A 56460-nucleotide genomic window follows, 5' to 3' on the forward strand; every position below is an offset into this window, starting at 1 on the left:
TTCCGGGTAGAGACGGTGTTCCTCGCGCAGAACCCGCGCGGCGAGGGTTTCGGCTGTATCCCCTGCCAGGACCGGCACCCGTGCCTGACCCAGCAATGGCCCGTCATCCAGCACCGCCGTCACCTCATGCACTGTGCAGCCCGCCTCCTGATCGCCCGCATCAAGCGCGCGCTGATGGGTGTGCAGCCCGGGATATTTCGGCAGGAGGGATGGGTGGATGTTCAGCATCCGGCCCTGAAACCGCGCGACAAAGCCCGGCGTCAGCACGCGCATGAACCCGGCAAGGCAAAGGATATCCGGCTGTGCCGCCTCGATATGGGCGATCAGTTCGGCCTCGAAAGCCGCGCGGTCGCCCTTGAACGGGCGGTGATCGACGGCGGCCGTGGCAATGCCGGCCGCGCGCGCTTTTTCCAGCCCCGAGGCCGTGGGATCATTCGATGCCACCAGCACCGCGCGGGCCGGATGGTCGCCGGTCATCGACCTGACCAGCGCCACCATATTCGAGCCACCCCCCGAAATCAGGATGGCAACCCGTTTCACAGCAGGCGCCCTTTATAGATCACGCCTTCGCCCGAAGCATCCTGCGCCACGATCCGGCCCATCCGCACCGGCTCTTCGCCGGCAGCTTTCAGGCTGGCCTCGATTGCATCAGCCCGGCCGGCGTCAACCACCAGCATCATGCCGATGCCGCAATTGAAGGTTTTCAGCAGTTCCGGCTCCGACATGCCGGCAGTCTCGGCCAGCCAGCGGAAGACGGCCGGCAGATCCCAGGCGCCAAGGTCGATCTCGCAGGCGAGGCCGCCATTTTCGTCCGGGGCGGGCAGCACGCGCGGCGGATTCTCGGTGATGCCGCCGCCGGTGATATGCGCAAGCCCATGCACGCCGCCCAGTTTCGCCGCCGCCAGCGCCTGTTTGACGTAAAGCCGGGTCGGGGCGAGCAGCGCCTCGCCCAGCGTCGATTGCGCCCAGGGGCAGGGATCGGACCAGCCAAGGCCGGAAATCTCGACCACTTTGCGCACAAAGCTATAGCCGTTGGAATGGACGCCGCTCGACTTCAGCCCGATCAGGATATCGCCCTCGGCGACCCCGGCGGGCAGGTGGGTGCCCCGCTCCATCGCGCCAACCGCAAAACCTGCGAGGTCGAAATCGCCCTTGTGATACATGCCCGGCATCTCGGCGGTCTCGCCCCCGATCAGGGCGCAGCCGGAATCGGCGCAGCCCTTTGCGATGCCTTCGATGATCCGGGTCGCCTGATCGACATCAAGCTTGCCGGTGGCGAAATAGTCGAGGAAGAACAGAGGCTCCGCGCCCTGGCAGACGAGGTCATTGACGCACATCGCGACCAGATCGACGCCGATAGTATCGACATTGCCGGTATCGATCGCGATCCGGAGCTTGGTGCCAACCCCATCGGTTGCCGCCACCAGGATCGGATCCTTATAACCCGCATCCCTGAGGTCGAAAAGCGCGCCAAAGCCGCCAAGCCCCCCCATCACGCCCTTGCGCGACGTGGCCTTTGCGGCCGGTTTGATCCGGTCGACCAGCCGGTTTCCGGCGTCGATATCGACGCCCGCGCCCGCATAGGTCAGCCCTTGTTTCCCGGCATTCTCGCTCGTGGTCATTCGCCCGTCTCCCGGCCCGCTGGTCGCCCGTTCAATATCCGGCCCGCTTAGCCCAAAGCCTTGCAAAGCGCAACGCGCCCCGGCAGGCAAGACAAAGACAGCGGTTTCGAATCCTTGACCCCCGGCCATCATCTGCTTAGGCAGGTTGCACTTTCCGGGAGGCATATGGCACAGGGGGCACCCCCCGCGGCATACGCTCCTGCCGGGCCTGTAGCTCAATGGTCAGAGCAGGGCGCTCATAACGCCTTGGTTGGGGGTTCGAGTCCCTCCGGGCCTACCAATATACTGATTTCAGCCATATTTTGCTGAGAAATGTGTCCCGCAAGACCATACTGCGGGACACCTCACCACTCCAAGGCTGCCAAAACCTGCATGGCATCACCTGACATAGCGCGCCGCTGGGCGCCCTTCGTGTATACCTCAGAGGTCTTGGCCTGGCTGTGAGCCATGATTGCCATGATCTGGTGCTGGCTGCATCCGGCCTCGGCAAGCAACACGGCCACTGCCTTGCGAATCCCATGTGACGATTTGCCGACAATGCCCGCTGCCGCGCACCATTTCTGAACTCGGTTGCGCAGGCTTTCCGGGCTGGAAAACGGCTTCCCATGATCGGTCAGGAGATAGGTAGGCCCTACGACCTTTGCGGCGCGGGTAAGGGCCGGCCGGCAGAGAACCCGCCGACCGGCTTGTCGCTACAAGTCTATGCCCTCAGACAGCGTCAGCGAGTCATCCGAGTCGACGGCGAGATATCGGAAAGTGCTCTCCATCTTCGTGTGACCGAGCAGAAGCTGAATGGCCCGCAGGTTGCCGGTCTTCTTGTAGATCTGCGCAACCTTCGTCCGGCGCATCGAGTGATTCCCGTAAGCGTTCGGCTCGAGACCTATCGATGCAACCCAGTTACGCAAGATGCAGGCCTACTGCCGCGTCGACAGATTGAGCTACTCCCCGGAAATCGGACAGTGACGGAAGCTACGATCTGACGTTTGCTGGTCTCCACGGACGAGGAGATCAGGCATGCGAAAACGCAGGAACCATGACGCGGGCTTCAAGGCGCGCGTGGCACTTGAGGCCATCAAGGGCGAGCGCACTGTGTCGGAGTTGGCGGCCGAATACGGCGTGCATCCGACGATGATCCATCAATGGAAGAAATCGCTGCTCGACGGGGCTGCGGACATCTTCGAGCGCGGCGGCAAGAAGCCCGCGACGGAGGTGGATGAAGAGACGGTCCGGTCATTGCACGCCAAGATCGGGGAGCTGGCTGTCGCCAACGATTTTTTGTCACGAAAGCTCAAGCCGTGGAGCGGAAAGTGAGGCGTGGGATGATCGAACGGGACCACCCTGCACTGTCGATCGGGGCGCAGTGCCGCCTGCTGTCGATCTCGCGCTCGTCGTTCTGCCACGAGCCGGCTGGAGAGACTGATCAGAACCTCGGCCTGATGCAGCTGATCGACCGGCAGTTCATGGATACGCCCTTCTACGGCGTCCGGCAGATGACCTGGCATCTGCAAAACGAGGGGCACGGCGTGAACCAGAAGCGCATCCGGCGGCTGATGCGGCTCATGCGTTTGATGCCGATTTACCAGAAGCCCAACACCAGCAAGCCGAGAAAGGGCCACAAGACCTATCCCTACCTGCTGGGCGGGCTGCGGGTCGATCGCCCCGGTCAGGTCTGGTGCGCCGACATTACCTATCTCCCGATGCGGCGGGGGTTTCTGTATCTGGTCGCCATCATGGACTGGTTCACGCGCAAAGTTCTGGCCTGGCGCATATCGAACACCCTGGAAGCGGACTTCTGCGTCGAGGCGTTGAACGAGGCCATCCACCGGTTCGGCGCGCCCACAATCATGAACACTGACCAAGGCAGCCAGTTCACGTCCTTCGCTTGGACAGATCGGCTGAAACGCGTCGGAACCCGCATCTCGATGGACGGCAAGGGGCGGTGCATCGACAATGTCTTCATCGAGCGCCTGTGGCGGTCCCTGAAATACGAATGCGTCTATCTGCATGCCTGGGAGACCGGGTCTCAGGCAAAGGCCGCAATCGGATCCTGGGTCAGCTTCTATAACCATCGGCGGCCACACACTGCCCATGGCGGGTTGCCCCCCGCCGTGGTCTACTTCAACAGCATCGAAACCGACCGGCAGGCACAGGCAGTAGCTTAAACATCCTCGAAAACTGTCCAAGCATCGGGGAGTAGCTCAGACTGCCGGGTCATCGGACAGGCACTGTCGGCGCTGACGACGAGGGCTGTTGAAGCAGTTTGTTCTGTCACTGAAGCTGGCTGAAAGGCCCAGCTGATGCACTGACCGGCCTCAAGGGAGGCCAGAGGGGGCGGCAACCCGTCGCTTTGAGCCCATAGCCGCCGGTCAGCGACTTCCTCTATACTTCGAAAGTCCGTTCCCAAATTTCAGGTTTGCCCATGCGCATGTATCAGGTCGATGCCTTTACCGATCAGCTTTTCGCGGGTAATCCCGCCGCCGTTCTGGTGCTTGAAGACTGGCTTCCTGATCATCTGATGCTGGCCATCACGCAGGAGAACAATCTTGCCGAGACCGCCTTTGTCAAACCTCGTCAGGATGGCGCATGGGATCTGCGCTGGTTCGCCCCTGCACATGAGGTGGATTTCTGCGGCCATGCCACTTTGGCAACGGCGCATATCCTGTTCACGAAGCAGGGTGCCAGTTCCGAGCTTGTATTTCATACCCGTGTCGGCGAACTGAGGGTGTCGAAAGCGGCGCAGGGTTATCGCCTCGACATTCCCCGCCTGGACCCCGAAGCCATTGAGAGCCTCCCGCTTGAAATCGCCGAGATTTTTTCAGTTCCCCATGCTGGCATGTTCCGGAACTTCGAGAACATCTTCGTTGACCTTGGCAGTGCAGAAGCTGTCCGGAACTTCGTGCCCGATCTGAGCGCAATTTCCAGGCTCGGCTCTGTCGGATTGGTCGTCACAGGGGTAGATGCTGACGATGCTCCGCCAGATTTTGTCTCGCGTTATTTCGCACCCGGCGCGGGTATTCCCGAAGATCCGGTCACCGGGTCCATCCATGCAACACTTGTGCCCTATTGGGCTGCAAAACTGGGTCGGGACAGACTGATGGGTTTTCAGGCTTCGGCGCGTGGTGGCTGGCTGGACTGCGAGTTGACCGAGAAAAGGGTGCTTCTGTCAGGCAACGCCGTCACGTTCATGGAAGCTATCATTCTCATCCCTCAGGCGGTCTGATCCGAACGGCCGGTTCGTCCTGCATAGCGGCCACCGCTGGCCCGGTCCAGCGAGGCCGGGGGCAGGCAGGCCATCGGATCGACGCTTTGAGCCCATTGCGGACGCTTGGAGGTTGGTGGCATGATCTGCGCCGATGGAGGGTGCTGCCAATGATCGACCGCCCAGCACGAGATGCAGCGGCTCAGACCCTGCGAAGCTTCATAAGCGGGAAGATTACCAACGTCGCTTTCGAAGATTTGCAGCCACAAACAGATGATCCGGCAATTCACGCGATTTGGGATACCTGTTGGATTTTCTACGACGACTTCAAAACCCACCGCCTCGAGGGCAAAAACCGGTTAAACTTGGAACAGAGGAAGTCCTGTGTTCGATGGATTGTCTTTTTGCACAGCGACCTGGAATATAGCTGGCCACCGATCAGGCAACCAGGAAGTGATCCCAATCTTAGGGTAAGCAGGGGCCTCTGGCGTAGCGTCTTTTTCGGACCCTTCGACCTTTTACCAGAAGAAGTAAGCGAGTTCATGAGCGCGGGGTATTACGCTGTCTGGCCCTTCAATTCGGTGAAAGACTACAAGCAGGCAATTCGATCTCCGCGCATGCTGGCAGGGATACGCGCTCCATAGTGCGACCGTCTGCTTCGTCCCGCATAGCTGACACGCTACCCAACATGAACCGGGCTGACGCCGGGTGTTTAACCCTGGCTTTAAGAGGGCGTTCAACCCGTGCCGGGAAGGGCGCTCAGGCCCCGTTTTCAAAACTCGCCTGGTGCAAGTTCTGTTGTCAAACGGTGCAACTTTCGCTGTCACGCTACAATAGTGCAACAATGCCCAGGCCTGGTGAGGTCCTGGAAAGTGAGTTCGTTTGCTTATTTGCATTTTGCGAAAACTGTGAAGACAATAGTTTGCAAATTTTCGAAGTTTCGTTTTCTTTTCCTGTCGCGCAATATTATTGTCCTCTCGATTCCCGGGGAGGTGCGCCATGAAAGATATCCTGCAAGAGCTTGAAGACCGTCGCGCGGTGGCGCGGGCAGGGGGCGGGCAGCGGCGTATCGATGCGCAGCATGCCAAGGGGAAACTCACCGCGCGCGAGCGGATCGGGCTTTTGCTCGATGAGGGCTCGTTTGAGGAATTCGACATGTTCGTCGCCCATCGATGCACTGATTTCGGGATGGAGCAGGACCGGCCTCCGGGGGATGGGGTCGTCACCGGCTGGGGCACGATCAATGGCCGTATGGTCTATGTCTTCAGCCAGGATTTCACCGTGTTCGGCGGCTCGCTATCCGAGACCCATGCGCAGAAGATCTGCAAAATCATGGATATGGCGATCCAGAATGGGGCGCCGGTGATCGGGATCAACGATTCCGGCGGGGCGCGGATCCAGGAGGGCGTGGCCTCGCTTGCCGGCTATGCCGATGTGTTCCAGAGGAATGTTCTGGCCTCGGGCGTGGTGCCGCAGATCTCGCTCATCATGGGGCCCTGCGCAGGGGGCGCGGTCTATTCGCCGGCGATGACCGACTTCATCTTCATGGTGAAAGACAGCTCTTACATGTTCGTCACCGGCCCCGATGTGGTGAAAACGGTCACGAATGAGGTGGTGACGGCCGAGGAACTCGGTGGCGCCTCGACCCATACGAAGAAATCTTCGGTGGCGGATGGTGCGTTTGAAAACGATGTCGAGGCGTTGGCCGAGATCCGCCGGCTGTTTGACTTCCTGCCACTCAACAATCGCGAAAAAGCACCGGTGCGGCCGTTCTTTGACGAGCCGGGCCGGATCGAGCAGAGCCTTGACACGCTGATCCCTGACAATCCGAACCAGCCCTATGACATGAAAGAGCTGATCCATAAGATCGCCGATGAGGGTGATTTTTACGAGATCCAGAAGGATTACGCCGGCAATATCATCACCGGTTTCATCCGGATCGAGGGGCAGACGGTGGGCGTGGTCGCGAACCAGCCGATGGTGCTGGCGGGGTGCCTCGATATCGATTCCAGTCGCAAGGCGGCACGGTTCGTGCGCTTTTCCGATGCGTTCGAGATCCCGATCCTGACGCTGGTTGACGTGCCGGGCTTTCTGCCGGGCACAAGCCAGGAATATGGCGGCGTGATCAAGCATGGCGCGAAATTGCTGTTCGCTTACGGCGAGGCGACGGTGCCCAAGGTCACGGTTATCACCCGCAAGGCCTATGGCGGCGCCTATGACGTGATGTCCTCGAAACACCTGCGCGGCGATTTCAACTATGCCTGGCCCACCGCCGAGATCGCGGTGATGGGGGCGAAGGGCGCGGTCGAGATCCTGTACCGCTCGGAGCTGGGCGATAAGGACAGGATCGCCGAGCGCACGAAGGATTATGAGGACCGTTTCGCCAATCCTTTCGTCGCGGCCGAGAAGGGCTTTATCGATGAGGTGATCCAGCCCAGATCCACCCGGCGGCGTGTGGCGCGCGCTTTTGCGAGCCTTCGCAACAAGAAACTCTCGAACCCGTGGAAGAAGCACGACAATATTCCGCTCTGAAACCCCCATGAGGTGAGGTCGGGATATGTCTTCTCTGTTCAGCCGTCTTTTTATTGCCAGTTCTCTGGCGCTTTGCCTTGCGGCGGGGCGCTGCGACGATGGGGAGGCCGCCGCGACGGGCGAGGGGGTAATCGCGCTGCCTTCGGGCAAAGCCGCCGAATGGCTCGACGTGCAGAGCGATACAGCCGGAGTTGAGGGCGCGACCGCGCGCTTTCGTTTCATCGATAAGAGCCTGAAACCGGGCGAGGACCGCAGCGAAGATATGCAGAGCCTTTGTGACACATTCGCGCGTGAGCGGGTTGCGGCCATGGTGCCCGCGCCGCGCCAGATCGTGATCACTCTGGCCGATCGCCCGGTGCCTTTCGGCGCGACCGATCCCGAAGCCGTGCAGCTTTTCGAGGCATATCGCCTCGAAAACGCTGCCTGCATCTGGGAGATGTTCTGAAGATGGCACTACATCTGGTTGAAAACAGGGGTAAAACACCTCCTTCTGATGTAATGGAGTCACAGGGTGGCAACTTACTCACGCGCGCGTGTTTTTCGGCCCCGGATTCCGCTATCTTCACCTCAGGCCGACCCCAAGCGGCCTTTACCTCGCAAAGGGACAGGGCCGGCATAGTGCTGGCCTCAAGATCCCTGAATGAATGGAGCAGAAGATGTCGAGCACTATCCGTATTGTCGTTGCACTGGCTTTCGTGGGCACCATTGCTGCCTGCGCAAAGAAAGTTGAAGAAGAAGTGGTGTATATCGACCAGCCGGTTTCGGTCGAGCCGGTCTATACCGGTAAATACAAGTAAGACGACCGCTCAGCCCGGACGAAGATTCGGACGGGCTGAGCCGTTTCTGCGGCGCGTGGCACTGGCCGGCGCCGGCCGTTTTGGGCCTGTCTCAAAGCATGTCAGAGCTGTTGCCGCATTCGTTGCGCAGGCTTTTGCAAATTCTGTGAAATCTCCGATTCCCTTCTGCGAGCGCACACCATATGGTGCGGCACATCACCCTGATTCGCACTGGAGGTTGTCATGCGGACCACTGCTATCGTCGCCCTTATCGCTCTCTCGACCCTGGCCGCTTGCGCCAAGAAAACCGAGACCGTTGTTGTTGCTGAGCCCGTTTCGGTCGAGCCGACCTACACCGGCAAGTACAAGTGATTTCGCAGGGCGGTTGATCCCTGACGGATCGGCCGCCCGGCTTTCCTGCCTGACCGGATTTATTCCGGGTTTTCTGTCGAATGTTTCCGGCGCCGCTGGCGCCACGCCTGCCCAGCCTGCTAAAGCCGGTTCCGCAAAGAAAGGAACCGCGCCATGTTAAAGCACAGGGGCTTTCCGGGGCGTCTTACCGGAACCGATTTCCAATTCACCATCCGTCGTGCCAATCTCAAGGATGGGCCGGCAAAGATCATCCGCCGCGAGCGGTTCAGGGATCGCAAATTCGTCGACCGCAAGGCTGACGAGGCCTTTATGGCGGCACTCTGGGCCTGTTTCGGCGAAGAGGTTTTCGAGCGTGGCAATCTTGATGCCGGGCGTCTGTCCTGGCTGTTTGGCCGCGAGGTCGTGCCCGCAGAGGATCCCTTCAACCCGGCCAGCTATGAGGCCCTGCTGAAGATCGATGTCAAACGCGCCGAGGCGGCCTTTCCGGCTGTCTTTGCGCCGGATGCACCGGCTGTCAGCTTTGACGAGGATGACGGGGAGGATTGGGAATGATCCTCCTGCCGGCAGTCTTTTCGCGTCACATGACCCCGGCAGCCCCGGCCATAAACGCCGGCCTGGCGGGTTTCAGCCGCTTTGGCGGTCGCATTTACGTGAAAACTGCCGGCATATCTTTTGCAACGCAAAAGAATGCGCTAGAATCGGTCTCAACCATAACAAACCGAGGCAGTCTCTCATGCGTAAACTTGTCCTGCTCCTCCCGATTCTCGCCCTGCCGCTGGCTGGCTGCGTCAATAATGGCGGCGGCTATAACAACGGCTATGGCAGCTCTTCGCCGATGGACAGCGCCGCTGTGCGCACCGTTGGCGGCGCCGCAGCCGGCGCGCTGGTTGCAAGCGCAACCGGTGGTTCGAAAACCCAGGGCGCCCTCATCGGCGCCGTTGCCGGCGGCGGCTCCTGCATGGTGCCCGGCCTCAACAACTGTAACTGATCCGTCACCCGCAGCCGCGGGGTCTGATCTTATTTTCGACAATCTGAAACGGGGTCTTCCGGCAGCATATGCCGGAGGACCCTTTTGCATTTCGGCCCGTTTGGCCCGGGCCGGGACTGAGGGAGAGCCATGTTCAAGAAGATCCTGATCGCGAACCGGGGTGAGATCGCCTGCCGTGTCATCAAGACCGCACGGAAGATGGGCATTAAGACGGTCGCCGTCTATTCCGATGCCGACCGCAATGCGCTGCATGTGCAGATGGCGGATGAGGCCGTTCATATCGGCCCGGCTCCGGCGAACCAGTCCTATATCGTGATCGGGAAGATCCTTGACGCCATCCGCCAGACCGGCGCCGAGGCGGTGCATCCGGGCTATGGCTTCCTGTCTGAGCGGATGGATTTCGCCGCCGCCCTTGAGGAAATGGGCGTGGTGTTCATCGGGCCGCCCTCTCCGGCGATCGAGAAGATGGGCGATAAGATCACCTCAAAGAAACTGGCGCAGGAGGCCGGGGTCTCGACGGTGCCGGGCTATATGGGGCTGATTGCCGACGCGGAAGAGGCCGCGCGCATCTCGGACCAGATCGGCTATCCGGTGATGATCAAGGCCTCTGCGGGCGGTGGCGGCAAAGGGATGCGGATCGCCTGGACGGCCGATGAGGCGCGCGAAGGGTTCGAGTCGTCAAAGAACGAGGCGGCGAACAGCTTCGGCGATGACCGCATTTTCATTGAAAAATTCGTGACGCAGCCGCGCCATATCGAGATCCAGGTGCTGGCCGACAAACACGGCAATACCGTCTATCTGCATGAGCGCGAATGTTCGATCCAGCGCCGGAACCAGAAGGTCATTGAAGAGGCGCCGTCGCCCTTCCTTGACGAGGCGACCCGCAAGGCGATGGGCGAACAGGCCTGTGCGCTGGCGAAAGCGGTGGGTTACACCAGCGCGGGGACGGTGGAATTCATCGTCGACGGCGCGCGGAATTTCTACTTCCTCGAGATGAACACCCGGTTGCAGGTGGAACATCCCGTGACCGAACTGATCACAGGCATCGACCTTGTCGAGCAGATGATCCGTGTGGCAGCGGGCGAGAAGCTGCCCTTCGTGCAATCGGATCTGAAGATCAACGGCTGGGCGATGGAAAGCCGGCTTTACGCCGAAGACCCCTATCGCAACTTCCTGCCTTCGATCGGCCGCCTGACCCGTTACCGCCCGCCCGCTGAGGGGCAGACCGCGCGCGGTGGCATCGTGCGCAATGATACCGGCGTCTATGAGGGCGGCGAGATCTCGATGTATTACGACCCGATGATCGCGAAGCTCTGCACCTGGGCGCCGACCCGTGAGGCCGCGATTGGCGAGATGCGCCTGGCGCTGGACACATTCGAGGTCGAGGGGATCGGCCATAACCTGCCCTTCGTCGCGGCGGTGATGGATCACCCGAAATTCGTCGCAGGTGACATCACCACCGCCTTTATCGCCGAAGAGTATCCCGAGGGTTTCCAGGGCGCGACGCTGCCCGAGACGGAGCTGAAACGGATGGCGGCGGCGGCGGCAGCGATGAACCGCGTGGCCGAGATCCGGCGGACGAAGATTTCCGGCACGATGGACAATCACCAGCGCAGGGTGGGGGATGACTGGGTCGTGAGCCTTGGCGGCCATGATTTCGCGGTGACGATTGCGGCGGATCGCGAGGGCTCGACCGTGGGCTTTGCAGATGGCAGCAGCCTGCGCGTGAGTTCAGACTGGGTGCCGGGCCAGCCGCTGGCGCGGATCGCGGTCGATGGTTCGGATCTGGTGATGAAGGTCGACAAGATCCCGATGGGGTTCCGCCTGCGCAGCCGTGGCGCCGATCTGAAAACCCATGTCCGCAGCCCCCGCGCGGCAGAACTTGCCAGGCTGATGCCCGAGAAACTGCCGCCGGACACCTCGCGTTTCCTTCTGTGCCCGATGCCCGGGCTGGTGGTGAAGATCCAGGTCGAGGAAGGCCAGGAGATCCAGGAAGGCCAGGCGCTCGCCACAGTCGAGGCGATGAAGATGGAGAACATCCTGAAGGCCGAGAAGAAGGGCGTGGTGAAGCTGATCAAGGCCAAAGCCGGCGAAAGCCTCAGGGTGGATGATGTGATCATGGAGTTTGAATAGATCCATGGCGATCCCGGAATTTCAGACATTCATGCGACCGGTTCTCCAGGAGGTCGCCGATCGGGGACCTGTCCTGACACGCGACCTGACGGTGATCGTCGCAGACCGGCTTGGCCTCTCTGAGGATGAGCGCGCTGAGATGGTCTCGTCGGGCAATAAGACGCGGCTTTTTGACCGCGTTGCATGGGCCGCCACCTATCTTTGTCAGGCGGGGTTGCTGGAGCGCCCCCGCCGCGCGGTTCTGCAAATCACCGCTTCCGGTCGTGAGGCCTTGCAGTCGGGGCCGGACCGCATAACCCGGGCATGGCTGCAAGAGATTTCGCCACAGTTCCGGGTCTTTTCGCTGGGTGCCTCGGCCGATGAGGCCGACGCAGGTATCGTGGCGGGGGCGGCGGCAGGGGCATTGACGCCTGATGAGGCGATCCGGAATGCGCATCGTCAGCTGGATGAGGCCTTGGGTCAGGAGCTTGTGGAGCGGCTGGTCACCGCCAGCCCCGCATTCTTCGAACACACGATCCGGGAGCTGCTGGTGAAAATGGGCTATGGCGAGGGGCGTCATGCTGCCGATGTTCTTGGCGGTGCCGGGGATGACGGCGTTGATGGTGTCGTCAATCTCGATACGCTTGGCGTTGATCAGGTCTATTTTCAGGCCAAACGTTACCGCCAGGATATTGCCGTTGGCTCGGGGGCCCTGCGTGATTTCTTTGGAGCCCTCGCGCTGAAGGATGTGACCAAGGGCATCTTTGTTACCACAGCGCGTTTCTCCGACTCCGCACGTCTGACGGCCGAAAAGCTCAATAAACGTATCGTTCTGATTGACGGGGCAGAGCTCGCACGGCTTCTGATCAGGTTTTCGGTGGGATGCCGCATTCGGGAAACCTACAAGGTTTCCGAAATCGAAGAAGATTTCTTCGAATGAGCGGAATTTACCGCCCCGCCGGGTTCTTCTCCAGCGCCTCGGTGCGGGCGATGGGCATTTTGTCGATGGTGTTGATGATCTCGCGTGCCGCGCGGGGCGAAGGGCGGCGGACCGGCGAGCGCCAGTCCTTGTCCATCATCACCAGCGAAAACCCACGCGGGCGCAGTTTGCGGCGGATCTCGGACGGGGTTGCGGGGTCGGTATCGGTGATCAGCACCACATCCCGCGCCGTCAGCTGCGGGTAAAGGTCGGGCAGGATTTCCATCTGCCGGATGAAATTCGGGTCGTGCGGATTGTCGGCAAAGACGATCACAGGGCGCCGAACGAACAATTCGTCTGCTTCGGAAATCTCTGAGGCAGGCACCGGGCCGAACGGGGCGCCCAGATCGGGCATCTCTGCTGTCGGCTCTTCAGACGGGGCCTCCTGCGCCTGCAGGAGGGAGGGAACAAGGCCCGCAATTGCGGCCATGAGAACGAGGGAACGGCGGTCGAGCTTATGATCCATGCTCCGGATATAGAGTGGATCGGGCGAAACCCCAAGCGGCGAGATGCGCCTGATCGACAGATCGGGCCAGTCTGGCGAACGGAGTGACGAGAATGAGCGATCAGAACACCCCTGACCTGGCCTCCTGGGAGGCTCTGGCCTCGAAGGAGCTGAAGGGTAAACCTGCCTCCAGCCTGAACTGGCAGACGCTGGAGGGGATCGAGGTCAAGCCACTCTATACGGCGGCCGATCTGGAGGGGCTGCCGCAACTGGGCGAGCTTCCGGGTGTGGCGCCCTTCACCCGTGGTCCGCGCGCGACGATGTATGCGGGCAGGCCCTGGACGATCCGGCAATATGCGGGGTTTTCGACCGCCGAAGAGAGCAACGCCTTCTACCGCAAGAACCTTGCAGCGGGGCAGCAGGGCGTCTCGGTCGCTTTCGATCTGGCCACGCATCGGGGCTATGACAGCGACCACCCGCGCGTGGTGGGGGATGTGGGCAAGGCCGGTGTGGCAATCGATTCCGTCGAGGATATGAAGATCCTGTTCGACGGGATTCCCTTGGATAAAGTCTCGGTTTCCATGACGATGAATGGCGCGGTGATCCCGATCCTCGCCTCGTTCATCGTGGCGGGCGAAGAGCAGGGCCATTCGCGCAGCCTTCTTTCGGGCACCATTCAGAATGACATTCTGAAAGAGTTCATGGTCCGCAATACCTATATCTATCCGCCTGAACCAAGCATGCGGATCATCGCGGATATCATTGAATATACGTCGAAAGAGATGCCGAAATTCAATTCGATCTCGATCTCCGGCTATCACATGCAGGAGGCGGGGGCGAATCTCGTCCAGGAGCTGGCCTATACTCTGGCCGACGGGCGCGAATATGTCCGGGCCGCGCTGGCGGCCGGGATGAATGTCGATGATTTCGCCGGGCGGCTGTCGTTCTTTTTTGCCATCGGCATGAATTTCTTCATGGAAATTGCGAAACTCAGGGCGGCGCGGATGCTCTGGACCCGCATCATGCAGGAGTTTGAACCCAGGAAGCTGTCCTCGCTGATGCTGCGCACCCATTGCCAGACATCCGGCGTCAGCCTGCAAGAGGCCGATCCCTATAACAACGTGGTCCGCACCGCCTATGAGGCGATGTCGGCGGCGCTGGGGGGGACGCAAAGCCTTCATACCAATGCGCTCGACGAGGCGATTGCGCTGCCGACCGAATTCTCGGCCCGGATTGCAAGGAACACCCAGCTGATCTTGCAGGAAGAGACCGGCATCACCCATGTCGTCGATCCGCTGGCAGGGTCTTACTATGTCGAAAGCCTGACCGCGCAACTGGCAGAGGAGGCCTGGAAGCTGATTGAAGAGGTCGAGGCGATGGGGGGCATGACCAAGGCGGTTGCCTCGGGCATGCCGAAGCTGAGGATCGAGGAAACCGCGGCCCGGCGTCAGGCGATGATCGATCGTGGCGAAGAGGTCGTGGTCGGCGTCAACAAGTACCGCAAGGCGAAAGAAGACCCGATCGACATTCTCGAGATCGACAATATGAAAGTGCGCGATGCCCAGATCGCGCGGCTTGATCAGATCCGCGCGACCCGTGACCAGGTGGCCTGTGATGCGGCGCTCCTGGAACTGGGGCGACGCACTGTCGAGGGCGGCAATCTGCTGGAAGCCGCCGTTGAATGCGCGCGGATGCGGGCCTCCCTTGGGGAAATCAGCCTCGCGATGGAAGGTACATTCGGGCGTCACAGGGCGGAGGTGAAGACTTTGGCAGGGGTTTACGGAGCCGCCTATGAGGGCGATGCGGGATTCGAGGCGATCCAGAAAGACGTCGAGGCTTTCGCGGAAGAAGAGGGCCGCCGGCCCCGGATGCTGGTCGTGAAAATGGGCCAGGATGGACATGATCGCGGTGCCAAGGTGATCGCGACCGCCTTTGCCGATATCGGCTTTGACGTGGATGTGGGGCCTTTGTTCCAGACCCCGGAAGAGGCCGCGCAGGATGCCATCGACAATGACGTCCATATCATCGGTATCTCGTCCCAGGCGGCGGGGCATAAGACGCTCGCGCCCCTGCTGATCGCGGCGCTGAACAAGGCCGGTGCGGGGGATATCATGGTGATCTGCGGCGGCGTGATCCCGCAACAGGATTACGAATACCTGAAGACGGCCGGGGTGAAGGCGATCTTCGGGCCGGGCACCAATATCCCAGATGCGGCGAAAGAGATCCTCGACCTGATCCGGGCGACACGCGCCTGATACCGGCATTTTTACAGTGGAAGGGGGGCGATACCGCCCCCTTTTTCATCTGATGAGGTTCGCTTTGCGGTTTGCTGGGCTAATGGCCCTTTCACTGATCCTGCGATGGCTGAGACATTGCTCCTGGACCTTCCCGACCCAGGCGCCCGCGCCGCCCCGTCATGCGGCTGTCCCGCCGGACATAGAGGCGAAGGCGCAATGGCAGGCAGACAACCCGGGCCGGGATCAGAATGCGTCGCTGGAGCGGCAATGCGCGATGATCCCGACGCATCTTCTGTCGCGCAAAAGTGCAACACCGCGCGCCGCAGGCGTGGATCCGGCGGGCACGCTTTTGGGCCGCCCCTCTCTACCCATCCACGGGAAAGACAAGAGGCAGATGACATCGCTTCAATTCCCCTTCATCTGTCCTTAAATATCCCGGGGGACGCGGCAAAGCCGCGCGGGGGCAGGGCCCCCGACTGGCGCCCTCACTCCTCTCCCCGGCCGAGCCGGGCCGCGCGACCGCCGCGACGCTTGACCAGCGAGGCCGCGCGCGAGGGCAGCTCATCCATGATACGCCGGCGCTCGGGCGCGGTGATCGAGGACCAGGCGCCGATCTCTGAGAGCGTGCGGTAGCATCCGACGCAGATCTTCGCCTCGGAATGGATCACACAGATCTTCACGCAGGGGCTCTCGATCTCGTTGCGGGCCCAGATGTCGTCCTTCACGATCTGCCTTTCTGGCTTCGGCCCCGGATCTTTGGTCATCCGCTCACCGGTCCTGCTGTCACCGGTCCCTGGATCATCAGAGACCCGATCATCGGGACCGCGCTCATCCATGGCGCGCGATCTGGTCCAGCCGGTCCAGCGCGCCTTGCAGAATATAGCCCGCCGCCACCGCGTCGATCACCTCTTTCCGACGCTTTCTCGACGCATCCGCCTCAAGAAGCGCCCTTTCTGCCGCAACGGTTGACAACCGCTCATCCCACCAGGTGATCGGCAGTGGCGTCAGTTTTTCCAGATTGCGGGCGAAGGCGCGGGTGGATTGTGCCCGCGGCCCCTCGCTGCCATCCATGTTCAGCGGCAGGCCCAGCACGATCGCCTTCCCCTCGCGCGCCTTTATCAGATCCAGCAGCTTCGCCGCATCGAGGGTGAATTTCTCGCGCCGGATCACCAGGGTCGGCGTGGCGACCGAGCGGCGCAGGTCCGAGATCGCGACGCCGATGGTTTTGGTGCCCAGATCCAGACCGATAATCGCGCCGGAAGGCGGCAGTTCGGCCATCAGCTCTGAGATATCATCAAGGATCATGGCGTGACCTCGGCCGCCGGGATGGCTTTGGCGGCGGCTTCGATCAGCGCGCGCTCAGCGGCCCCGGATTCCCCGGGCTCCTCCGGCCAGGCGCTGCGGGCGCGCGTCAGCATGTCCCGCGCCTCCTCCATCCGTCCCAGCACCACAAGGCCGCGGATCAGCTGTGCCCATTCCGCGCCCGAGCCGCCCTCGCTTTGCAGCCGCGCGCCAAGGCCCGCAACCATTCCCGCCGCCATCTCGCCGATCTCGGCCTCGCTCTTGCCGGCGGCGGCCGCGATGTCTTCGGCGCCAGGCCCGCGCAGCGCCTGGTCTCCGGCTGCCGCTTCTGCCTCGGGCAGCTGATAATCCCAGGCCCCGGCGAACCAGGCCGCAGCCCGGATCTGGTCACGCAGGCGCGGCACCCAGAACCCATCCTGCGGCCCCTGTTCGATCAGCGGCCGCCAGAGCGCGAAGGCCCGGTCCGGCCGCCCGCCCTGGGCATAAAGCTCGCCCGCAAAGAGAAAGAGGGGGCCGGTGGCCTCGCTGACCGGCGGCAGCGCCGTCAGCACCGCGCGGTCCTCGCCCCGGGGCTGGAAGCCCTGGGCTGCGGCCAGCAAAAGATCCGCCACCCGGCCAAGCCCGGCGCGCCCGTCAAGGCCAAGGCCCCGGACCACCTCGGCCTCGGCCTCGGGCGAGACATAGCCCGAGGCCTGTTCCACCAGCAAAAGCGTCAGAAAGCTGTAATCGGTTGCGCTGGCCTTAGACCCGCGCACCTCGATCAGACGCCGCTGCGCGAGGATCGCATCGGCGTAATTCCCCAGCCGCGCCTCGATGGTCGCGCGCAGCCCGAGGCCCTGGAGGTTGTCAGTCACCGCCGGATCCACCGTTTCGCGCAGCTTTTGCAGCGGCTCGACCATGTCCGGCTCCGGCTCGGCCGGGATGATCGGGGGCAGGTTCGCGACATAGACCGCCTGCGAGGGTCGGGTTGCCATACGGGCTTCGGCCTCGGCCAGCCGCGTCGCCATGGGCAGATCAGGCTGCCCGGGCCGCCCAAGCTGCAGATAGAGAAATACTGCCCCCGCCACCGCAATTACGATCACCCCGACCGCCAGCACCAGATCGCGCGGCGAGCCGGCATCTGAAACAGCGCGCCGGTTCTGCCGGTCTGCTTCCAGGAGCCGGCGCCCGATTTCGGCCCTGAGCCGCTGCGCCTCGGCCCCGGCAAGCGCCCCGCGCGCCTCATCCTTCCCGATCCCGGCAAGCTGCTGGCGATAAAGGCTGACATCCCGTGCGAGTTCCGGTTCCGGCGGGGTGCGGCGGGCAAAAAGCAGGCTGAGGGTCAGGAGGATCGCAATCCCGCCCGCAAGCATCGCCGCCACCATCCAGAACCCGGTGGCATCGCCCAGTCCATCCATCATCCGCCCCATCATCCGCGCATCAACCCTGTTGGTGATGTAATGGTTTTAACCGCTTTGCAAAAGCCCGCCCTGCCGGGCCAATCGACGCAGCCCGGCGGGCAGGTGCCGGCCAGCGGCGCCACGAGGTCAGCGCCAGGTCGCTGTGTCGTAATTTTCCCGATTGTGCCGCGTGAAGGCGGTGGCGTTTTCCATCTCTCGGGCAGAAGATAGGAGGCCGGATTCCGGCCCTGCAGTCCCCGTCCGCCACGGCCACGACAATGGGCCCCAATACTAGGCCGGGCAGGGGGCAGGACGGAAATCGGAGGCTATGAAAGCGACATGCGAAACGCGCGGCGGAGGTTCACCAGATGAGGCGTTATTCGGTCTTTGCCCTTGCCCGCGAGGCGTTGCGCTACCATTCCGGCTGGGGAAAGGCCTGGGCCTCGCCCGAGCCGAAGAAGCAATATGATGCCATCATCATCGGTGCTGGCGGTCATGGTCTCGCAACGGCTTATTATCTTGGCAAAAACCACGGCATCAGGAATGTCGCGGTGATCGAGAAGGGCTGGCTCGGCGGCGGCAATACCGGCCGCAATACGACCATCATCCGCTCGAACTATCTGCAGGATCCTTCCTCGGCCATCTTCGAAAAGGCGCGCGCGCTTTACGAGAACCTGAGCCAGGATCTGAACTACAATATCATGTTCTCCCCGCGCGGTCTTCTGATGCTGGCGCAGACCCATCATGAGGTCCGGGGCTATAAGCGCACGGTCCACGCGAACCAGCTGCAGGGCGTCACCACCGAATGGCTGGAACCCGCGCAGGTCAAAAAGGTCGTGCCGATCATCAATCTGCACGGGCCGCGCTATCCGGTTCTGGGCGGACAGTGGCAGGCGCGGGGCGGCACTGCACGCCATGATGCCGTGGCCTGGGGCTATGCGCGGGCCTGTTCCGACATGGGCATGGACATTATCCAGAATTGCGAAGTCACCGCCGTGCGTCAGGAAAACGGTGTGGTGACAGGGGTCGAAACCACGCGTGGCGAAATCTCCTGCAAAAAGCTTGGCATCGTCGTGGCCGGCCATTCCGGCGTGCTCGCGGAAATGGCGGGCTTCCGACTGCCGATCGAATCGATCGCGCTTCAGGCGCTGGTCTCGGAACCGATCAAGCCGGTGCTCGACATCGTCGTGATGGCCAATACCGTCCACGGCTATATCAGCCAATCCGACAAGGGCGAGCTGGTGATCGGCGGCGGCACCGACGGCTTCAACAACTATACCCAGCGTGGCTCCTTCCATCATGTCGAGGAAACGCTGCGCGCCCTGGTTGAGACCTTCCCGATCATCTCGCGGCTCAAGATGCTGCGCCAATGGGGCGGCATCGTCGATATGACCGGCGACCGCTCGCCGATCATCTCGAAAACCCCACTCGGAAACTGCTTCATCAATTGCGGCTGGGGCACCGGTGGCTTCAAGGCGATTCCCGGCTCAGGCTGGGCGATGGCCGAGCTGATCGCCAAAGGCGAGCCGGGCGCTTTGGCCCGGGAATTCGATATGTGGCGCTTCAAGGAAGGCCGCTTCATCGACGAATCCGTCGCCGCAGGCGTTGCCCATTGATGCGCCCGCTCATTCATCTGTCCAGAAATATCCCGGGGGTCCGGGGGCAGCGCCCCCGGCTCCTGGCCAGCCCGGGGGCACCCCAATGCTGATCCTTGAATGTCCCTGCTGCGGTGTCAAAGCCGAGGAAACCGAACTCGCCCCCGGTGGCGAGGCGCATCTGAAACGTTTCGGCCCCGGCTCCTCTGACGCCGAATTCGAGACCTATATGTTTGCGCGCAAGAACCCCAAAGGCGTGCATTTCGAACGCTGGCGCCATGCCTATGGCTGCGGCAAATGGTTCCTCGCCGCGCGCGACACCGCGACGCTCGAGGTCTTCGGGACCTATCCGGCCCAGACCACGGAACCCCCTGCAGAACTGATAGCAAAGATCCAGGCGAAACGGCCGGGTTGGAAGGGCTGGAAATGAGCGCGAGGCTGCAAAAAGGCGGGCGCCTGATCAACAGATCGGCCCGGATGGAATTCACCTTCAACGGCAAAAGGCTGAACGGGCTTGCCGGCGACACGCTGGCCTCGGCGCTTCTGGCCAATGACCAGCTGCTGGTCGGGCGCTCGTTTAAATATCACCGCCCGCGCGGTATCATGGCCTCGGGTCCGGAAGAACCCAATGCACTGGTCGCCCTTGGCGAGGGCGCAAGGTTTGAACCCAATCAGCGCGTCACCACGACCGAGCTTTTTGACGGGCTGACCAGCGCCAGCCAGAACCACTGGCCGTCTCTGGAATTTGACATCGGCGCGGTGAACAACAAACTCGCGCGCTTCCTGCCGGCGGGCTTTTATTACAAGACCTTCATCCATCCGCGTTCGGCCTGGAAGCACCTGTTCGAGCCGGTCATCCGCCGCTCGGCCGGTCTCGGCAAACCGCCGGAAGAGGCCGATGCCGACCGTTACGAATATACCTATGGCCATGCCGATATCCTGATTGCCGGCGGCGGCATTGCCGGGCTTCAGGCCGCGCTGGTTGCGGGGGCTTCGGGTGCGAAAGTACTGATCCTCGAGCAGACCGCGCATTGGGGTGGCCGCGCGCCGGTCGATGGCGATATCATCGACGGCAAACCGGCCGAAGCCTGGATCGCCCAGGCGCTCCAGACCCTTGGTGCGATGGAAAATGTCAGCTTCCGCGCACGCACGATGGTTTCGGGCGTCTATGATCACGGCTATGTGCTGGCCGAAGAACGCATTGCCGACCACACCCCCGGCGACGGGCGGCCCCGCAAACGCCTCTGGCGTATCCGGGCTGCGAAAGTCATCGCCGCGACAGGTGCGCTGGAACGCCCGCTGTCTTTCGCTGGAAATGATATTCCCGGCGTCATGCTGGCCTCTGCCACCCGCGATTATGCGGTGAATTTTGCGGTCTCGCCGGGCGAGCGCACGGTTGTCGTCACCAATAATGACGATGCCTACCGCACCGCGATCACGCTGAAAGAGGCGGGGCTTGAGGTCACCATCGTCGATGCGCGTGCCTCGACCTCCGGCGAGCTGCCGTCCCGTGCCCGCGCCATGGGCATCCGGATCGAGACCGGGCGCGGCATCGTAAAGGTGAAAGGCGGCAAGCGCGTCACCGGTGTCGCCATCGGCCTCCAGGCCGGTGAGGGCGGTGCGGTTGAAGAAATCGCCTGCGATGCGGTTGCGATGTCGGGCGGCTGGTCGCCGGTCGTGCATCTGTGGTCCCATTGCGGCGGCAAGCTGATCTGGGACGAGGCGCGTGCGCTGTTCCGCCCCGATGCCACCCGCCCGCCGCTGGGCGAGGATGGCACTGCCATGGTCTATCCGGCAGGCGCCGCTAATGGCGCACTGGCGGCGGCAGAGGCGCTGAGCGATGCGGCCTCGCAGGCCGCGCTGGCGGTTGAGGCTGTCGGCCATAAGACGGACGCGGTCGCGACGGCTTCGGCGGATGTGATCGAAGAGGGCGCGATGCTGCCGGTCTGGATCATGCCGGCCTCGGCCGGGATCGATCTGAAATCGAAAATGTGGCTCGATTTCCAGAATGACGTTAAGGTCTCTGACGTGCAGCTTGCCGCGCGCGAAGGCTATGTCTCGGTCGAACATACCAAGCGCTATACCACGCTCGGCATGGCGACGGATCAGGGAAAACTCTCGAATATCAACGGTCTGGCGGTGCTTGCTGAGGCTTTGGGCGAACAGATCCCCCGGGTTGGCACCACCACCTTCCGCCCGCCTTACGCGCCTGTGACCATCGGTGCGCTGACGGGTGAGGCTCGCGGCGACATCTTTCAGCCGCTGCGCAAGACGCCGATGCATGACTGGCACCTGGCCCATGGCGCCTATATGGAGCCGGTCGGCCTCTGGCAGCGGCCCTATACCTATCCGCGCGCGGGCGAAACGCATGAACAGGCGGTCAACCGCGAGGTGGTCAACACCCGCGAGCGTCTGGGCCTGCTTGATGCCTCGACGCTGGGCAAGATCCTCGTGAAAGGGCCGGATGCGGGGAAATTCCTCGATATGCTCTACACGAATGTGATGTCTAATCTCGGGATCGGCAAATGCCGCTACGGGCTGATGTGCAACGAACAGGGCTTCCTGTCGGATGACGGTGTGGTGATCCGCATCGCCGAAGACACCTGGCTTTGCCACACCACCTCGGGTGGGGCGGACCGGATCCATGGCTGGATGGAAGACTGGCTGCAATGCGAATGGTGGGACTGGCAGGTCTATACCGCCAATCTGACCGAGCAATATGGCCAGATCGCGGTTGTCGGCCCCAATGCCCGGAAACTGCTGGAAAAACTTGGCGGGATGGATGTCTCGAAAGAGGCGCTGCCCTTCATGACCTTCAGGGATGGCGAGCTGGCGGGTTTCCCCGTCCGCGTTCACCGCATCTCCTTCTCGGGCGAGCTGAGCTACGAAATCGCAGTGCCCGCGAGCCATGCGCTCGCCTTCTGGGAGCTTTTATATGCTGAGGGCGAGGAGTTCGGGCTCCAGACCTATGGCACCGAAGGCCTGCATGTATTGCGCGCCGAAAAGGGCTTTATCATGATCGGGGACGAGACCGACGGGACGGTGATCCCGCAGGATCTCAACCTCGACTGGGCGATTTCGAAGAAGAAAGAAGACTTCCTCGGCAAACGCGGCCAGCAACGCACCTTCCTCGCGGCAAAAGACCGCTGGAAGCTGGTGGGCTTTGAAAGCCTGGACGGGTCGGTGATCCCGGATGGCGCCTATGTCATTGCTGCGGGCACCAACGAATACGGGTTCCGCAATTCCCAGGGCCGCATCACCTCGACCTATCATTCGCCGACGCTGAAAAGAGGCATCGCGATGGGGCTTCTGAAAGACGGCCCGGCACGGATGGGCGAGGTGGTCGAATTCACCGCCATGTCCGGCGGCGTCTCGGTCGCGGCAAAGGTGGTTGACCCGGTTTTCTATGACAAGGAAGGGGAGAAGCAGAATGTCTGATCCGGTTTCTGCCCTGAAAGGCGCGGTTGCCCATGGGTTCGCCCATGTGGAAGAGATCGGCCCGCTGGGCATGATCACATTGCGCGCCAAACCCGGCACCGAGGGGCTTGCGGCGGCGGTCAAAGCCGCAACGGGCTGCGACCTGCCCGGTGCGCGCAGGATCACCCATGCCGGCACGAACAGCTGCGGCTGGATGAGCAATGACGAATACCTTCTCGTGCTGCCATACGGCGATGTGGCGAAGGCCCTTGCCGCGATTGCTGCGGCGATGGCGGGCGCTCATCATCTGGCGGTTGATGTCTCGGATGCGCGGGCGGTGTTCCGCGTGACCGGGCCGCAGGCCGATCAGGTGCTGCGCAAGCTGACCCCGGCCGATCTGGATAAGGTGGAGGCGGATGAGATCCGTCGCTCGCGCTTTGCCCAGGTCGCAGCGGCTTTCTGGCCGGTCGCGGCAGAGGGGGCAGATGGTGGCTATACGCTGGTCTGTTTCCGCTCGGTTGCGGGCTATGTCATGGGCCTTCTGACACATGCGGCGCAGGCGGGCAGCGAACTCTGACCGGCGGCGCTTTTGGGCCTGGATTAATATTGCGCAGACCCATTTCTGACGGGTCTGTCCTGCATTGCTTTTGAATCGCGAAAGCACATTGGCGTTAGCCGGAGACGCCCCCGTTTCCGCAACCCGGGCCAATGTTTGCACATAAAGACGGATCGTTTAATCTCGCCTTGTATTGCTTGCTGATCCGGAGCTTTTGCAGATGCCGAGATTGACCCTTCCGGCTTTTTTCGTCTTCATTATAACATCCTCCCTGGCCAGGGCCGAGATCGGCGTCTGGCGCTGTACGCTCGGACCTGTCACTGATCGGACCCCCTTTTTTTCGGGGAATCTTCTGATTGCCTATGACACTGAAACGACGCAGCTTTGGGTCAATGATGTCGGGATTGCCGGGATAGATAAGGGCTTTATCCCGGCAAAGGTCACGAACAGCGCAGGCGAGGTCGTTCTGCGCTGGAAGCTCAGACTGGCGCAGCATCTCGGCGAAAAAATCGTACGCTTTGCCTATAAGGCGCAATTTGATGCGACCGGGCGCAGCCTTACCGCAACCGGCTGGGTTGAAGGCTGGCGCGACCCGCCCGCAGCCACAGTTTCGGGCCCCTGCGTTAAGGCGTAAGGCAAAATCCGCGCGTTTTGCGGCGCGCGATCAGGTGACCTTACAGGGCGTTGTTTCGCTTTGTCTTGCCCGCAGGGCTTGACCTTCGGGGCGGATACGCCCTTATTCCAGACGTAACGCCCCATCCGAACAGGAGTGAGTCCGATGACGTTTCATCTTCCCGATCTGCCCTATAAATACAACGCCCTTGAGCCGCTTGGCATGTCGATGGAAACGCTGGAATTCCACCATGACCTGCATCACAAGGCCTATGTCGACAATGGTAACAAGCTGATCGCCGGCACCGAATGGGAGAAGAAGTCGCTCGACGAGATCGTCGTCGGCACCTACCAGGCTGGCGCCGTGGCGCAGAACGGCATTTTCAACAATGCCTCGCAGCACTGGAACCACAACCTGTTCTGGGAAATCATGGGGCCTGACCAGGTCGGCATCCCCGGCGCGCTGGAAAAAGCGCTGACCGAAAGCTTCGGCTCGGTCGCGAAATTCAAGGAAGATTTCGCCGCAGCCGGCGCCGGTCAGTTCGGCTCGGGCTGGGCCTGGCTGGTGAAAGACAAAGATGGCGCGCTCAAAGTCACCAAGACCGAGAATGGCGTCAACCCGCTGGTCTTTGGTCAGACCGCGCTTCTGGGCTGCGATGTGTGGGAGCATTCCTACTATATCGACTTCCGCAACAAGCGCCCGGCTTACCTGTCGAACTTCCTCGAAAAGCTGGTGAACTGGGAAGCGGTCGCCGCGAAACTCTGATCCGCCACTGACGGACAGCAAAAGGGCCCCGCCGCATCGCGCTGGCGGGGCTTCTTTTTTTGGCGCGGCTTTGCCTTGTGATCCTGCGCACCAGATCCTGGCCTTGCGCCGCCTGACCCGTGACACCCCGGCGCGTCGCGGATGTTCCGGACCTGTACGGAACGCATCTTCCCTTTCCCCCGGCCCGGGGTGAAGGTCGTGGCCAGAAAATGGTTAAGGGCAGGAGCCTGCGTCATGGGATGGAGAAAGACGGTGCCTGCGCTTTGCCTGGCGCTCGGTGCAGCGGGCGCGCTGCCAGAACCGGCAACGGCCCAGGACTGGTTCACGCGTGAGGCCTGTACCACGGGTGAGATCCGGATCTGGCGCGAGGTTCTCTCCGGGGCGGATGAGGCGCACTATTCCGCCATTGCCGGGGAAGTGCCGAACAGCCTGGGCCGGTTCTGGAAGATCACCGCGCCCGGCGGCCAGACCTCCTGGCTCTGGGGCACCTATCATGTCTCTGAGCGCCGCCTGCTTGCTTTGCCACAAGAGCTGCGCGAGGTGCTTGAAACTGCCGATGTGGTCGCGCTGGAGTTCAATCCGCAGCCTGACACCCGCGCTGATATCCGCCGCGCCAATGACCAGGCCTGGATGTTCATTAGCCCGGGAGCACCGCCGGATGACCGCGCGGATTTCCCGCCACAGATCCTGGACCATATCGCGCTGCGGCTTGAGACCTACGCCTGGGATCCTGGCTATATGTCGATGATGACCGATGCCGGTCTGTTCAGCCTGTTGCTGTCAGACCCCTGTTCGGATTTCACCCCATTCATGCCGGCCCAGGACTATTTCATCGCCCAGACCGGCTGGCTTGCGGGCGCGCGGATTACGGGGCTGCAAGAACCATGGGAGCTGGGCGCAGAGCTGACGGCGCCGGAGCGCGCGGCGGCGGCACGGGTGGCGCTGCTGCTTTACGGGCTTTATCTCGGTCCCGACTCCGCGCGCGCCGGGCTGCGGGAAACCGGCTTCGCGCTTTATCTCGAAGGGCGGATCGGGTTGATGGATGCCTGGTCGGATGCCTGGACCGGGCAGGTGCTGGGGGCTGCGCGCGGGCGTGAGGTTGTGGATCTTGCCGAAAGCTATCTGCTGGTCGAACGCAATGCGATCTGGATGGAAAAGATCCGGATGCTGGCCGATCAGGGCAATGCGGTGATTGCGGTCGGGGCCTCGCATCTGCCGGGAGATCTGGGGCTGGTGAGCATGATCCGCGATGCAGGTTACCAGGTGGAGCGAGTGGCGCTGCCGGGCGAGATGCCCTGAGCGCGGTCGCGGAGGCCCGGCTGTGGCCCGCCGGGGATGCCTCCGGCGGGGATTCCGGATCAGGGCAAATGGCTCAGGCCGTGAGGCGGGCCTGGAGCGCGGCAGTGAGCGCCTCTGTCAGCGCGGGCACATCGGGGACGGCGCTGAACTGGGTTTTCAGCGAGGCATCGGCGAACCCTTCGCGGATGATATGGTCGATCAGCGCGAGGAGCGGCTGCCAGTACCCATCGGTATCGAGCAGGAAGATCGGTTTCTTATGCAGCCCGATCTGCGCCCAGGTCAGCACTTCGAAAAATTCGTCGAGGCTGCCGGCGCCGCCCGGCAGCACCACAATCGCATCCGAATTCATGAACATGACCTTTTTGCGCTCATGCATATCTTCGGTGATCACAAAAGTGGTCAGATCGCGTTTGCCTTTTTCAAGCCCCAGCAGATGCACCGGAATCACGCCAAGCGTGGTGGCGCCGGCCCCCTGGGCGGCGCGTGCGACCTCGCCCATCAGGCCGACATCGCCGGCGCCGTAGACGAGACGCCATTTTTGCGCGGCGATTTCGCGGCCGAAGCTCTGGGCAGTGGCGACATGTGCGGGATTGGATCCGGGGCGCGAGCCGCAGAAGACGCAGATTGAGGGAAGCTGCATGGAGACTCCTGAATTCGATTGCCAGCGGGGGCGATATCGGGGTTTGCTTTAGGGGAAAACCTGCCGGGATGCGATGGGAAACCTGACGAAGAAGCGTCGGGGAAACCTGTCCGGCCGGAAGGGAGCTGAGACCGCGCGGATCGCGCGACGGTGACGGAGAGGGGAACGGATGAAGGCCTGGAGTGACTTGGGCGCGGGCGCGCGTACGGTGGTATCGGTTGCGGGTGCGGGTGCGGTTCTTGCTCTGGGGGTGATGGTATCGGGCTGGCGGCCAGAGGCCGGTGGTGGCACGGGCGGAGGCGAGGGGACAGAGCCTGCCGCGCAGATCGCGCAGCTTCCGCAGGATGGGCAGATTGAGACCAGCGCCGTGCAGGCAGGCCAGGACGGGGCGGTTGCTGCCGCCGATGCGCCCTCTGCGGCTGCAGATATTGCCGCGCCGGTCATCACCACCTGGGCGGTGGCTCCGGGCGGTCATGCGACCATCGGCGGGCTTGGCGAGCCGGACGCGCAGGTGCTGGTTCTTGTCGACGGGGCAGAGATCGGCGCGACGCGGGCGACCCGTGGCGGCGAATTCGCGCTGGTGACCACGCTTGCGCCCAATCCGGCGCCCGCGATCCTCAGCCTTGTCATGGTGCTGGAGGATGGCAGACGGATCCCTTCGGCCGAAGTGATCGCGATGGGGCCAGTGACTGGCGCGGCAGTTCCGCCTGCGCAGACTGCTGCGGCGGAGACCGCAACGGGAGAGGCTGCAGCAGAAGCGGCCGGCACGGCAGAGCCGGTTCCCGATATCGCACCGGTTGCGACTTTGGAAGCAGGCGCAGAGGGTGCTCCGGTGGCGCTGAAGATCAGCGAGGAAGGGGTCGTGCTCCTCCAGCCCTCAAACCCGGCGAACACAAATCAGATGCCCCCGGTTCTGGTCCAGACCATCTCTTATCTGTCGCCCGGGATCGTGCAGATTGGCGGCAGTGGCGCGCCCGGGGCCTATATCCGTCTCTATCTCGATGACCAGCCGGTGGGGCCGGCAGAGGTCGGGGTCGAAGCGGCGGGTGGCTGGCAGGCAGAGATCCCGGGCATTGCGGCGGGGCTTTACACGTTGCGGGTCGATCAGCTGGATGCCGGGGGCAAGGTGACCTCTCGGGTCGAGATCCCGTTCCGCCGTGAAACACCCGAGGCGCTGGCCACACTGGCCGGGGGCGGGGAGGATGCGGCAGGCACCGGTGAGGCGCCGCCCGAAATCGCGCTGCAGCCGTCAGCCGCGACCCTTCCTGTCGTGGCGGCGCCCGCAGAGCTTGCCGCGCTGACCGGAGCGGAACCCGCTTTGCCGCAAACATCAGAGCAGCCGCTCGCGTCAGCGGCTCCCGCCGTCGGCGAAACGCCCGCTCCAGCCTTGCCGGGGAGCCCGGAGCAGGCCGCCTTGCCGGTGACGCCCGCTATTTCGGTTACGGTGCAGCCCGGTCATACGCTCTGGGCCATCGCGCGCGAGGAATTCGGGGAAGGGGTCTTGTATGTCCAGCTTTTCGAGGCCAATCGCGACCGTATTCTCGATCCGGATCTGATCTATCCCGGCCAGGTCTTTACGATTCCGGGACGCTGATCCGGGCCACTGACGGGCTGATCTGAGACGGGCCGGATCGCGCCGGGCCTGCCGCTTTATGGCGGCCCGGCTCTGGTCATATTGCCCTGGCAGCAGGCAATCACTTCGGGATGATCGGCACAGCAATCATTCAGCAAATGGGAAATCGCGGCTCCGAGGCCGCTGGGATCGACCGCATAGAACACATTCCGCGCCACTTTACGCGCGGTGAGCAACCCGGCCTGTTCCAGTTGCGACAGGTGGAAAGAGAGCCGCGAGGCCGAAAGCCCGAGCCGTCGCGCGATCTCTCCCGCAGCCAGCCCGTCAGGCCCGGCGGGAACCAGCAGGCGGATCAGGTCAAGCCGGTCGCCATGCGACAGGGCCGAGAAGGCGCGCAGGGCCTGCCCGCGCTGAAGCTGATCAAAGGGCGCGGCCAGCCCGGGTTCGCCAGAGGGCGCCGCGCCTAAATCCGCGTTCGGAGCTGCCGGGGCCGGAAGATCCGGTGTGGCCGGTTGATCGGGGTCTTTACTCTGATCCATAATTCAACTATTCATGAATCCTTGAAATAACTCAAGCCATCATTGCGCCGGGCCGCGGAATTTGCGGCCACAGCCTGAAAAGCCCGCAATGGCAGCTCTTCGTGAAGGCCATCCATGTCCGCTCCCGACACAATTCCCTCCGCATCACCCGATGCGCCGGCCTCCGGCTGGCAGACCATCCTGCGGGTTGCGCCGCATCTGTGGCCGAAAGACCAGCTCTGGGTCCGGCGCCGGGTGATGATCGCGCTGGCCTTCCTGCTGGTGTCCAAAGTGATTTCGGTGATCACACCCTGGTTTTACAAACTGGCGGTGGATGGTCTTGCCGGAGAGGGCGCGGCGGATCCGGCGCGGATCATGGCGCTTGGCGCGGTGGGGCTGGTGGTGGCTTACGGGCTGGCGCGGCTTGGCGCGGTGCTGTTCCAGGAATTGCGCGATGCGGTCTTCGTGCGGGTCGCCCAGAGGGCGCTCAGGCGGCTGGCGCTTGAGACCTTCAGCCATATCCACCGCCTGTCGATGCGCTACCATATCTCGCGCCGTACCGGCGGACTGTCGCGGATTATCGAGCGTGGTGTGAAAGGGGTCGAGTTCCTCTTGCGGTTCCTCCTGTTCTCGATCGGGCCGCTGATCCTTGAACTGGTGCTGGTCACGCTGATCTTCGCCTTCGCCTTTGGCTGGAGCTATGCCGCCGTGGTGGCGGTGACGATCACGCTTTACGTCTGGTTCACCTTCGCGGTGACCGAATGGCGGGTGAAAATCCGTCAGGAGATGAATGATCAGGATACCGATGCCAATCAAAAGGCGGTGGACAGTCTCCTGAACTATGAAACCGTGAAGTATTTCAACGCAGAGGCACGCGAGGCCGAGCGCTATGACGGCGCCATGCAGCTTTATGAGACCGCAGCGGTGAAGACCGGGCTCTCGCTCTCGCTCCTCAATGTCGGTCAGACATTCCTGATCACGGCGGGGCTGATCGCGGTGATGGTGATGGCGGCGCTCGGGGTGCAGCAGGGGCAGCTGACGGTCGGCGATTTCGTCATGGTCAATGCCTATATGATCCAGATCACCCTGCCGCTGGGCTTCCTCGGCACGGTCTACCGCGAGATCCGCCAGGCGCTGGTCGATATGGGGGCAATGTTCGGTCTCCTGTCGCAGCCGGCAGAAGTGGTGGACGCGCCCGATGCAAAGCCGATCGCGGTAAGCGGCTGCGAGATTACCTTCGACAATGTGTCCTTCTCCTATGATCCCTCGCGCGAGATCCTGAAAGGCGTGAGCCTGCGCGTGGCCCCGGGCGAGACGCTCGCGCTTGTCGGGCATTCGGGATCGGGGAAATCGACGATCGCGCGGCTGATGTTCCGCTTTTATGACGTGACCGGGGGCGCGATCCGGATCGACGGTCAGGATATCCGCGATGTGACGCAAAGCTCGCTGCATGAGGCGATTGGCGTCGTGCCGCAGGATACGGTGCTCTTCAATGACACGATCCGCTACAATATCGGCTATGGCCGCGCCAATGCGACCGAGGCAGATATCATCGCGGCGGCGCGGGCGGCAAAGATCCATGACTTCATCGAAAGCCTGCCGGACGGCTATGACACCACCGTCGGCGAACGCGGGCTGAAGCTTTCGGGCGGCGAAAAGCAAAGGGTCGGCATTGCGCGTACCATCCTGAAGAACCCGCCGATCCTGATCCTGGACGAGGCCACTTCGGCGCTGGACACCCAGACCGAGCGCTCAATCCAGGAGAGCCTGCATGAGATGGGCGAGGGCCGCTCGGTGATCACCATCGCGCACCGGCTCTCGACCATTGCAGATGCGGATTGCATCCTGGTGATGGAGGCGGGCCGTGTGATCGAACAGGGCCGCCATGAGGCGCTTCTGGCCAAAGGTGGCCGCTATGCCGCGATGTGGGCGCAGCAGCGCGCCGAAGAAGAGGATGCGGCGGCGTGACCTTTCTCCGGGCTTTGCAGCCCGGATGCCTCCGGCGGGGATATTTAAGAGACAGATGAATAATACTTTCCCTTTTCATCTGTCTCTGAATATCCTGGGGGTGAGCGGCGAAGCCGCGAGGGGGCAGGGCCCCCTTTTCTGCCCGGTCAGGATTACCGCATCCGGATGCGGGGATTTTCCCTTTGACCCGGGCGCGTGGCAGGGTGAGACTGGCGGGAGTTCCGGATCACCCAGATGCTGCGCCGCTTTCTCTTTGTTCTCCTTCTGATATTCGGCCTCGCCGCGCCGGCTCTGGCCGAACGGCGTGTGGCGCTTGTGCTTGCCGCGCAGGACTATCGCCATTTGCGCCCGCTCTCGAACCCGGTGAATGATGCCCGTGCGATTGAGGATATGCTCAAGGGGCTGGGGTTTGAGGTCTGGACCGAGACCGACCGCGATCTGAGGCGGATGCGCCGGGCGCTGGAGGATTTTCGCGCGGATGGTGCCGGCGCCGATCTGGCGCTGGTGTTTTATGCCGGGCATGGCGTGGCGATTGACGGGGTGAATTACCTGCTGCCGGTCGATGCCGAGGCGAAAAGCGCCGCAGGGCTCGCGGCCACGTCCCTGCCGCTGTCCGAGGTACAGGAGGCGCTCGCCGCCATTTCGCCCAATGCGGTCTTCCTGCTCGATGCCTGTCGCGACGATCCTTTTGCCGGCAATGGCGCCTCGGAACCGGACGGGCGCGGCGCGGTGGCTCTGGCGGATGACAGCGGTGATGCGCCAAAGACGGTGCCGGGGCTTGGTCGCATCGGGCGGGCCGATGGGGCGCTGATCGCTTTTGCCGCCGCCCCGGGCGAGACCGCCGCCGATGGCAATGGCAAAAATTCGCCCTTCACCGAGGCGCTTTTGCGTCATTTCGGCCGCGAAGGCACCGAGCTGCGCCTTTCACTGACCCTTGTGCAGCAAGATGTCTATGACCGCTCGCGCGGGCGCCAGATGCCCTATATCGAAAGCGGCTTGCCGCGTCTTGTCTATCTCTCGGGCGAGGGGGCTCTGCCGGAACGCGAGCTTCTTCTGGTCGCGATGGAGAAATACCCGCCCGAGCTGCGCGGCGAGGTCGAGGCGGTGGCGGCGCAAAATGACATGCCGCTGGCGCCGCTTTACCGCGCGGTGGTGACGGGTGATCTGGAAAAGCTCTCGGCCGGGGAGCGCCTGATCAAGCTGGAAGAGGCCGCCCGGTCTTATACTGCCTTTGAATCCGATCTGCTCCGGCTGGCCTCGGATGACCCGCGGGTCTCGGAACTGAGGAGGAAGGCCGAGGAACAATTCGCGCTTGGGGCCTCGGAGGCAGGCCGTGTTCTGATGGCCGAGGCGGCGGCAATCGATGCGAAATCGGAAAGCTCGATCCGCGACAATCTTGTGGCGCGCACCCTGTCGCAGGCGGCGACCCATGTGCTCAATGCCAATGCGGCGCGGGCCGGCCTGCGCTATGATCTGGCGATCAGCGACCTCACCCATGCGACCGAGCTTTACAACCGGGTCCGCGCCGATTTGCCCGACCGTGATGCGAAAGAGGCCTATGCGCTGGCCCTCAGCGATCTGGCCTGGCTCTATCTGGTTGCAGGTAACAGTTCGTCTGCGCTGAGCATCACGCTCAGCCAGGTGGATTATCTTGACAGCCTGACCCGCGCCGAACCGGATGATATCGGCTGGCGCCGCCAGTTGATGTGGGCGCTGAAAGGATCGGGCGAGATCAAGGCGCAGCAGGGCTTCCTTGCCGAGGCCGATGCCGACTATGCCCGCGCCGACGAGCTGACCGCCGCGCTGATTGCGGCATGGCCCGATGATCAGGATCTGCGGCGCGAGCGCGAGGTGATCCTGAACAGCCGTGGCTCGATCCGGCTGACATTGTCGGATTTCCAGGGCGCGCTCGCGGCGCATCAGGCGGCGCTGGAAATTGCGCTGGCGCTTTATGATCTGTCGCCCGACAGCGTGACCCATGCGCGCGATGTCTCGTTCACCCAGGAAAAGCTTGGCGATGTCTGGTCGGCGCTTGGTGATTATGAGCGCGCCCGCGCGGCCTATGACATCGCGCTCGGGATCAGCCAGGACCTCGTGAACAGATATCCCGGCATTGCGGGCTACCAGCTTGATCTGGCCGTCGGCTATGAGCGGCTGGGCGAGATGCTGATGGGCGAGCAGCAATATGATTCGGCGCTGGCCGTGCTGATGGAGGCGCAGAAGATCCGCGATGAGCAGCAGGCGAAGGATCCGGGCAATGTCGTGCATAAGCGCGACAGCGCGGTGACCCTTTCGCGGATCGGTGATGTGCTGCTGGCGATGGGGGACACTGGCTCTGCCCTGATGAACTGGCAGCATGCGCTCGGGCTCCGGCGCGAGCTGGTCGATCTTGACCCGCAAAACGCGATCTGGCTGCGCGATCTGTCGATTTCCTATGAACGGATCGGTGGGCTCTATCTGGGCGAGGGCGCGCTTGACGAGGCGCTCGAGGCGGCGAATGAGGCGCTGATCCTACGGCAGGCGGTGGTGGATATCGACCCGCAAAATCTGCCGCCGCAACGCGATCTGACGATCTCGCTGGAGCGGCTGGCACGGATTTACGGCGAGCTGGGCGATACGACCACCGCGCGCGAGTTTTATACCCGCTCGCTTGAGATCCGCCGCTGGCTGGCCGCGACCGCGCCGACGGTGCAGCTTTATCAGCTGGATGTCGCCTTTACCCTCGTCTCGATGGGCGAGGCGCTCTGGCGCAATAACGAGCCGGCGGCGGCGCTGCCGCTGCTGGATGAAGGCCGCGAGATCCGCGAGGCGGTGCGGGCCGCAGCACCCGCAGACCGGCCCGAGGATGTCTCGCTTCTGCGCGAGCTGAGCATTGGTCTGAACATCCAGGTCCAGGTATTGCTGGCTTTGCAGGACATTCCCCGCGCAATCGATCTGGCCCGCCAGTCTGTTGAACGGATGGATCGGGTGGCGGTGCTGCGCCCGAATGATCCCACTTTGCTTCTGGACCGGATGTTCGCTGCCAATCGGCTGGGGGGCGCGCTGGAAGCCTCTGGTGATCTGGCGGCGGCACTTGCGGCCTATCGCGAGGCGGCGGGCTATGCTTTCGCGGCGTCCTCGGCTGATCCCTGGAATGTGATCGCGGCCCAGGATTACGCCACGGCGCTGGAAAATGCGGGCCGGGTGCTGATGGCGCAGGAGAGTTTCACCGCCGCAAAACAGGATTACGAGGCGGCGGTGGCGCTGCGGAAATGGATCGCGGGGCAAAAGCCGGCCTCTGTCGCCGATCAGCGTGCTCTGGCCTATGCGCTGCGCTTTCTGTCAGACGCGAACTATTTTCTAACGGAACTCGAAGCCGGGCGCGGCAATGAGGAAGAGGCGCTGGCGATCCTGCGCTGGATTGCCGGGGTCCAGCCGGAAAACCCCTATAATGTGACCGATCTCGCACAAAGCCTTTATCGCGCGAGTTTCTATTACCGCGATGGGTCGGTCTATATCACCGAGTCGGTGGCGCTTTTGCGCGGGCTCGAGGCGGCGGGGCGGCTGCCGGAGGGGCCGTTCCGCGACTGGATCACGGTCTACGGCGAACGGCTTGAGGCGTTGCGGGCCGGGACGGGGGCGGATGCCGCGCCGGTGCCCTGACCCGGCAGGGCGAAGGCGCGGGGGGCAGAGGCGGGTACCGGCACAGGTCATGGGGGCGGATAGGGGCCTAAAGGGGCGCGCGGGACTTGGCAAGTTTGCCGGAATCCCTGTAAGACGTGGCGGAACAAGGACTGACGGCAGGAAGGCCTGGGGCAAGTGAGCGACACCAACAGTTTCATTGACGAAGTCACCGACGAACTTCGCCGCGAAAAGCTGACACGGGCTTTCCGCCGCTGGGGCTGGATCGGTGGCGTCCTGATCCTGGTGATCGTGGCCGGTTCGGGCTGGCAGCAATGGTCACAGGCCCGGGACGAAGCGCGGGCCGAGCTTTTTGGTGATGCGCTTCTTGAGGCGCTGGATACCGGCTCGCCCGAGGCGCGGCGCGAGGCGCTGGCCGCGATTCCCGCCACCGGCTCCCAGGCGGTGATCCGCGACATGATCGAAGCCTCGGATCCGCAGGAAGACAAGCCGGCAACGCTGGCTGCGCTGGATAAGGTGATCGCCGATCAGACCCTTGACCCGGCCTGGCGCGATCTTGCCATCTTGCGGCGCGTGATCGTTGCAGGGGCTGATCAGCCCGTGGCCGAGCGTCGTGCGGCGCTTGAGGGCATTGCGGTCCCGGGCCGGCCCTACCGGTTGCTGGCGGCCGAACAGCTGGCCTGGCTGCTGATCGAAGAGGGCAATGCCACGGCGGCGATCGCGGCGCTGAACAGCCTCTCGACCGATCAGGAGGCCAGCGCGGCCTTGCGGGGCAGGGCAGGGCAGATCGTCACGGTGCTGGGCGGCAATCCGGCCGAAGTGGTGAGCGATGTGGCTCCGTCTGACGCGGCGGCAGCTTCTGGCGCAGCGCCGGCGGGCAACGAATAAACGGCACAGACCACGTGCTGCGGGAGAGGCCAGAGTGCCGCCGGCAGAACAGAGAAACTGGAATGATGAGGCAGGGCGTGAGCATGAAACGGCGGATCGGCTGGCTGATGGGCGCGGTGGCGGGGCTGGCACTTCTGGGTGCCTGCGGGGAACGTGAACTGATCCTCTCCGGTGAGCGGATCGATGTGCGCGATGTGCTGGCCGGCTCTTCGTCGCGCGATGCAGGCCCCGTGGCACGTTCCGCCCCGATCAGCCTGCCTGCACAGCAAAACAATGCCGACTGGGCGCAGCGCGGCGGCAATGCCCGCCATGACGCGCCGCATGCGGCGCTGCGGGCCACACCGCAACTGGCTTTCGCGACCTCGATCGGCGAGGGCTCTTCGCGCCGTCACCGCATCGCAGCCGCGCCGGTTGTTGCGGGAGGGCGGGTTTTCACCATCGACGCGGCCATGGTGGCCTCGGCTGTTTCCACCAATGGCGCGCTGTTGTGGCAGGCCAATCTGACGCCTGCAACCGATCGCGGTGGCCGGGTCTCGGGTGGTGGTCTCGCGGCGGATGGTGGCCGGCTTTATGCCTCGACCGCTTATGGCGAAGTGATCGCCATGGATGCGGCCACGGGCCAGATGCTCTGGCGGCAGCGTGTCGACAGCCCGATCCAGGGCGCACCTGCGGTGGCGGATGGCGTGGTCTATGTCGCGGGGCGTGATGGCGCGGCCTGGGCGATCAATGCCGCTGACGGCAAGGTGCAATGGCAGGTGATCGGAACGCCGGGCGCTGCGGGCTATATGGGCTCGGCTGCACCGACGGTTGCTGACCGCGCGGTGATCTTCCCGTCGGGCGCGGGTGACCTGCTGGCCGTGATGAAGATCGGCGGCGGCTCGAAAATCTGGCAGAAATCCATCGCGGGGCGCCGCCCGGGCATCGCCTATGGCGAGGCGCAGGACGTGACCGGCGACGCGGCCCTGGTGGGCGGCACACTTTACACCGGCACCGCAGCCGGTCGCACGGTTGCGATGGATGTCAGCTCGGGCGAGCGGATCTGGGAGGCCGAAGAGGGCGCGCTCGGGCCCCTGGCGATGGGCGGCGGCTCGGTCTTTATCGTCTCGGACGAGGCGCGGCTGGCGCGGCTTAACGCCGCGACCGGCGAGGTGATCTGGGCGGTGGCACTGCCCTATTTCACCGCCGAGAAGGTGAAAAAGCACAAGGCGATCACCGCCCATTACGGACCGGTTCTGGCCGGTGGCCGGATCTGGGTGGCCTCGTCGGATGGCGTGCTGCGCGGCTTCTCGCCGGTCGATGGCGCGCTGGTTGCGAATGTGGAGATCCCGGGCGGTGCGGCCACACAGCCGGCGGTCGCGGGCGGAACACTTTACGTGGTCTCGAACAGCGGTCAACTTCTGGCTTTCCGCTGAGGCGATTGCCGTGTAACAGGGCGAGCTTCAGGAGAACCGTGTCATGAGCTTCACCCTCGCCATTGTTGGCCGCCCGAATGTGGGCAAATCCACGCTGTTCAACCGGCTGGTGGGCCGCAAGCTTGCGCTGGTCGATGACCAGCCCGGCGTCACGCGCGACCTGCGCGAGGGCGATGCAAAGCTGTTTGATCTGCGCTTTACCGTGATCGATACGGCGGGGCTTGAGGAGGTCACCGATGACAGCCTGCAGGGCCGGATGCGCCGCCTGACCGAACGCGCGGTCGAGATGGCCGATGTCTGCCTTTTCGTGATTGACGGACGGGCAGGGGTCACGGCGACTGATGAAACCTTTGCCGAGATCCTCAGGAAGAAAAATGCCCGCGTGATCCTTGGCGTCAACAAGGCCGAGGGCAAGGCCGGCGATTCCGGCGCGCTGGAGGCCTATTCGCTGGGCCTTGGCGAGCCGGTCCGCATGTCCGCCGAACATGGCGAGGGCATGGATGATCTCTATCACATCCTGCGCCCCTTTGAGGCCGAGTTCGCGGAACGCGAGGCCGAGATCACGCCGCAAACCGATCTCGACCTGCCCGAAGACAGCGAGTTCGACAGCGATGACGAAGGCGCCGATGAGAGCTGGCGGCCCTCGCTCACCAAGCCATTGCAGATTGCGGTGATCGGGCGCCCGAATGCCGGAAAATCGACGCTGGTGAACAAGATCCTAGGCGAGGACCGGATGCTGACCGGCCCCGAGGCCGGGATCACCCGCGATGCGATCTCGATCAAGACCGACTGGATGGGCACGCCGATCCGGATCTGGGACACGGCCGGTATGCGCAAAAAGGCGCGGGTGGTCGAAAAGCTTGAAAAGCTCTCCGTTTCGGACGGGTTGCGCGCGGTGCGCTTTGCCGAGGTCGTGGTGGTCTTGCTGGATAATGAGATCCCCTTCGAGACCCAGGATCTGCGGATCGCGGATTTTGCCGAGACCGAGGGCAGGGCGGTCGTGGTTGCAATCAACAAATGGGATCTGGAAACGGATCGCCAGGACAAGCTGGCCGAGCTGAAAGAGATGTTCGAGCGCCTGCTGCCGCAGCTGCGCGGCGCGCCTTTGGTGACAATCTCGGGCAAGACCGGGCGCGGCATGGACCGTCTTCATGACGCGATTCTGCGCGCCCATGCGGTCTGGAACCGCAGGGTGGCGACAGCGCGGCTGAACTCCTGGCTCTCGGCTATGACCGAAGCGCACCCGCCACCCGCGCCGGGCGGCCACCGGATCAAGATGCGTTACATCACCCAGGCCAAGACACGGCCGCCGGGCTTCGTGATCAAGTGCTCGCGGCAGGATGAAGTGCCGGAGAGCTATAAGCGCTATCTGATTAACGGGTTGCGGGATCATTTTGAGATGCCGGGCACGCCGATCCGTCTCTTCTTGCGTGGCCAGGGGGAGCAGAACCCGTTCCGTGAGAAGAAATTCCACACACCGTCGCGGCTGAGAAAACACCAGGGCAAACAGGTGAAGAAGTAAGGGAGGGGGCCAGCCCCCTCGCGGCTTTGCCGCTCACCCCCGGGATATTTTCAGACAGATGAAAATGCTCTGAGCCTGTTCATCTGTCTTTAAATATCCCCGCCGGAGGCAAGGGGCCCGCGAGGGCCCCTGTTCTGTTTCAGACGAGCACCCCATCCACGCCGATGCGGGTTTTGCCACCGAGATAGCGGTGCAGCACATCAGGAATCTCGACCGAGCCATCCGCCTGCTGGCCGTTTTCCAGGACCGCGATCAGGCAGCGCCCGACGGCAAGGCCGGATCCGTTGAGCGTCGCGATGAAATCGGGCTTGCCCCCTTCGGAAGGGCGGTAGCGTGCGTTCATGCGCCGCGCCTGGAACTGGCCACAGGTCGAGATCGAAGAGATTTCGCGATACCGGTTCTGTCCGGGCAGCCAGACCTCGATATCATGGGTTTTCTGCGCGCCAAAGCCCATATCCCCGGTGCAAAGCACCACGGTGCGATAGGGCAGGCCCAGCTTTTGTAAAATCGCCTCTGCCTGTGCCGTCATACGCTCATGTTCCGCCAGCGCGGTTTCCGGCGTGCAAAGTGTTACCATCTCGACCTTTTCGAACTGGTGCTGGCGCAGCATGCCAGTGGTGTCCTTGCCGGCCGATCCGGCTTCCGAGCGGAAACATTGTGTATGGGCGGTCATGCGGGTCGGCAGCGCGGCCTCGTCGATAATCTCGCCGGCGGCCGAGTTGGTGAGCGTGACCTCCGAGGTCGGGATCAGCCACCAGCCATTGGTGGTCTCATAGCTGTCTTCGGCGAATTTCGGCAGCTGGTTGGTGCCGAACATCGCTTCCGACTTCACCAGAACCGGGGTCCACATTTCAGTCAGCCCATGTTCGTCAACATGCATGTCGATCATGAACTGCGCCAGTGCGCGGTGCAGCCGGATCACCGCGCCTTTCAACACCACAAAGCGTGCTCCGGAGAGCTTGGCGGCGGTGGCGAAATCCATGCCCGGTCTGACACCAGCAATCTCGAAATGCTCGACCGGCGTGAAATCGAAGGTTTTCGGTGTGCCCCAGCGGCGGATCTCGACATTGTCAGTCTCATCGGCGCCTTCGGGCACTTCGGCGAGCGGCAGGTTCGGGATCGTGGCCAGCCGGTCGCGCAGGGCTTTGTCTTCAGCCTCTGCCTCAGAGGTCAGGCGGGCGATCTCGGCCTTTTTCTCGGCCACCAAAGCGCGCAGCCGCTCGAATTCGGCATCATCGCCACGCGCTTTCGCGGCGCCAACCTCTTTCGAGGCGCGGTTCTGGTCTGCCTGAGCAGTTTCGGCCGCGAGGATCTTCGCGCGGCGGGCCTCATCCAGCGCCAGCAAGGCAGGCGAAAGAGCGGCCAACCCGCGACGGGAGAGCGCCGCATCAAAAGCGGCAGGGTTTTCGCGGATCATGCGGATATCATGCATGGAACTGGCCTCGCTGGCTTGCAGGAATTGCGGTGCTGTTTATGGCAGATGCCTGCGGGCGGGGAAAGAGGGCGAGGCGCGCGCCCCTGGCTGCGGGCGGATGCCTCCGGCGGGGATATTTAGAGACAGATGAAATCCGCACTGGTTATTCATCTGTCCTGAAATATCCCGGGGGGTGAGCGGCTTTGCCGCGAGGGGGCGAGCAGCCCCCTTCTGCTGCCAGACAGGGCGGCCGTCACGCCTGAGCCTGTCCATGGTGCGGTTCCTCTGGCGCAAGCGGCAAAAAACGCTTACATGGGCCGGTGATCGGGGAGGCGGGGCGCGCGCCGGATGGTGCGACCTGCCTTCTCACTGCCAACCGACAGATGCCGGAGACATAGCCACAATGTTCGTGACCCCCGCTTTCGCCCAGGCCGCCGCGCCCGGAGCAGGTTCCGCCCTAGCTTCCTTTGTTCCGCTGATCCTAATTTTCGGCATCATGTATTTCCTCATGATCCGCCCGCAGCAAAAGAAGATGAAAGAGCATCGTGCCATGGTCGAGGCGCTGCGCCGGGGCGACCAGGTGGTCACCCAGGGCGGTATCGTCGGCAAAGTGGTCAAAGTGCAGGAAGACGGCATGGTCGAGGTCGAGATCGCCGAGGGCGTCAAGGTCAAGGTGGTGCGTCAGACCATCACCCAGGTCCTGAATCGCACCGAAGCTGCGGCGTCCTGAGACCCCGCGCAATCCCGGGCTTTGCCCGGGGCCGCACCTGATGCCGGTCCGCCTCCCGGTCCGGTATATGATATGTGAGTTCTGAGGCTGACATGACGCCGACCGAGACCTGGAAAAGAGTTCTGATCCTGCTGGTATGTGCCTGGGGGATCATCGCTGCGCTGCCCAATGCGTTTTACGACCGTGTGGAGCGGCATAATGATGCGGCAGCCGATATCGCGAAAGCCGATGGTGTGGCCACGACAGAAGAGGCCGCGGATCTGGCGCTCTGGCCGAACTGGGCGCCTTCGGCGCTGATGCCGCTGGGGCTTGATCTCAGGGGCGGCGCGCATCTTCTGGCGCAGGTCCAGGTCGAGGATGTTTACAAGGCGCGGATCGACGGGCTCTGGCCCGAAGCGCGCGATGCGTTGCGCGATGTGCGCGATGATGTCGGGGCCGTGCGCCGCGCGCCGTCGCCCGAAGATACATTGCGCATCACCATCTCGCGCCCCGAGAATATGGCGAAAGCCATGGCGGCGGTGCAAAAGCTCGCTTCACCGGTGATGACGCTGACCGGTTCGCAGGCCTCTGATATCACCATCACCTCGCAGGGTGCGGATATCGTGATCCAGCTGACCGCGAGCGAAAAGACCGCGACCGATGACCGCACGATGCAGCAAAGCCTCGAGATCATCCGCAACCGCGTCGACCAGGCAGGGACCCGCGAGCCGACGATTCTGCGCCAGGGCTCTGACCGGATCCTGATCCAGGTGCCGGGCATCGGGTCGGCGGCCGAGCTGAAATCGCTGATCGGCACCACCGCGAAACTGACCTTCAACGCCGTGGTTGGCAGCACCTCGGATGCCGGTGCCAATCCGGGGCCGCGCAATATGTTGCTGCCGTCGAAAGACCAGCCCGGCCTTTACTACATCGTCGAGGAAACGCCGGTCGTCTCGGGCGAGAACCTTGTCGACAGCCGCCCGGCCCAGGATGACATGCAGCGCCCGGCGGTGAGCTTCCGCTTTGACACGGCAGGCGGGCGCCGGTTCGGCGATTACACCGCCAATAATATCGGCAAACCCTTTGCCATCGTGCTCGACAATCAGGTGATCTCGGCGCCGACAATCCAGGCCCATATCTCGGGCGGGGCAGGGATCATCACCGGCCGTTTCTCGGTCGAGGAAACCACGGAACTTGCGGTTCTTCTGCGCGCCGGCGCCCTGCCGGCCAAGATGGACTTTCTGGAAGAGCGCACCATCGGGCCGGAGCTTGGCGCCGATTCCATAGAGGCCGGCAAGACGGCGGCGATCATCGGCCTTGCGGCGGTGCTGATCTATGTCGTCGCCTCCTACGGTCTGTTCGGCTGGTTCGCCAATGTGGCGCTGGTTCTGAACGTGATCATTCTTGTGGCGCTGTTATCGGCGATCGGGGCGACCCTGACATTGCCCGGGATCGCGGGGATCGTGCTGACCATGGGCATGGCCATTGACCAGAACGTGCTGATCTTTGAGAGGATCCGCGACGAATTGCGCGACGGCGCCAATCCGCAGCGCGCCTGTCAGGTCGGGTTTGAACGCGCCTTTTCGGCCATTATGGACGCCAATATCACCGCGCTGATGACCGGCTTCATCATGTTCTGGATCGGTTCGGGTCCGGTCAGGGGCTTTGCGGTGACCTTCACGCTGGGCGTGATCACCTCGATGTTCACGGCCGTCTATGTGACGCGGCTGGTTGTCGAGCTGTATATCAACAACAAACGCCCGAAAACACTCGTGGTTTAAGGGGAGGATACGGTTATGGCATGGCGTCTTAAACTCGTCCCCGCAAAGACGAATTTCGACTTCTTCAAACATCAGTGGATCACCTTCTCGCTTTCGATCGGGATGATTGTCGCCTCGCTTGTCTGCGTGGCGGTGATGGGGCTGAATTTCGGGGTCGATTTCAAGGGGGGCACCACGATCCGCACCGAATCGACCGCAGCGGTCGACGTGGCGGAATATCGCGAGGCGCTGGCCGCCCTGCAGCTGGGCGATGTCTCGATCTCGGAAGTGAAGGACCCGTCCTTCCGCCCTGACCAGCATGTCGCCCAGATCCGCATCGGTGCGCGCGAAGGCGAAGAGGCGGTGACGCCCGAAGTGATCCAGGAAATCGAAGAGGCGCTGAAAGCCGTCGATCCGGCGATCACATTCCCGTCGGTGGAATCGGTTGGCCCGAAGGTCTCGGGCGAGCTGATCTGGAAAGCGGTTGCCGCGATTTTTGCAGGGTCGGCAGCGATCCTCGTCTATATCTGGATGCGGTTCGAATGGCAGATGGCGGTTGGCCTGGTGGCGGCGCTTTTGCATGACGTGATCGTGACGGTGGGGATCTTCTCGCTGTTCCAGATCCGGTTCGACCTCTCGATCGTGGCGGCGTTGCTGACGATCCTTGGCTATTCGGTCAATGATACCGTGGTGATCTTTGACCGGCTGCGCGAGAACCTTGCGAAATACAAGGCGATGCCGCTGCGCGAGATGATGAACCTCACCACCAACGAGACGCTGTCGCGGACAGTGATGACGGCGACCTCGACGCTTCTGGTTCTGATCGTTCTGCTGATCTGGGGCGGCGATGTGATCCGGGGCTTTGTCTTCGCGATGACGCTGGGTGTGGTGCTCGGTACCTGGTCGACGCTCTATATGGCGAAGAATATCGTGCTTTATCTGGGTGTTGACCGCGGTGACAAGCCGAAAGCCCCGAAGAAGTCGAGCGAATTCGCCGATGTCGATGCGTAAGGGTGGGGCATGCGCCTGACCGAAATCAGCTATGCCGAGGCCCGGCCGATTGACGGCTACGGGCCCGGCTTTTTCCGGGTGAATGATCATGTGCTGCGCGGGCCTGCGCTGATCACGCCCTGGGATGCCGGCCCCTGGGGCGGGCTCGGAGATACGGAGAGCCTGCTGGACCTGACCGGGCGGATCGATGTTCTGCTTCTGGGTATGGGCGCCGAGATCGCCTGGCCGCCGCGCGCATTGCGCGAGACATTGGAGGCTGCCGGGATCGGCGTCGAGCCGATGTCCTCGCCTGCCGCCTGCCGTACCTATAATTTCCTGCTCTCCGAGGGCCGCAGAATTTCGGCCGCCCTTTTACCCCTCGGCTGAGGCAGCCCGGAATTTTTGAAAATTCCGGCCCAATTCCTTCACAGGAATTGGCGCGGCGCGCGAAACGGGCTAGGGCTGTGCGATGGAACTCAGGGTCGAAAATCTTGCAGTCGCCCGCGGCGGGCTGGTGGTGCTGGAGGGGATCAGTTTCACCCTGCGCGCCGGTCAGGCCCTGGTGCTGCGCGGCCCGAACGGTATCGGCAAGACCACTTTGCTGCGCACCATCGCGGGGCTGCAACCTGCCATTTCCGGCGAGGTCAGTACCCCCACGGATGGCCTCGCCTATGCCAGCCATGCCGACGGGCTGAAATCCGCGCTGACGGTGGACGCGAATATCTCCTTCTGGGCTTCGGTATTCGGCACGGGGCAGACGGCTGCCGGGGCCGCGCTTGAGCAGCTGGATCTGACCGCATTGCGCCACCGCGCCGCCGGCCAGCTTTCCGCCGGGCAGAAGCGCCGCCTCGGCCTTGCGCGGCTTCTGGTCACCGGCCGGCCGATCTGGCTGCTGGATGAGCCGACCGTCTCGCTTGATCAGGCCGCCGTTGCGCTTTTCGCCGGCGTCCTGCGTGCCCATCTCAAAGACGGTGGCGCGGCGCTGATTGCCACCCATATTGACCTTGGCCTCGATGAGGCGGGGGGGCTTGATCTCACGCCCTTCCGGCCAAAGCGCCAGCGCGCCGTCGCGGGTGGTTTCGACGATGCGTTCGGCGAGAGCTTCGGAGGTCCAGGATGATTGCGCTCCTGATCCGCGACCTGTCGCTTGCCTTTCGCGCCGGGGGGGGCTTTGGCCTTGGTCTTGCCTTCTTTCTGCTCGTTGTGGTGCTGGTGCCTTTGGGCGTCGGGCCGGACAGCGCCATTCTTGCCACCATCGCGCCAGGCGTGCTCTGGGTGGGGGCGCTTCTTGCCTCGCTCCTCAGCCTTGACCGGATTTTTGCGCTCGATCATGAGGATGGCAGTCTTGACCTTCTTGCCACCGCCCCCTTGCCGCTTGAAGGGGTCGTGGCGGTCAAGGCGCTGGCGCATTGGCTGGTCACGGGGCTTGCGCTGACACTGGCCTCGCCGCTGCTCGCGGTTTTGCTTAACCTGCCTGCCGCAGGATACCCTTGGCTTCTGCTCTCGCTCGCGGTCGGCACGCCGGCGCTTTCGGTGATCGGGGCTTTTGGGGCCAGTCTGACCATCGGCCTCAGGCGCGGCGGGCTATTGCTCTCGCTCCTCGTATTGCCGCTTTACGTGCCAACGCTGGTTTTCGGGGCCGAGGTCGTGCGGCGCGGCGCGGCGGGGCTCGCGCTGGCGACACCGCTTGCGCTCCTTGCCGCGATTACGGCCGGCTCGCTGGCGCTGCTGCCCTTCGCCGCAGCCGCCGCAATTCGGGTTAACTTGCGCTGAATCAGTCTATAACAGGGTCTCGCGCGCTACAAAGCACTGGTGAGGCAGAACAGACGGGCCGATATGTCGATTTGGGAATTCGCCAATCCGAGAAATTTCATGCGGCTTTCCGGGCGGATCCTGCCCTGGATCGCGGCATTTGCCGGCCTGTCGCTTGGGATCGGGCTGATCTGGGGCTTTTTCTTCACCCCTGATGATTACAAACAGGGCTCGACCGTCAAGATCCTGTTCATCCACGTGCCCGCGGCGATGATGGCGATCAATGCCTGGATCATGATGCTGGTCACCTCGCTGATCTGGGTGATCCGGCGCCACCATGTCTCGGCACTGGCGGCGCGGGCGGCGGCGCCGGCGGGGCTTGTTTTCACGCTGATCGCCCTGGTCACCGGTGCGCTCTGGGGGCAGCCGATGTGGAACACCTGGTGGGAATGGGATCCGCGCCTGACCTCGTTCCTGATCCTCTTCCTGTTCTATCTTGGCTATATCGCGCTCTGGTCGGCGATCGAGGATCCTGAAACGGCCGCGGATCTGACCGGCATTCTGTGCGTGGTCGGTTCGGTCTTTGCTGTGATGTCGCGCTATGCGGTCAAGTTCTGGAACCAGGGGTTGCATCAGGATTCGACCATCCTGAAAGTCGGTGAGAAAGACCCGCTGGATGTGGCCTATTACGTGCCCCTGGTGATCTGCCTGGTCGGATTCGTGTTGTTTTTCATACTGATCGTGTTGCTGCGAACCCGGATGCTGATCCGGGCGCGGCGGCTGATCGCACTTGAGGCAAGGGAGAGGCTCGGATGATGCCGGATCTTGGAAACTATGCGGCAACGGTGCTGGGCGCCTGGGGAGCGACGCTTCTGGCGCTGGCCGGGCTGCTTGTTCTGACGCTTTTGCAGTCGCGGCGGGTGGCACTTGCGCTGGCCGAGGCCGAGGCGCGGGCCCACCAGGCCAGGGCAACGGAGGCGAAGGAATGAAACCCCTGTATCTGCTGCCACCTCTGGCCTTTGCCTGTCTCGCCGCTGTCTTCTGGTTCGGGATGCAGCGCGAAGGTCAGGGCGAGATCCCCTCGACCTTTATCGGGCGCGCGGCGCCGGTTCTGCCCACGACATCCCTGCCCGGAACACCGCTTCTGACGGCGGAAGACCTCCGGAAGGGCGAGGTGACGGTGGTGAATTTCTGGGCCTCCTGGTGCCCGCCCTGCCGGGCGGAACATCCGGTTCTCAAGGCGATGGCGGCGGATGGCATCCGGGTCGCCGGCGTGAATATCATGGATAAAGAGGCCGATGCGACCGGCTATCTCGAGAAAGACGGCAATCCGTTCTTCGCCATTGCCACCGATCCGGGCGGGCGCAACCGGGTGGAATGGGGCGTCTCTGCACCGCCCGAGACCTTCATCATTGATGGAGATGGCACGGTTCTGTTCAAATTTACCGGGCCACTGGTCGGCACCGATTACGAATCGCGCTTTGTCCCCGCCCTTGCTGCGGCTCTGAAGTGAGAGCCTTTGTCTTTGCCGCAGCGTTTCTGACCTGTGGGGCGATGGCACAGGCAGAGACGATCCGGCCCGACACCAGCTTTTTCACCGGTGTCTATGAACGGGTCGGGCGCAGCGGTGCCGAGGTTCCGGCGCTGATTGACGATCTGGTCCGGATCACGCCGGTCGATGGGACCTGGGCACTTGATGTCTTCCCCTGCGCGACCGTGGCGGATCAGGATGCGCCGATCCGCCTGAACCCGCTGGACTTTGGGGAAGTGCCGAATATCCTGGAGGGGCAAGCCGGGCCTTCCGGCCTCTGGTGTCAGTATTTCACCGATCACAGCAATTACCCGATCCTTACCTGTCAGTCCGAAATGGGCGCGCGTTTCACGCTCTGGCCGATTACGGATGAGCGACTGACTGTCTGTATGATGGCGGCGGGACAGTCGCGGCCCTGAAACAGGGCGATATACCGGCAAGCGCCGCCAGACAGGCCCGCCCCGGAGAAGGACCGCGCTGCGCTCAGTTGAGCAGTGACAGCGTCAGCATCCCGAAAGGCATCAGCAATTCGGCAAAGGGCAATGCGGGCAGAGAGAACCGCCTGTTTGCCAGAGCCTTCGATACAAAGACGTTCCGTCTGGTCGTTTTCGCAAGCAAAGCTGTGCATTCCCCTTGCCAGATCGCGGATTGCGAGGGCAGGGGCGGGAAAAGGGCGCGGGCGGGGATCCCGCGGTCACGCATGTCAAGGCGTGTGGAATGGCGCATGGAAAAGCCCTTCTGGCTGAACCCGTCCAGATTGCGCGATTCGGGTAAAAAGGAACTTAACCGGAACAAATGGGCCGGATCGCTCCGGCCCATTCGCGATAGTCCTTTGCCATATGCCCGATCAGACGCTGGCGAGATTGCGCAGCACGTAATGCAGCACGCCGCCGTTTTCGACATATTCGATCTCGATGGCGGTATCGATGCGGCAGCGGATTTCGACGGTCCGCTCGCTTCCATCCGCCGCGCGGATCGTCATGGGGACAAGGCTCAGGGGCTTCAGCCCGCCCGCGAGACCATGGATCGAGATTTCCTCATCCCCCTTCAGATTCAACGTCTTGCGGGTATCTCCGCCGGTGAATTCAAAGGGAATCACCCCCATGCCAACGAGGTTGGAACGGTGGATACGCTCGAAACTTTCCGCGACGACCGCTTTGACCCCCAGCAGTGCGGTGCCCTTGGCTGCCCAGTCGCGCGAGGACCCTGCGCCATATTCCACGCCGCCAAAGATCACCAGCGGCCGGCCCAGTTCCTGCCAGGCCATCGACGCGTCGAAGATCGAGGTCTGCGCCCCGTCCGGCCCCAGAGTATAGCCGCCCTCGACGCCACCCTGATCATTGGCCAGCATCTCGTTTTTGATGCGGATATTGGCGAATGTGCCGCGCATCATCACCTCGTGATTGCCGCGCCGCGAGCCATAAGAGTTGAAATCGCGCGGCGCCACCTGGCGTTCCTGCAGGTATTTCCCCGCCGGTGTCGTCGGTTTGAACGAGCCCGCCGGCGAGATATGGTCGGTCGTGATCATATCGCCGAGGATCGCCAGCACCCGCGCGCCTTCGATATCCGAGATCACGCCGGGGTCACGCCCCATATTCTGGAAATAGGGCGGATTCTGGATATAGGTCGAAGCGGGCGGCCAGTCATAGGTCTCGGCCCCGGTGACCTCCACCGCCTGCCAACGGGTATCCCCTTTGAAAACATCGGCATATTTGGCCTGGAAAACCTCGCGCGTGACGACGGTGTCGACGATGTCACTGATCTCTTTCTGGGTGGGCCAGATGTCTTTCAGGTAGACGTCGCGGCCGTCGGGCGTCTGTCCGATCGGGTCGCGGGTCAGGTTGACGTTCATGTCACCGGCAATCGCATAAGCGACCACCAGCGGCGGCGAGGCGAGGAAATTCGCACGCACATCAGGGCTGATCCGGCCTTCGAAATTGCGGTTTCCCGACAGCACCGCCGCCGCGACCAGATCATTGTCGCTGATCGCTTTCGAGATCGCCGGATCGCCCAGCGGCCCGGAATTTCCGATACAGGTGGTGCAGCCATAACCCACCAGGTTGAAGCCGAGCGCGTCGAGATCTTCCTGCAGCCCTGCCGCCTGAAGATATTCACCCACCACCTGCGAGCCGGGCGCGAGCGAGGTCTTGACCCAGGGTTTGCGGGTCAGGCCCAGATCGCGGGCCTTCCGCGCCACCAGACCGGCACCGATCATCACATAGGGATTCGAGGTATTGGTGCAGGAGGTGATCGCCGCAATCACCACCGAGCCGTCGGTGAGGGTATAATCCTTGCCCTCGACCGGCACCACTTTGCGCACATCCTTCGGCGGCGCGGTGATCGCGCCGCCCTCATCGCCCATATCCAGCGCGTCGGGGCTGACATCAATGCCGCGGTAATCGGCCACGACCTTGTAGAAACTGCGGGCCGATTCGGTCAGCGGCAGATAATCCTGCGGCCGTTTCGGCCCCGAGATCGCCGGGACGATGGTGCCCATGTCGAGCTCCAGCGTGCTGGTATAGATCGGATCGTAATCGGGCCCGCGCCAGAAGCCGTTTTCTTTGGCATAGGCCTCGACCAGCGCGATGCGGGCCTCGTCGCGACCGGTATTCCTCAGATAGCGCAGCGTCTCGCCATCAATCGGGAAGAAACCGCAGGTGGCGCCGTATTCGGGGGCCATATTGGCGATGGTGGCACGGTCGGCAAGCGGCAGGTGATCGAGACCCTCGCCGTAAAACTCGACGAATTTGTTCACCACGCCGTGTTTTCTGAGCATCGCCACGACCTTCAGCACCAGATCGGTCGCGGTGGTGCCTTCGACCATTTTCCCGGTCAGTCTGAAGCCGACCACTTCCGGGATCAGCATTGAGACCGGCTGGCCCAGCATCGCCGCCTCGGCCTCGATCCCGCCGACGCCCCAACCCAGAACGGCGAGGCCATTGACCATGGTGGTGTGGCTGTCGGTTCCGACCAGCGTGTCCGGGTAGGCCACCAGCTCGCCATTCTGGTCTGTGTCGGTCCAGATCGTCTGGGCCAGATATTCCAGATTGACCTGGTGACAGATGCCGGTGCCGGGCGGCACGACGCGGAAATTGTTGAACGCCTTCTGCCCCCATTTGAGGAAGGTATAGCGCTCCATATTGCGCTCATATTCCAGGTCGACATTCATCTGGAAAGCGCGGGGATTGCCGAATTCGTCGATCATCACCGAATGGTCAATCACCAGATCGACCGGGTTCAGCGGGTTGATCTTTTGCGCGTCACCGCCCAGCCCGATGATCCCGTCCCGCATCGCGGCCAGGTCCACCACGGCCGGCACACCGGTGAAATCCTGCATCAGCACGCGGGCCGGGCGGTAGGCGATCTCGATCGGATTCCGCCCGCCCTGGGCGCCCCAGGTCGAAAACGCGCGGATATCATCTCTGGTGACGGTCTTGCCGTCCTCAAAACGCAGCATGTTCTCAAGCACGACTTTCAGCGAGGCGGGCAGGCGCGAGAAATCCCCAAGTCCGGCCGCCTGTGCCGCCGGGATCGAATAATAGCTGACGGTCTGGCCGCCCGCGCTCAGGGTTTTACGGGTTTTCTGGCTGTCATGTCCGACGGTGACGGTCATGTCTTCGCTCCTTGAAAAACTGGCGTGGCATCTTACGGCTGCGGCGGGCGAGGCGGTGCCCGGGGGTGTCAGGAACTATGTATGCAGTCGTATACCAAATTTCCAGACCCCGGAGATGACGCGTTCCACAGCCAGAGCCGCAGGTCAGGCCCGGGATCGCTGGCCCGCCCCTTGAGGGCCTGCCCGTCCCGGGACCCGGGGCGCGGAGACAGGACCCGGGGGGCTGCAATGGCGGAAACGGCGGCAAAGGGGGCAGAAACGCCGGCGAAACTGCATTGCGATTGCAGCATGGCGAGGCCGGCGAGGGAAGGGGAAAACAGTCCGGCACGCGGAAGATTGCAGGCAATCGCAAAACCTTGATTGGCAGGCAGGGGGTCGGTTTCCTATACAGGGTTGACTACAGGGATGGGCGGGGTCCGGGCAATGCCCCGATATTCGCTGACGCCAGCCGGGAAAGACATGAGATGCGACATTTGCTCAGCGCCGCCTGCGGCCTGGTTCTGACCTGCGCGCTTGCAGGTCCGGGCGCCGCCGAAGACCTGGCAGAAAAGGCGGCGCCTCTGGCCGCCGGTGCCGGCCCGGTGGTGGTCGAACTCTTTACCTCGCAAGGCTGTGTTTCCTGCCCGCCGGCAGATGAATTTTTCGCCAGCCTCACCAAAGACAAGCGCGTGATCGCGCTTTCGCTGCATGTCGATTACTGGGATTACATCGGCTGGGAAGACAGTTTCGGCTCTGCGGCGTTCACTGAGCGGCAAAAGGAATATGCCCGCACCATCGGATCACGCACGATCTATACGCCGCAATTCATCATCGGCGGTGTCGAACGAATCGAGGGCTTTGATCCGGAAGCGACGCTGAAGGCACTGGCCGATCACGTTGCCGCCAAAAGCCCGGTGACGCTGATGGTCACGCGTGACGGCGACAACCTGGTGATCCGCGCCAAAGCCGACCCGCCGCTGGAGGCCCCGGCCCGGGTCGAGCTTGCGCGCTACATGCCCGAGGCAACGGTCGATATCGAGCGCGGCGAAAACGCCGGCAAGATTGTGACCTACCGCAATATCGTGACCGAATGGGAGAGCCTTGGCGACTGGGCCGGGCAGGAGCCGCTTGAGGTCAGCATCCCGATCACCGGTAGCAATCCCGCGGTGGTGTTCATTCAGGATGTCAGTGGCAAAGGGGCCAAAGCGGCAGGGCCGGGGCAGATCTTTGCGGCTGCGGTGACCCCCTGAGCCAGATCAGATCCGGGCTCTGTCTCCTGGTTGCTGCCGGAGCACGGGACAGGTCTGTCCCGGCAACCGTTATTTCAGGCAAAGCCAGACATTCTGAAGGCTTTGCCATCGTCAGAAATCAGCTTAAGCGGGTTATCCCGCATGTGATTGTCGCTGGTAATCCGTGACCGGTCCGCCCCGTCATTTCATCACAGCAAGCGGCGGCGGGATCATTCCAGTCCTGGCCATCAATCTGGAACAGGACCCAAAAGCGGCAGGAAAGAAACGCAGGCAGAAAAGGCCCCGGGTCAGGTTTCGGCATCCGGCGACGGCAGTCTGGCGCCCCCGTGTTTCCAGCGTTTGTGGATCCAGAACCACTGGCCGGGATAGCGCCGCACCAGCGCCTCAAGGCTGTCATTCAGCGCCTGGGTCATGGTGACCGGGTCACTATGCGGGATCGGGTCCTCCACGATGACCTGGAAGGACAGCCCGTCCTGCTGGCGCACCGCATAGACCGGCACGCAAAGCGCATCATATTTCAGCGCGAGCTCTGCTGCCGAAAGCGCGGTCTGCGCCTCATGGCCGAAGAAACCCAGAAGCGGCGCGCGGGTCATATGCTGGTCGATCAGCATCCCGAGCATGCCGCCCTGGCGCAGGAATTTCACCATCTGCCCCAGACCCTCGCGCCCGCGCGGGAAAAGCGGTGTGCCAATGGTCGAAATCGCCCTGAGGTAATGTTCGTTGAAATAGCGGTTCGACATATTCATGTAGAGCGCGCCGACCGTAAAGCCGCGTGCGATCAGGGCGGCGCGGGTGGCGTCATAATTGCCGAAATGCGCGGTGACGAGGATCACGGGGCGGTTCGTGCGGCGGGCTTCCTCCAGCGCGGCGACGCCTGCGCCGGTCAGCGGCAATCCGGCGGCGCGGGCGATGAATTCCTCGCCCGAATAGATCTCGATCAGGGTGCGGCCTACATTGTCGGGCACATCGCGGACGATTTTCTCGACCTCGGCCTTTGGCAGATCCGGCATTACGAGGGCCAGATTGCTCCGGATGCGGCGGCGGTAGCCGGCCAGTGGCGCGATCACGCCCGAGACGATCCTGCCGCAGAGCGGTACCCGGATGCGGTAAGGCAGCCGCTTCAGGCTCCAGATCAGCGCCCGGAACAGGCGGTCCTGCAGCCAGTGGCGTGGATTTGCCTCTTGTTTGTCGCTCATCATTCAGCCCGTTTGCAATCCCGGATCAGCGCCTGAGCAGGCGCGTTTCCCGGTGCCAGACATAGAGACCGGCCCCCACGATCACAAGCGCGCCGGTCACCGTCCAGAAATCGGGATATTCCGAGAAGAAAAGCGCCCCCCAGAGCGTGGCGAAAACCACACCGATATAGGTGAAGGGTGCGACGGTTCCGGCCTCGGCAATCGAGAGCGAGCGGATCATCAGCACCTGGCCCAGCGTGCCGATACAGCCGACAAAGACGAAAAGCGGCAGATCGGCAGCCGCGACCGGCACCCAGTTTGTGGGCAGAAAGACCGTGAAGGCCAGCGTCCCGAAGAGTCCGCCCCAGAGCATCGCCGTCCAGACCGGCTCATATTGGCCGATGCGCCGGGTCAGGAGCGAATTGGCGGCGAAAGAGACGGCTGCGGCAAGCGGCATCAGCGCCCACCAGGTGAACACGCCGCCGCCCGGGCGCACGATGATCACGGCCCCGACCAGCGCCACGCAGATGGCAAGGATCCGCTTTGGCCCGAGCCTTTCGCCCAGAAACAGCGCAGCCCCAAGGGTGACAAGAACCGGGCTCGTGTCGGTGAGTGCGGTCGCTTCTGCGAGGCCGATGTAATTCAGCGAGGTGAAGAACAGCGCGGCCGTCGAGACCTGGAAAAACGCCCGCAGGACATGCAGGCCAGGATAAGAGGTGCGCCACATGATCAGCGTCCGCCCCCTCAGGATCAGAACGACGATCAGCACCTGGCCGAGAAAACGCGCCCAGATCACCTGCGGCGCCGGATAGCGCTGCAACAGGCCCTTGGCGCTCGCATCGAGCAGGGTGAAAGCGAGGATTGCGAGGATCATCAGCAGGATGCCTCGCGCGGGGTTCTGCGCAGTTTGCATGATGCCTGCGACGCTACCTGGCTGCCGGGGAAGAGACAAGAGAGGATGGCTGGCCCGGAGCCCATCTGACCGGCTGGAATGCGGCTGGTTCAGGCCGGGCCCGTGGTGGCCTTCTCATGAGACAAAGGTCGGGAAGGCGAGGCAGGGGAGCGGAGTATTCCCGATGTGTCTGTGCCACCTGCGTAGGGTCTGGCCGGAGCTGCAGGAAATGGGGCATGGGCTGCGCTGATTTCCAGGTGACGGGGGTGGCGCAATTGAGGCACCTCCTCCCGACCGGGAGGAGCGCGCGGAGCGCAGTCACTTTCGGTCCGAAGACCCGCATATGGATGCCCGAATTGTGCGAGGGGCACCGGAGATCGGCTCTGCTTCTACAATATGAGACGCGGTTGAGTGAGGCTTGCGGCGCGGCCATGACAGAGTTCCGGGGGCAGAGCAACGTAAGGCCGGGATCATCTGTCGCGGTGCCAATGGCCTGGGGAAAGGCGCATCGGGTGAGATGTGATCCGGCGCCTCCGGCAGAGGCTCCTTGCGGAAGGCACCAGGCTTTTGCTGATGGGGTTTTGCGCGCGGGGCCCGGCATGCCATGCCAGTGGCTGCGCCGGACGATCTGGTAAGGGAGCGTGAGAACCGAACGCTCTCACCAGGCGCAGGCCGTTTTGCAGTGGCACTAGGGGCGCCCAGAGGCCTAATGCGGGTATCTCCGTTCGTTCCGCGTCGCGGCGGGGAGATGCCCGCAGAGGAGCCGCCGGATCTTTGTAAGCGGAGATTTTTGGCCGGGGATGCGGCCAGAGAGGCGTTTTGTCTGAGACGGGCTTTGCCAGAAAGGCGCGTTTGGCGCTGGCGGGTCATTCCTCCTCTTCGGGCAACATCATGATCAGCTCGCCCTGGGCCTCCAGGCTGCGGGCGGCGGCGACGATTGCGCCCATCGCGGTCTCACCGTCCTTGTCCTTGATCTTCGGCGCCTGTTCGACCTCGTCACGGATGTTTTGCGCCATGCGCTGCGAGATACAGGCGAGGATGAATTCGCCGGCAGCCTCCAGCGGCGGTTTGCCTTTGCTATAGGCGATAGCGGTGACCAGCGTGGCCTGATCGACCAGCCGCACGACTTTCGGAATGTCGCGACCAGTGACCCGAACGGGGAAATGCGCGAAGGTGAAGATGGCGCGGCGCACCTCTTCGGCAAAACCGGCATCCGCGTCTTCCAGACCCTTCAGCACATCTTCGCGCACCTGGGCGGGAGAGACATTGAGGATCGCCCCCACACGTTCGACCGGGCCACGGTCAAAGGCCTTTTGCGGCTGCGCGTCGATCTGGCCGAGAATGGCAATGCCGATGCGGCGCACGGTATCGGGGTCGGTATTGGCGGTTTGCGAGACGGCAAAGGCAATGCGGCGCGCGCGTTCGCCCGGGAGTTTGCCCAGAAACTCTGCCGCCTTTTGCACCGGCATTTTCGACAGGATCACGGCGGCGACCTCGATCGCTTCATTTTCGAGCACCGGAACCAGCCGTTCGGGAGACAGCGCACCCAGCCGTTCCCAGGGATCACCGCGCGCGCCCACGCCCACCTTGCGGCGCAGCCGGCTCGCGGTGGATTGCGAAATATGGCCATCCATCGCGTTCAGCGCACCTTCCAGCCCGCCGGGAAAGGCGAGGCCGACCGAATCCAGTTCGGCCATGAATTCCGCGATGACCTGGTCCAGCGTTTCGCGGTCGACCAGCCGCATCTGGCCCATTTGTTCGGCCAACGCGGTCTGAAGATGGTCCGGCAGCTGCGCAATCGGCAGTTCGGCCCCTTGTGCCAGCATATAGCGCACCACCACCGCTGCCTTTTCGCGCGCGCTGAGCATCCGGCGCAACCCGTTTCCCTGCGCGCTGTGGTGACCACCCGCAACCGGACGCTGGGTCGGAGTTATCCGTGCCAGCTGAACCCCATGGGACATGTGCTGCCTCTCAACCTGATCTCTGGCTGATCCTGCCAAAGCGGGGTTAACCGGAGATTGTCAGCGCAGGGTGTTTTCATAAGAAATGCAGCCTGAGCGGCCGGGCCGCATAAAAATTACCCGCGACAGCCCTGCCGCGGGCAATCTCAGCGGGGCTTTGGGCCCGTCAGCTTGCGGGCTGGATGAGGCAAGAGCCACTTGCCTCATCCCAGACCGCGCCGGGCGTACAAAGGGACGCCGTGGTGTCTTTCGGTTTCATACAATCACGCGCCGAGGCGAGGCCCGGCATCAGCATCAGGGGAAGCACGGCGATCAGTGCGGCCCCGCGCAGAGGTCTCGTCATCTTAAATCCTCCTCTGTTCCGCCGCCGGAGTGGCGACCGCCGCAGGATGCCATGAAAAAACCCCCGCCCGCAGCGAAACTGCGGACGGGGGGCATAATGCGGGTCACAACTGCGACAGCTGCGCCGTGTCAGGGCTTATTTGCCGAAAACGCGGGCAAAAATCGTATCGACATGTTTGGTGTGGTAGCCAAGGTCGAATTTCTCCTCGATCTCGGCGGGGGAGAGCGCTTTGGTCACCTCTTCATCGCCAAGCAGCTCGGTCTTGAAATCCGCGCCCTGTTCCCAGACCTTCATCGCGTTGCGCTGCACCAGACGGTAGCTGTCTTCGCGCGACACACCGGCCTGGGTCAGTGCCAGAAGCACCCGCTGCGACATCACAAGCCCTTTGAACTTGTTCATGTTTTTCAGCATGTTTTCCGGGTAGATCACCAGTTTTTCGATCACACCGGCCAGCCGGTTCAGTGCGAAATCCAGCGTCACGGTGCTGTCAGGCCCGATCGCGCGCTCGACCGAGCTGTGCGAGATATCGCGCTCATGCCAGAGCGCCACGTTTTCCATCGCCGGCACCACCGACATGCGCACAAGCCGGGCAAGACCGGTGAGGTTTTCGGTCAGGACCGGGTTCCTCTTATGCGGCATCGCCGAGGAACCTTTCTGCCCGGGCGAGAAAAACTCTTCCGCCTCGAGCACTTCGGTCCGCTGCATATGGCGGATCTCGATGGCGATGTTTTCAATCGACGAGGCGATCACACCCAGCACCG

General features: G+C 63.0%; 52 protein-coding genes, 1 tRNA gene and 2 pseudogenes (2 of these 55 running past the window's edge). 37 read left to right on the forward strand and 18 right to left on the reverse strand.

Translation table 11 applies throughout. The features are described 5' to 3' along the window. A protein-coding gene (purN, locus tag BLW25_RS03855; RefSeq protein ID WP_092896497.1) for a phosphoribosylglycinamide formyltransferase crosses the window boundary here: on the reverse strand, nt 1–540 show its 5' portion. It extends 54 nt beyond the left edge of the window; 540 of the gene's 594 nt are visible here — the first part of the coding sequence; it begins with the start codon at nt 538–540; its stop codon lies off the left edge, out of view. Then, nucleotides 537–1622, reverse strand: a complete 1086-nt coding sequence (gene purM, locus BLW25_RS03860) for a phosphoribosylformylglycinamidine cyclo-ligase (RefSeq protein WP_092896499.1) — start codon at nt 1620–1622, stop codon at nt 537–539. The genes purN and purM overlap by 4 nt, the downstream gene beginning before the upstream one ends. Before the next feature lie 204 nt (nt 1623–1826). Between purM and BLW25_RS03865 the strand changes: the two genes are divergently transcribed. After that, nucleotides 1827–1902, forward strand: a tRNA-Ile gene (locus BLW25_RS03865). A gap of 64 nt (nt 1903–1966) precedes the next feature. On the opposite strand, the gene BLW25_RS03870 is transcribed toward BLW25_RS03865, so the two are convergent. Both BLW25_RS03870 and BLW25_RS03875 read right to left on the reverse strand, forming a co-directional pair. Beyond that, nucleotides 1967–2239, reverse strand: coding sequence for a tyrosine-type recombinase/integrase (locus tag BLW25_RS03870; protein ID WP_092896501.1), 273 nt, complete (start codon nt 2237–2239; stop codon nt 1967–1969). Nucleotides 2240–2314: 75 nt separating this feature from the next. After that, nucleotides 2315–2536 (reverse strand): annotated as a pseudogene (locus BLW25_RS03875) (tyrosine-type recombinase/integrase); the annotation flags it as partial. Nucleotides 2537–2636: 100 nt separating this feature from the next. Between BLW25_RS03875 and BLW25_RS03880 the strand changes: the two are divergent. The 11 genes and pseudogenes from BLW25_RS03880 (at nt 2637) to BLW25_RS03920 (ending at nt 12541) form a co-directional block, all read left to right on the forward strand. After that, a pseudogene (locus BLW25_RS03880) lies at nt 2637–3784 on the forward strand (IS3 family transposase). Between the two features lie 263 nt (nt 3785–4047). Next, nucleotides 4048–4842, forward strand: coding sequence for a PhzF family phenazine biosynthesis protein (locus tag BLW25_RS03885; protein WP_216279327.1), 795 nt, complete (start codon nt 4048–4050; stop codon nt 4840–4842). Between the two features lie 149 nt (nt 4843–4991). Further along, nucleotides 4992–5465 (forward strand): hypothetical protein, encoded by a 474-nt coding sequence (locus tag BLW25_RS03890; protein WP_092896505.1) that lies wholly within the window; start codon nt 4992–4994, stop codon nt 5463–5465. 355 nt (nt 5466–5820) lie between these two features. Then, nucleotides 5821–7353: an acyl-CoA carboxylase subunit beta gene (locus tag BLW25_RS03895; protein ID WP_092896507.1), complete on the forward strand. Its 1533-nt coding sequence runs from the start codon at nt 5821–5823 to the stop codon at nt 7351–7353. A gap of 25 nt (nt 7354–7378) precedes the next feature. Continuing rightward, nucleotides 7379–7798: a DUF6497 family protein gene (locus BLW25_RS03900; protein ID WP_092896510.1), complete on the forward strand. Its 420-nt coding sequence runs from the start codon at nt 7379–7381 to the stop codon at nt 7796–7798. A gap of 211 nt (nt 7799–8009) precedes the next feature. Further along, nucleotides 8010–8150 carry a hypothetical protein gene (locus tag BLW25_RS24230; RefSeq protein ID WP_171909468.1) on the forward strand — a complete coding sequence of 47 codons (141 nt, stop codon included), beginning with the start codon at nt 8010–8012 and terminating at the stop codon, nt 8148–8150. 222 nt (nt 8151–8372) lie between these two features. Then, complete coding sequence (locus tag BLW25_RS25190; RefSeq protein WP_255532374.1) at nt 8373–8501, forward strand: hypothetical protein; 129 nt, start codon at nt 8373–8375, stop codon at nt 8499–8501. A gap of 153 nt (nt 8502–8654) precedes the next feature. Continuing rightward, nucleotides 8655–9053 carry a hypothetical protein gene (locus BLW25_RS03905; RefSeq protein ID WP_092896512.1) on the forward strand — a complete coding sequence of 133 codons (399 nt, stop codon included), beginning with the start codon at nt 8655–8657 and terminating at the stop codon, nt 9051–9053. Between the two features lie 181 nt (nt 9054–9234). Next, nucleotides 9235–9489, forward strand: coding sequence for a hypothetical protein (locus tag BLW25_RS03910; protein ID WP_092896514.1), 255 nt, complete (start codon nt 9235–9237; stop codon nt 9487–9489). A gap of 129 nt (nt 9490–9618) precedes the next feature. Next, a complete protein-coding gene (locus BLW25_RS03915; RefSeq protein WP_092896516.1) occupies nt 9619–11622 on the forward strand; it encodes an acetyl-CoA carboxylase biotin carboxylase subunit in 2004 nt (667 codons plus the stop codon). Nucleotides 11623–11653: 31 nt separating this feature from the next. Further along, nucleotides 11654–12541, forward strand: coding sequence for a restriction endonuclease (locus BLW25_RS03920; RefSeq protein ID WP_171909469.1), 888 nt, complete (start codon nt 11654–11656; stop codon nt 12539–12541). Nucleotides 12542–12548: 7 nt separating this feature from the next. Here BLW25_RS03920 and BLW25_RS24875 read toward each other — a convergent pair whose 3' ends face one another. Further along, nucleotides 12549–13046 carry a DUF4174 domain-containing protein gene (locus tag BLW25_RS24875; protein ID WP_253188194.1) on the reverse strand — a complete coding sequence of 166 codons (498 nt, stop codon included), beginning with the start codon at nt 13044–13046 and terminating at the stop codon, nt 12549–12551. Nucleotides 13047–13138: 92 nt separating this feature from the next. On the opposite strand from BLW25_RS24875, the gene scpA reads away from it, so the two are divergent. Then, a complete protein-coding gene (scpA, locus tag BLW25_RS03930) occupies nt 13139–15280 on the forward strand; it encodes a methylmalonyl-CoA mutase (RefSeq protein WP_092896520.1) in 2142 nt (713 codons plus the stop codon). A 467-nt stretch (nt 15281–15747) separates the two neighbouring features. On the opposite strand, the gene BLW25_RS03940 is transcribed toward scpA, so the two are convergent. The 3 genes from BLW25_RS03940 to ccmI form a co-directional block, all read right to left on the reverse strand. After that, a complete protein-coding gene (locus BLW25_RS03940; RefSeq protein ID WP_092901474.1) occupies nt 15748–16026 on the reverse strand; it encodes a DUF1289 domain-containing protein in 279 nt (92 codons plus the stop codon). A gap of 64 nt (nt 16027–16090) precedes the next feature. Further along, nucleotides 16091–16567 (reverse strand): Holliday junction resolvase RuvX, encoded by a 477-nt coding sequence (ruvX, locus tag BLW25_RS03945; protein WP_092896524.1) that lies wholly within the window; start codon nt 16565–16567, stop codon nt 16091–16093. After that, nucleotides 16564–17964: a c-type cytochrome biogenesis protein CcmI gene (gene ccmI, locus BLW25_RS03950; RefSeq protein ID WP_171909470.1), complete on the reverse strand. Its 1401-nt coding sequence runs from the start codon at nt 17962–17964 to the stop codon at nt 16564–16566. The genes ruvX and ccmI overlap by 4 nt, the downstream gene beginning before the upstream one ends. Nucleotides 17965–18311: 347 nt before the next feature. On the opposite strand from ccmI, the gene BLW25_RS03955 reads away from it, so the two are divergent. The 7 genes from BLW25_RS03955 to BLW25_RS03985 all read left to right on the forward strand — a co-directional run bounded on the left by BLW25_RS03955 (nt 18312) and on the right by BLW25_RS03985 (nt 26188). Further along, nucleotides 18312–19559, forward strand: a complete 1248-nt coding sequence (locus BLW25_RS03955) for a sarcosine oxidase subunit beta family protein (RefSeq protein ID WP_092896528.1) — start codon at nt 18312–18314, stop codon at nt 19557–19559. Between the two features lie 85 nt (nt 19560–19644). After that, nucleotides 19645–19968, forward strand: coding sequence for a sarcosine oxidase subunit delta (locus BLW25_RS03960; protein ID WP_092896530.1), 324 nt, complete (start codon nt 19645–19647; stop codon nt 19966–19968). Beyond that, nucleotides 19965–22976 (forward strand): sarcosine oxidase subunit alpha family protein, encoded by a 3012-nt coding sequence (locus BLW25_RS03965; RefSeq protein ID WP_092896532.1) that lies wholly within the window; start codon nt 19965–19967, stop codon nt 22974–22976. Before BLW25_RS03960 ends, BLW25_RS03965 begins: the two co-directional genes overlap by 4 nt. Beyond that, nucleotides 22969–23532: a sarcosine oxidase subunit gamma gene (locus BLW25_RS03970; protein ID WP_092896534.1), complete on the forward strand. Its 564-nt coding sequence runs from the start codon at nt 22969–22971 to the stop codon at nt 23530–23532. The genes BLW25_RS03965 and BLW25_RS03970 overlap by 8 nt, the downstream gene beginning before the upstream one ends. Nucleotides 23533–23731: 199 nt before the next feature. Further along, nucleotides 23732–24145, forward strand: coding sequence for a hypothetical protein (locus tag BLW25_RS03975; protein WP_092896536.1), 414 nt, complete (start codon nt 23732–23734; stop codon nt 24143–24145). A 144-nt stretch (nt 24146–24289) separates the two neighbouring features. Continuing rightward, the gene (locus BLW25_RS03980; RefSeq protein WP_092896538.1) at nt 24290–24889 is read left to right on the forward strand and encodes a superoxide dismutase; all 600 of its coding nucleotides are present in this window, start codon (nt 24290–24292) and stop codon (nt 24887–24889) included. 234 nt (nt 24890–25123) lie between these two features. Continuing rightward, nucleotides 25124–26188 (forward strand): TraB/GumN family protein, encoded by a 1065-nt coding sequence (locus BLW25_RS03985; protein WP_171909471.1) that lies wholly within the window; start codon nt 25124–25126, stop codon nt 26186–26188. A 73-nt stretch (nt 26189–26261) separates the two neighbouring features. On the opposite strand, the gene BLW25_RS03990 is transcribed toward BLW25_RS03985, so the two are convergent. Further along, nucleotides 26262–26828 (reverse strand): LOG family protein, encoded by a 567-nt coding sequence (locus BLW25_RS03990; protein WP_092896542.1) that lies wholly within the window; start codon nt 26826–26828, stop codon nt 26262–26264. Between the two features lie 169 nt (nt 26829–26997). Between BLW25_RS03990 and BLW25_RS03995 the strand changes: the two genes are divergently transcribed. Beyond that, nucleotides 26998–28422 carry a LysM peptidoglycan-binding domain-containing protein gene (locus BLW25_RS03995; protein ID WP_092896544.1) on the forward strand — a complete coding sequence of 475 codons (1425 nt, stop codon included), beginning with the start codon at nt 26998–27000 and terminating at the stop codon, nt 28420–28422. 56 nt (nt 28423–28478) lie between these two features. Here the strand turns inward: BLW25_RS03995 and BLW25_RS04000 are convergent, their stop codons facing one another. Further along, complete coding sequence (locus BLW25_RS04000; RefSeq protein WP_092896545.1) at nt 28479–28940, reverse strand: ArsR/SmtB family transcription factor; 462 nt, start codon at nt 28938–28940, stop codon at nt 28479–28481. Nucleotides 28941–29054: 114 nt separating this feature from the next. Here BLW25_RS04000 and BLW25_RS04005 point away from each other — a divergent pair, with 114 nt between their 5' ends. The 5 genes from BLW25_RS04005 to der all read left to right on the forward strand — a co-directional run bounded on the left by BLW25_RS04005 (nt 29055) and on the right by der (nt 38330). Further along, a complete protein-coding gene (locus BLW25_RS04005) occupies nt 29055–30887 on the forward strand; it encodes an ABCB family ABC transporter ATP-binding protein/permease (protein WP_092896546.1) in 1833 nt (610 codons plus the stop codon). A gap of 234 nt (nt 30888–31121) precedes the next feature. Next, nucleotides 31122–34529, forward strand: coding sequence for a caspase family protein (locus BLW25_RS04010; RefSeq protein ID WP_092896548.1), 3408 nt, complete (start codon nt 31122–31124; stop codon nt 34527–34529). A gap of 156 nt (nt 34530–34685) precedes the next feature. Beyond that, complete coding sequence (locus BLW25_RS04015; RefSeq protein WP_253188202.1) at nt 34686–35396, forward strand: hypothetical protein; 711 nt, start codon at nt 34686–34688, stop codon at nt 35394–35396. 83 nt (nt 35397–35479) lie between these two features. Continuing rightward, nucleotides 35480–36808 carry an outer membrane protein assembly factor BamB family protein gene (locus tag BLW25_RS04020; protein ID WP_253188529.1) on the forward strand — a complete coding sequence of 443 codons (1329 nt, stop codon included), beginning with the start codon at nt 35480–35482 and terminating at the stop codon, nt 36806–36808. A gap of 43 nt (nt 36809–36851) precedes the next feature. Then, on the forward strand, nt 36852–38330 hold the full coding sequence (gene der / locus BLW25_RS04025; protein WP_092896550.1) for a ribosome biogenesis GTPase Der: 1479 nt from the start codon (nt 36852–36854) through the stop codon (nt 38328–38330). Between the two features lie 139 nt (nt 38331–38469). Here der and serS read toward each other — a convergent pair whose 3' ends face one another. After that, complete coding sequence (gene serS, locus BLW25_RS04030) at nt 38470–39762, reverse strand: serine--tRNA ligase (protein ID WP_092896552.1); 1293 nt, start codon at nt 39760–39762, stop codon at nt 38470–38472. A 385-nt stretch (nt 39763–40147) separates the two neighbouring features. Here serS and yajC point away from each other — a divergent pair, with 385 nt between their 5' ends. From yajC to BLW25_RS04080, 10 genes are all read left to right on the forward strand, one after another. After that, the gene (yajC, locus tag BLW25_RS04035) at nt 40148–40474 is read left to right on the forward strand and encodes a preprotein translocase subunit YajC (protein WP_092896554.1); all 327 of its coding nucleotides are present in this window, start codon (nt 40148–40150) and stop codon (nt 40472–40474) included. Nucleotides 40475–40566: 92 nt separating this feature from the next. Further along, complete coding sequence (gene secD / locus BLW25_RS04040) at nt 40567–42234, forward strand: protein translocase subunit SecD (protein WP_092896556.1); 1668 nt, start codon at nt 40567–40569, stop codon at nt 42232–42234. 15 nt (nt 42235–42249) lie between these two features. Continuing rightward, nucleotides 42250–43224, forward strand: coding sequence for a protein translocase subunit SecF (secF, locus tag BLW25_RS04045; RefSeq protein WP_092896558.1), 975 nt, complete (start codon nt 42250–42252; stop codon nt 43222–43224). 9 nt (nt 43225–43233) lie between these two features. After that, nucleotides 43234–43590: an Mth938-like domain-containing protein gene (locus BLW25_RS04050; RefSeq protein ID WP_092896560.1), complete on the forward strand. Its 357-nt coding sequence runs from the start codon at nt 43234–43236 to the stop codon at nt 43588–43590. Between the two features lie 82 nt (nt 43591–43672). Further along, a complete protein-coding gene (gene ccmA, locus BLW25_RS04055) occupies nt 43673–44323 on the forward strand; it encodes a heme ABC exporter ATP-binding protein CcmA (protein ID WP_092896562.1) in 651 nt (216 codons plus the stop codon). Then, nucleotides 44320–44976: a heme exporter protein CcmB gene (ccmB, locus tag BLW25_RS04060; RefSeq protein WP_092896564.1), complete on the forward strand. Its 657-nt coding sequence runs from the start codon at nt 44320–44322 to the stop codon at nt 44974–44976. The genes ccmA and ccmB overlap by 4 nt, the downstream gene beginning before the upstream one ends. 63 nt (nt 44977–45039) lie before the next feature. Further along, complete coding sequence (locus tag BLW25_RS04065; protein WP_092896566.1) at nt 45040–45771, forward strand: heme ABC transporter permease; 732 nt, start codon at nt 45040–45042, stop codon at nt 45769–45771. Continuing rightward, the gene (gene ccmD / locus BLW25_RS04070; RefSeq protein WP_216279328.1) at nt 45768–45944 is read left to right on the forward strand and encodes a heme exporter protein CcmD; all 177 of its coding nucleotides are present in this window, start codon (nt 45768–45770) and stop codon (nt 45942–45944) included. The genes BLW25_RS04065 and ccmD overlap by 4 nt, the downstream gene beginning before the upstream one ends. Further along, on the forward strand, nt 45941–46468 hold the full coding sequence (locus BLW25_RS04075; protein ID WP_092896568.1) for a DsbE family thiol:disulfide interchange protein: 528 nt from the start codon (nt 45941–45943) through the stop codon (nt 46466–46468). Before ccmD ends, BLW25_RS04075 begins: the two co-directional genes overlap by 4 nt. Nucleotides 46469–46509: 41 nt before the next feature. Next, nucleotides 46510–46905, forward strand: a complete 396-nt coding sequence (locus BLW25_RS04080) for a hypothetical protein (protein ID WP_143040434.1) — start codon at nt 46510–46512, stop codon at nt 46903–46905. A 64-nt stretch (nt 46906–46969) separates the two neighbouring features. On the opposite strand, the gene BLW25_RS04085 is transcribed toward BLW25_RS04080, so the two are convergent. Both BLW25_RS04085 and acnA read right to left on the reverse strand, forming a co-directional pair. Next, nucleotides 46970–47212: a hypothetical protein gene (locus tag BLW25_RS04085; protein ID WP_143040435.1), complete on the reverse strand. Its 243-nt coding sequence runs from the start codon at nt 47210–47212 to the stop codon at nt 46970–46972. A gap of 121 nt (nt 47213–47333) precedes the next feature. After that, nucleotides 47334–50099: an aconitate hydratase AcnA gene (gene acnA, locus BLW25_RS04090; protein WP_092896574.1), complete on the reverse strand. Its 2766-nt coding sequence runs from the start codon at nt 50097–50099 to the stop codon at nt 47334–47336. A gap of 464 nt (nt 50100–50563) precedes the next feature. Here acnA and BLW25_RS04095 point away from each other — a divergent pair, with 464 nt between their 5' ends. Further along, nucleotides 50564–51328, forward strand: a complete 765-nt coding sequence (locus BLW25_RS04095) for a DUF1223 domain-containing protein (protein ID WP_253188204.1) — start codon at nt 50564–50566, stop codon at nt 51326–51328. Between the two features lie 287 nt (nt 51329–51615). Here the strand turns inward: BLW25_RS04095 and BLW25_RS04100 are convergent, their stop codons facing one another. The 5 genes from BLW25_RS04100 to purB all read right to left on the reverse strand — a co-directional run. Beyond that, a complete protein-coding gene (locus BLW25_RS04100; RefSeq protein WP_092901486.1) occupies nt 51616–52524 on the reverse strand; it encodes a lysophospholipid acyltransferase family protein in 909 nt (302 codons plus the stop codon). 25 nt (nt 52525–52549) lie between these two features. Continuing rightward, the gene (locus tag BLW25_RS04105) at nt 52550–53416 is read right to left on the reverse strand and encodes a DMT family transporter (RefSeq protein ID WP_092896576.1); all 867 of its coding nucleotides are present in this window, start codon (nt 53414–53416) and stop codon (nt 52550–52552) included. An 845-nt stretch (nt 53417–54261) separates the two neighbouring features. Beyond that, on the reverse strand, nt 54262–55356 hold the full coding sequence (locus BLW25_RS04115; protein ID WP_092896580.1) for a flagellar motor switch protein FliG: 1095 nt from the start codon (nt 55354–55356) through the stop codon (nt 54262–54264). Nucleotides 55357–55522: 166 nt separating this feature from the next. Further along, nucleotides 55523–55699 carry a hypothetical protein gene (locus tag BLW25_RS24235; protein ID WP_171909472.1) on the reverse strand — a complete coding sequence of 59 codons (177 nt, stop codon included), beginning with the start codon at nt 55697–55699 and terminating at the stop codon, nt 55523–55525. A 135-nt stretch (nt 55700–55834) separates the two neighbouring features. After that, a protein-coding gene (gene purB, locus BLW25_RS04120) for an adenylosuccinate lyase (protein ID WP_092896582.1) crosses the window boundary here: on the reverse strand, nt 55835–56460 show its 3' end. Its footprint extends 679 nt past the window's final position; 626 of the gene's 1305 nt are visible here — the last part of the coding sequence; the start codon falls outside the window, past its right edge; the stop codon is at nt 55835–55837.

It is taken from the genome of Rhodobacter sp. 24-YEA-8, from assembly GCF_900105075.1.
Lineage (GTDB): Bacteria > Pseudomonadota > Alphaproteobacteria > Rhodobacterales > Rhodobacteraceae > Pseudogemmobacter.

What these genes read in the sequence shown, in the direction of transcription:
- ccmI (WP_171909470.1), bottom strand. Translation starts at nt 17,964, where the DNA reads ATGATGGATGGACTGGGCGATGCCACCGGGTTCTGGATGGTGGCGGCG.
- BLW25_RS03900 (WP_092896510.1), top strand. Translation starts at nt 7,379, where the DNA reads ATGTCTTCTCTGTTCAGCCGTCTTTTTATTGCCAGTTCTCTGGCGCTT.
- secF (WP_092896558.1), top strand. Translation starts at nt 42,250, where the DNA reads ATGGCATGGCGTCTTAAACTCGTCCCCGCAAAGACGAATTTCGACTTC.
- BLW25_RS24235 (WP_171909472.1), bottom strand. Translation starts at nt 55,699, where the DNA reads ATGACGAGACCTCTGCGCGGGGCCGCACTGATCGCCGTGCTTCCCCTG.
- BLW25_RS03885 (WP_216279327.1), top strand. Translation starts at nt 4,048, where the DNA reads ATGTATCAGGTCGATGCCTTTACCGATCAGCTTTTCGCGGGTAATCCC.
- BLW25_RS03910 (WP_092896514.1), top strand. Translation starts at nt 9,235, where the DNA reads ATGCGTAAACTTGTCCTGCTCCTCCCGATTCTCGCCCTGCCGCTGGCT.
- der (WP_092896550.1), top strand. Translation starts at nt 36,852, where the DNA reads ATGAGCTTCACCCTCGCCATTGTTGGCCGCCCGAATGTGGGCAAATCC.
- BLW25_RS03895 (WP_092896507.1), top strand. Translation starts at nt 5,821, where the DNA reads ATGAAAGATATCCTGCAAGAGCTTGAAGACCGTCGCGCGGTGGCGCGG.
- BLW25_RS04095 (WP_253188204.1), top strand. Translation starts at nt 50,564, where the DNA reads ATGCGACATTTGCTCAGCGCCGCCTGCGGCCTGGTTCTGACCTGCGCG.
- BLW25_RS03980 (WP_092896538.1), top strand. Translation starts at nt 24,290, where the DNA reads ATGACGTTTCATCTTCCCGATCTGCCCTATAAATACAACGCCCTTGAG.
- BLW25_RS03985 (WP_171909471.1), top strand. Translation starts at nt 25,124, where the DNA reads ATGGGATGGAGAAAGACGGTGCCTGCGCTTTGCCTGGCGCTCGGTGCA.
- BLW25_RS04115 (WP_092896580.1), bottom strand. Translation starts at nt 55,356, where the DNA reads ATGTCCCATGGGGTTCAGCTGGCACGGATAACTCCGACCCAGCGTCCG.
- BLW25_RS04065 (WP_092896566.1), top strand. Translation starts at nt 45,040, where the DNA reads ATGTCGATTTGGGAATTCGCCAATCCGAGAAATTTCATGCGGCTTTCC.
- BLW25_RS04100 (WP_092901486.1), bottom strand. Translation starts at nt 52,524, where the DNA reads ATGAGCGACAAACAAGAGGCAAATCCACGCCACTGGCTGCAGGACCGC.
- scpA (WP_092896520.1), top strand. Translation starts at nt 13,139, where the DNA reads ATGAGCGATCAGAACACCCCTGACCTGGCCTCCTGGGAGGCTCTGGCC.
- BLW25_RS24230 (WP_171909468.1), top strand. Translation starts at nt 8,010, where the DNA reads ATGTCGAGCACTATCCGTATTGTCGTTGCACTGGCTTTCGTGGGCACC.
- BLW25_RS03915 (WP_092896516.1), top strand. Translation starts at nt 9,619, where the DNA reads ATGTTCAAGAAGATCCTGATCGCGAACCGGGGTGAGATCGCCTGCCGT.
- acnA (WP_092896574.1), bottom strand. Translation starts at nt 50,099, where the DNA reads ATGACCGTCACCGTCGGACATGACAGCCAGAAAACCCGTAAAACCCTG.
- BLW25_RS04080 (WP_143040434.1), top strand. Translation starts at nt 46,510, where the DNA reads ATGGCACAGGCAGAGACGATCCGGCCCGACACCAGCTTTTTCACCGGT.
- BLW25_RS03990 (WP_092896542.1), bottom strand. Translation starts at nt 26,828, where the DNA reads ATGCAGCTTCCCTCAATCTGCGTCTTCTGCGGCTCGCGCCCCGGATCC.
- purM (WP_092896499.1), bottom strand. Translation starts at nt 1,622, where the DNA reads ATGACCACGAGCGAGAATGCCGGGAAACAAGGGCTGACCTATGCGGGC.
- BLW25_RS03890 (WP_092896505.1), top strand. Translation starts at nt 4,992, where the DNA reads ATGATCGACCGCCCAGCACGAGATGCAGCGGCTCAGACCCTGCGAAGC.
- BLW25_RS03995 (WP_092896544.1), top strand. Translation starts at nt 26,998, where the DNA reads ATGAAGGCCTGGAGTGACTTGGGCGCGGGCGCGCGTACGGTGGTATCG.
- BLW25_RS04005 (WP_092896546.1), top strand. Translation starts at nt 29,055, where the DNA reads ATGTCCGCTCCCGACACAATTCCCTCCGCATCACCCGATGCGCCGGCC.
- ccmA (WP_092896562.1), top strand. Translation starts at nt 43,673, where the DNA reads ATGGAACTCAGGGTCGAAAATCTTGCAGTCGCCCGCGGCGGGCTGGTG.
- ccmB (WP_092896564.1), top strand. Translation starts at nt 44,320, where the DNA reads ATGATTGCGCTCCTGATCCGCGACCTGTCGCTTGCCTTTCGCGCCGGG.
- BLW25_RS24875 (WP_253188194.1), bottom strand. Translation starts at nt 13,046, where the DNA reads ATGGATCATAAGCTCGACCGCCGTTCCCTCGTTCTCATGGCCGCAATT.
- BLW25_RS03975 (WP_092896536.1), top strand. Translation starts at nt 23,732, where the DNA reads ATGCCGAGATTGACCCTTCCGGCTTTTTTCGTCTTCATTATAACATCC.
- BLW25_RS03960 (WP_092896530.1), top strand. Translation starts at nt 19,645, where the DNA reads ATGCTGATCCTTGAATGTCCCTGCTGCGGTGTCAAAGCCGAGGAAACC.
- ccmD (WP_216279328.1), top strand. Translation starts at nt 45,768, where the DNA reads ATGATGCCGGATCTTGGAAACTATGCGGCAACGGTGCTGGGCGCCTGG.
- BLW25_RS25190 (WP_255532374.1), top strand. Translation starts at nt 8,373, where the DNA reads ATGCGGACCACTGCTATCGTCGCCCTTATCGCTCTCTCGACCCTGGCC.
- BLW25_RS04075 (WP_092896568.1), top strand. Translation starts at nt 45,941, where the DNA reads ATGAAACCCCTGTATCTGCTGCCACCTCTGGCCTTTGCCTGTCTCGCC.
- secD (WP_092896556.1), top strand. Translation starts at nt 40,567, where the DNA reads ATGACGCCGACCGAGACCTGGAAAAGAGTTCTGATCCTGCTGGTATGT.
- BLW25_RS04000 (WP_092896545.1), bottom strand. Translation starts at nt 28,940, where the DNA reads ATGGATCAGAGTAAAGACCCCGATCAACCGGCCACACCGGATCTTCCG.
- BLW25_RS04085 (WP_143040435.1), bottom strand. Translation starts at nt 47,212, where the DNA reads ATGCGCCATTCCACACGCCTTGACATGCGTGACCGCGGGATCCCCGCC.
- serS (WP_092896552.1), bottom strand. Translation starts at nt 39,762, where the DNA reads ATGCATGATATCCGCATGATCCGCGAAAACCCTGCCGCTTTTGATGCG.
- BLW25_RS04010 (WP_092896548.1), top strand. Translation starts at nt 31,122, where the DNA reads ATGCTGCGCCGCTTTCTCTTTGTTCTCCTTCTGATATTCGGCCTCGCC.
- BLW25_RS04020 (WP_253188529.1), top strand. Translation starts at nt 35,480, where the DNA reads ATGAAACGGCGGATCGGCTGGCTGATGGGCGCGGTGGCGGGGCTGGCA.
- BLW25_RS03940 (WP_092901474.1), bottom strand. Translation starts at nt 16,026, where the DNA reads ATGACCAAAGATCCGGGGCCGAAGCCAGAAAGGCAGATCGTGAAGGAC.
- BLW25_RS03965 (WP_092896532.1), top strand. Translation starts at nt 19,965, where the DNA reads ATGAGCGCGAGGCTGCAAAAAGGCGGGCGCCTGATCAACAGATCGGCC.
- BLW25_RS03955 (WP_092896528.1), top strand. Translation starts at nt 18,312, where the DNA reads ATGAGGCGTTATTCGGTCTTTGCCCTTGCCCGCGAGGCGTTGCGCTAC.
- BLW25_RS03920 (WP_171909469.1), top strand. Translation starts at nt 11,654, where the DNA reads ATGCGACCGGTTCTCCAGGAGGTCGCCGATCGGGGACCTGTCCTGACA.
- BLW25_RS03905 (WP_092896512.1), top strand. Translation starts at nt 8,655, where the DNA reads ATGTTAAAGCACAGGGGCTTTCCGGGGCGTCTTACCGGAACCGATTTC.
- ruvX (WP_092896524.1), bottom strand. Translation starts at nt 16,567, where the DNA reads ATGATCCTTGATGATATCTCAGAGCTGATGGCCGAACTGCCGCCTTCC.
- yajC (WP_092896554.1), top strand. Translation starts at nt 40,148, where the DNA reads ATGTTCGTGACCCCCGCTTTCGCCCAGGCCGCCGCGCCCGGAGCAGGT.
- BLW25_RS04105 (WP_092896576.1), bottom strand. Translation starts at nt 53,416, where the DNA reads ATGCAAACTGCGCAGAACCCCGCGCGAGGCATCCTGCTGATGATCCTC.
- BLW25_RS03970 (WP_092896534.1), top strand. Translation starts at nt 22,969, where the DNA reads ATGTCTGATCCGGTTTCTGCCCTGAAAGGCGCGGTTGCCCATGGGTTC.
- BLW25_RS04050 (WP_092896560.1), top strand. Translation starts at nt 43,234, where the DNA reads ATGCGCCTGACCGAAATCAGCTATGCCGAGGCCCGGCCGATTGACGGC.